Source organism: Fusibacter sp. 3D3, from assembly GCF_001748365.1.
GTDB lineage: Bacteria > Bacillota > Clostridia > Peptostreptococcales > Acidaminobacteraceae > Fusibacter_A.
Genome location: NZ_BDHH01000006.1, coordinates 1 through 57,671 on the forward strand (window position 1 = coordinate 1; position 57,671 = coordinate 57,671).

Genomic DNA, 57,671 nt, shown 5'->3' on the forward strand with positions numbered 1-57,671 from the left:
ATGTATAGGGGCTGACGCCTGCCCGGTGCTGGAAGGTTAAGGGGAAGTGTTAGCGTAAGTGAAGCACAGAACTGAAGCCCCAGTAAACGGCGGCCGTAACTATAACGGTCCTAAGGTAGCGAAATTCCTTGTCGGGTAAGTTCCGACCCGCACGAAAGGCGTAACGATTTGGACGCTGTCTCAACAATAGACTCGGTGAAATTGTAGTACCGGTAAAGATGCCGGTTACCCGCAGCAAGACGGAAAGACCCCGTGGAGCTTTACTGCAGCTTGGCACTGGATAATGGTATATCATGTACAGGATAGGTGGGAGACATAGAAGTGAGGACGCCAGTCTTCATGGAGTCACTGTTGGGATACCACTCTTGATATAACGTTATTCTAACTATGGACAGTAACCCTGTTCTAGGACAATGTCAGGCGGGCAGTTTGACTGGGGCGGTCGCCTCCTAAAGAGTAACGGAGGCGCCTAAAGGTTCCCTCAGCGCGGTTGGAAATCGCGCGAAGAGTGTAAAGGCAAAAGGGAGCTTGACTGCGAGAGGGACACCTCGAGCAGGGACGAAAGTCGAGCTTAGTGATCCGGTGGCACCGCATGGAAGGGCCATCGCTCAACGGATAAAAGCTACCCCGGGGATAACAGGCTTATCTCCCCCAAGAGTCCACATCGACGGGGAGGTTTGGCACCTCGATGTCGGCTCGTCTCATCCTGGGGCTGAAGTAGGTCCCAAGGGTTGGGCTGTTCGCCCATTAAAGAGGCACGCGAGCTGGGTTCAGAACGTCGTGAGACAGTTCGGTCCCTATCTGCTGTGGGCGTAGGAAATTTGAGAGGAGCTGTCCTTAGTACGAGAGGACCGGGATGGACAAACCTCTGGTGTATCAGTTGTTCTGCCAAGAGCACTGCTGAGTAGCTAAGTTTGGAAGGGATAAGCGCTGAAGGCATCTAAGCGCGAAGCCCCCCTCAAGATGAGATTTCCCATCCTTTATGGAGTAAGATCCCATGTAGATAATATGGTAATAGGCCTGAGGTGTAAGTACAGTAATGTATTCAGCTGACAGGTACTAATAGATCGAGGACTTGACCAATGACAAGTTTTCACTTGTGAAAACGAGCAAGGTTTAAGACCACAAAATAACAAATCGGTTAATCTGATATATGCAATTTTGAGTGTGCAAACATTGAGTTCTTGCTTGCAAGAATCTCAAGCCGACATAGCCTTTACGCAGTAAATGCAGGAGGCATGTCGGAGTGCTTAAGCTCAATTAAATATCTGTTGACATAAACAAAGATATGTGATAACATTATTCTTGCTTATGTAAATGAAAACATAAATCCAGTGATGAAGGCGGAGGGGCTACACCTGTTCCCATACCGAACACAGAAGTAAAGTCCTCCAGCGTCGATGGTACTTGGCGGGCAGCTGCCTGGGAGAGTAGAACGTTGCTGGTTTATGTTCCAAGATAGCTCAACGGTGGAGCACTCGGCTGTTAACCGATAGGCTGAGGGTTCGAATCCCTCTCTTGGAGCCATTTAGCCGGAGTGGCGGAACTGGCAGACGCACAGGACTTAAAATCCTGCGATCCTTACCGATCGTACCGGTTCGATTCCGGTCTTCGGCACCAATTTTTTTAAAACAAAAGTATAAAAAATATCGCGGAGTGGAGCAGTTGGCAGCTCGTTGGGCTCATAACCCAAAGGTCACAGGTTCAAATCCTGTCTCCGCAACCACATGGCCCCTTGGTCAAGCGGTCAAGACACCGCCCTTTCACGGCGGTAACAGGGGTTCGATTCCCCTAGGGGTCACCATTAGTTTGTCCGAAACTTTAAAACGGACATATGGGAGTTTAGCTCAGCTGGGAGAGCATCTGCCTTACAAGCAGAGGGTCATAGGTTCGATCCCTATAACTCCCACCATATGGCCTAGTAGTTCAGTTGGTTAGAACGCCAGCCTGTCACGCTGGAGGTCGAGGGTTCGAGTCCCTTCTAGGTCGCCATTAAACATTTTGATTTATTAATCAATTGTTTGTAAGTTGCATGAATGTTGATCGTTCATGTGTACATTGATAGGAATATTGATGTAGAAATGTACCAAATGCCGGTGTAGCTCAATTGGTAGAGCAACTGACTTGTAATCAGTAGGTCGCGGGTTCGAGTCCCATCACCGGCTCCATATTTTCTGGAGGGGTTCCCGAGTGGCCAAAGGGGACGGACTGTAAATCCGTTATCAGCGATTTCGAAGGTTCGAATCCTTCTCCCTCCACCAATAACATGCGGAAGTGGCTCAGTGGTAGAGCATCGCCTTGCCAAGGCGAGGGTCGCGAGTTCGAATCTCGTCTTCCGCTCCAAATTTGCGTTCATAGCTCAACTGGATAGAGCACCGCCCTTCTAAGGCGGGGGTTAGGGGTTCGAGTCCCTTTGGACGCACCAATTTTAGTAACAATTCTGGAGAGGTACCGAAGCGGTCATAACGGGGCGGTCTTGAAAACCGTTAGGGTGTGAGCCCACGTGGGTTCGAATCCCACCCTCTCCGCCAATTACTAAATCCTAAAATTGGGGCGTATAGCTCAGCTGGTTAGAGCGCACGCCTGATAAGCGTGAGGTCGGTGGTTCGAGTCCACTTATGCCCACCATGCCCGGATAGCTCAGTCGGTAGAGCAGGGGACTGAAAATCCCCGTGTCGGTGGTTCGATTCCGCCTCCGGGCACCATTAAAAAGCAGTGATGAAGTATTTCATCGCTGTTTTTTTATGCAATTTTCATGCAATTTTGATGGTTACATAGTTGTAGTTGACTTTTGATTTTTAGAGTGATAAAATTTCATCTAAAACATATGGAGGTAATGATGAAAGGGAAAAGAGTTTATCTAAGATCTATTGAGCGTGGAGATGTAGAATTAGCATGGCAATACATGAATAACGAAGATACATTTTATAATTTAAGCGTTGGAATTCCATATCCAATGAATCGCGATAACGAAACTGACTGGTATGAATCTCAAAGGAAACGAAGTGATGCCTATAATTTTGCAATATGTAATGTTGAGGATGATTTATACATTGGCGGTTGTGGTATCAATTCAATTGATTGGAATAATAGAAGTTGCAATATAGGTATTTTTATTGGAGATGATAAATTTAAGGGAAAAGGGTTTGGGACAGAAGCGATGGCTCTGCTTTTATCTTTTATTTTTAATCAAATAAGTGTTGATCGAGTAGAATTGAGAGTTTTCAGCTTCAATGAGCGTGCGGTAAAATCGTATATAAAAAACGAATTTGTTCAAGAGGGTCGATTGAGAAAGGCAATTTATAGAAATGGACAATTTTATGATGAGATTATTATGAGCATCTTAAGAGATGAATATCTTAAGAGATGAATATCTTAAGAGATGAGTATCTTAAGGGATAAGTATATTTATAAATGAGTATCTCAAGAAATAAGTATAGAGACTTTTGAAATAGAATAGATCATTGAAGTTACAAGGAGGCATATTGTGTTATTTGAAATGGAAATAGAGGCATTGAGGAATCAACTGGATAATATAGATGGACAAATGGTTATGCTGTTAGAAAAAAGATTTGAAATTACTGATGAAATTGGCAGGCTAAAAAAAACCTATGCTCAACCGATAGATCAAATTAGTAGAGAAATTCAAATTAAGCAGAATTTGATGGATAAACTTGAAGGCTATAGACATTTAAATGAGATCCTAAATATCTATGAACTATTATTTGATATGAGTAAAAAGTCCCAAAAAAACGTTTAAATAGAGGCGTTTTATAAAAAAGAATTACAAATATATTAAGAATATAATTCCATATAGGATTAGTTTAAAATAAATAGTATACTGATAATAAGTGAACATTAATTTTATACGGGGGCATACATGGAATTTATTCAAACTATCATGACCTACATTCTTGATTTGATCTCAGAAATACGAATCACATATATAATCGATATATTGATTATTGCATTTGTATTTTATAAGCTCTTGGGATTTATAAAAGAAACAAGGGCTGAACAGCTCGTTAAAGGTTTTTTAATAATTTTAATTGTATCTAAATTAAGCGAATGGGCCAAATTGTATGCTGTAAACTATATCTTACAGAGTACTTTTACAATTGGATTGATTGCACTGGTTATTCTGTTTCAACCAGAGATGCGAAAGGCTTTAGAGCACTTGGGGCGTAGTCAAATCTTTATGATGACTAACAGAAAAAATACATTAGATGATCTCAATAAGTCAATTAATGAAATTGTTGATGCGGCAGGTGTAATGTCTAGGAAAAAAATAGGTGCATTAATCGTAATTGAAAGAACAACAGGCATCAATGATATCATTGAAACAGGAACGGTAACAGACGCACAGATTTCAGCAGATCTTTTAATGAATATTTTTTATCCTAAATCACCCTTACATGATGGTGCTGTTGTGATTAAAAATAATAGGTTAATGGCCGCGGGCTGTTTACTGCCATTGTCTGCAAACAAGTACATCAGTAAGGAACTTGGAACGCGACATAGAGCGGCTATGGGCATGACAGAAAGTTCTGATGCAATGATTGTAATTGTATCAGAAGAGACAGGGCATATCTCAATGGCAGTTGAAGGTAAATTGCAACGGTTTTTAGATACGAAAACATTAAAAGAGCTTATGATTACAACTTTGAGTCAAGAAAAAGAAATAAAAGCTGGAGGTGGTAAAGATGCCTAATAAGCCCTTAAAATCACTGTCATCTTCGTTGCTTAGTGGAATCAGATGGATCAGAAATTTACCGAGAGCTTTTTTTACAGTAAATCTTTCACATAATACAGGTATAAAATTATTTTCATTAGTTCTTGCGATATTATTTTGGGTTTATGTGATGGATCAAGTCGATCCTGAGATTACAAAGACATTTGAAAATGTGCCGATTCAGCTTATAAATCTTCAGGAATTGGATCAAAACAATTTGAAAATTATGAACCAACATGATTACTTTGTGAATGTTGAAGTCGTTGGAAGACGCAATAATGTAATTAATTTGAATTCAAATTCTATCTATTTATGGGCGGACATGAGAGGTGTCAAAAAGGGTATAAATACGCTTTCGATTAATAAAACTATTAATTCTGAAGCGGTTATGATCAATACAATTTTGCCAAGTGATATTGTACTTACGGTGGATCAAATCGTTTCTCTTCCAAAACCTGTAAAAGTAACTTTAAATGGAGACTATGCTACTTCTATTTATCAAGATGCACTAATGGTTAATCCTGATGAGATTAAAGTGAGTGGACCAGAGAGCGTTGTTAACACGGTTGCATATCTGGGCGGTGTAATTAATGTAAGTAATTTAACATCAGATCTAACGAAGGACATTTCGCTGGTGCCTTATAATTATGATGGTGAAATTGTGAACGGTATTACTCTAGACAATAACTATTCCAATGTCTCGCTAAAGCTTGGTAAAACTAAAACAGTTGATCTGAACGTGACTGTGGAAGGAACTCCGATGGAGGGCTATGAAGTTGTCTCGTATAAAACGATCCCCGAAAGCATTAGTATTCAAGGGGATGTTAATAAAATAAATACAATTGATGTGATTAGTCCAGAAAAAATCGTGCTAAAAGGTGACGAAGATGCAACTTTCATCATTGAAAAGGACTTGATTTTACCGGAGGGTGTCAAAGCAACGACTGCAAATGGTCCGATTCAAGTTGAAATAGAAATTGAAGCGCTACAGACAAAAGAATTTACATTCGCAGCAAAGGATCTTCCAATCGTAAATTTACAAGAAAATTTTATGACGGATCTAGCTGAAAGTGAACAAATGGTAACGGTCAAGATTAGAGAAATTGAATCGGTTATAAAAACACTTGCAAAAGCTGATATACACTTATATTTGAATTTCAGTAATGTGGATAAACAAGGTGCTTATAAATTAAAGGTTATTATCTCCGATCAGGATAATTTCAATGATATTGTTATTGATCCAGTGTATATTGATGTCAATGTTATCGATCAAGCGACTAATCCTGGAACAACTGGGAATAATGGTGCGACTGGAAATTCAGGGAATGTCGGAACGCCAGGATCTAATTGATTTTTATGTGATGAAGAGCTATAAAATAGTCTAAATATTTATGAAGCTTTAAGATATTGTCAAGAGGAGATGTCTTAGAGCTTTTTTATGATGTGATGTCATTTAGTGATATAATGGGATTGGATAAAGACATCGCTGCTATAAAGTAGAATGTATTAATTTGAGGTGAACAGTGAAAAAAGAACTCGAAAAAATATTAGATTCAACTCATGATGCAATGATTGCAATTGATAAGCATAATTTGATTACACTTTTCAACAAATCTGCTGAGCGATTGACGAAGATAAGTGCTTCAGATGCCATTGGACAACCCGTTCAAATTATCGTAGAAAATACGCGATTACCGGTGATTCTTGAGACGGGGATATCTGAACTCAATCAAAAACAGCAATTAAATGATGTCACAATCATTACGAATAGAATGCCTATATTAAGTGATGATGGCGATATTATAGGTGCTGTTGCAATATTTAGAGACATTTCTGAAATGATTGAACTTGCAGAACAAATAACAAATCTCAATCAAATTAGGGAGACTCTTGAGGCCACAATTAATGCGACTCAAGATGCAATTTCAGTTGTGGATTCTGATGGCGTAGGTATTCTTATAAATCCAGCATATACGCGGATGACGGGCTATACAAACGATGATATTATTGGAAAGGATTGTACAGTTGACTTAGCTGAAGGTGAGAGTGTTCATTTGGAAGTGCTTAGAACCGGAAAACCTGTTCGAGGAAAGACACTTAAAGTTGGGCCGAAGAGAAAGGATGTTATCGCTGAGGCAGCTCCTATTATTGTGAAGGGTATTGTAAAAGGTTCTGTGGCAATTATACATGATTTAACGGAAGTAAATGAAATCTATAGACAATTAGATCAAGCTAAAAAGATTATTCGAAACCTTGAAGCGAAATACACTTTTGATGATATTATGGGTGGCAGTGAGATTTTGAACAATGCGATAGAAAAAGCGAAAATTGCGGCAGAGACGCCCGCAACTGTTATTTTAAGAGGTGAGAGTGGCACTGGAAAAGAACTTTTTGCACATGCAATACACAATGCCTCCAATAGAAAGTATGCGCAATTTGTAAGGGTCAATTGCGCTGCAATTAACGAAAATCTACTGGAAAGTGAATTGTTTGGATATGAAGAAGGTGCGTTTACAGGTGCGTCGAAGGGCGGTAAAATTGGTCTCTTTGAAAAAGCCAATGGGGGAACCATTTTTTTAGATGAAATTGGGGAATTATCACTAAATACACAAGCTAAACTTTTAAGAGTACTTCAAGAAAAGGAAATTTTAAAAGTGGGCAGTACGAAACCAATCCCGATAGATGTCAGAGTGATTACGGCAACAAATGTGGATCTCGAAAAAGCCATTAAAGAACATCTTTTTAGACAGGATTTGTATTATCGCTTAAATGTAGTGCCAATCTACATCCCTGCTCTAAGGGAGAGACTTGATGATGTGGGTGTATTGGTCAAACATCTAATTAATAGATTCAATCAAGAATATGGGCGCAATGTTGAGCGTGTTTCTGATGCCGTTCTTGAAATTATCAAATCATATGATTGGCCTGGAAATGTCAGGGAGCTTGAAAATTTTGTCGGCAGAGCCATGATTAATATTAGAATGCATGAATATTTATTAACGGCACTTCATTTGCCTCAACTCAATATGGGCATTCCAAATGTCAATTATAATCTTGGAGAGGTTGTTCAAAAGATTGAATTGCTTGGATCGGATAATACTTTAGAATACCGTGTTTTGGCATTTGAAAAATTTCATATAGAAACAGTGCTTGAAAATAACAACGGTAATCGTGAAGCGACAGCAAAAGTGCTTGGGATATCATTAAGAACATTATATTATAAACTCAATAAGTTAAATCGCGGGCTTGATATGGATAAATAGAACAAATTAATTCATGCAATATTTTGCATTTTGAAGAGTTAGGTGCAAAACACTGCATGTTAATTATTGCATCATTAGACGGATTGATTATAAATCAGTCTTTTTTTTCGTTAGGGGGAAAGGGAAGCCTAATAGATGAATATTTGAAATACACTTGTAGAGCGTCTTTCAACGGTTGAATATAAATTCACTAGGACAATTGCCAAAATGATTATATTGGCATCATCCTTGCGTCATTTATAAGTGATAGATTAATTAAAATTAGTTGGAGGTGTCAATTTGGAAAGAAAATATGTCTTAGTGATTAATCCAGGCTCAACGTCAACGAAAATTGCGGTTTATGAGGGGTATGAGAGAAAAGCTCAAGAAAATTTAACACATGAGACTTCAGAACTTGAAAAATATGAGAAAATAACAGACCAATATGAGTACAGAAAAGATATGATTGTAAAATGGCTTGTAGACGAAAATTATGCCCCTTCTAAATTAGCGGCTGTTGTAGGACGGGGTGGATTGCTCAGACCAATGCCAAGTGGCACTTATAAAGTAACAGAGCCAATGATCCAAGATCTCATTGTTGGTATTCAAGGTGAACATGCTTCAAATCTAGGCGGCATGATTGCGGGTGCAATCGCCAAGTCAGAGCAAATTGAAGCTTATATAGTAGATCCCGTTGCAGTTGATGAGTTTGAAGATGTGGCAAGAGTATCTGGAATGCCTCAAATTGTACGCAAGTCGCTTGTACACGCACTTAATATTAAAGCGATTGCACACAGTGTTGCAAATGATAAACGGGTTAAAGTGGAAGATTTAAACCTTGTGATTGCACATCTGGGTGGCGGTATATCGGTAGTGCCTTTACTAAAGGGCAGAATGCTTGATGCGAATAATGCCAATGAAATGGGACCCTTTTCACCAGAGAGAACTGGCGGATTGCCTGTGGGAGATGTGGCAAAACTTTGCTTTTCAGGCGCCTATACCTTTGGATCACTCAAGAAAAAACTTAGAGGAAAAGGCGGCATGACCGCATATCTTGGCACTAATGATGCAAGAGAAGTGCTAAAACGGATTGAATCTGGCGATGAGAATGCCAAATTAGTCTTTGAAGCAATGGGGTATCAGATTGCTAAAGAAATTGGTGCTATGGCAACGGTTCTCCAAGGTAAAATTGATGCCATCGTACTCACTGGGGGTGTGGCATATTCTAAATATTTAACGGATTATATTAAAGAACATGTGGCATTTATAGCACCTGTTATTATAAAACCAGGTGAAGATGAGATGGAAGCATTAAATGAAGGCGTTCAGCGTGTACTCAATGGTGAGGAAAATGCAAAAATATATGAAAAAGAGGTCATAATCAATGATTAAGAATTTTGATGAATTATTAAATATAGCGATTTCTAAAGGTCCCAAAATTGTTTCAGTGGCATGTGCGCAAGATGATGACGTGTTAAGAGCGATTAAAGTAGCGTATGAAAAAGGCATTATAAAGGGTATTTTAGTAGGCGATGTCCCTAAGATTCAAGCCATATCGAAAGAAATCGGGTTAGATTTATCTGAGTTTGAATTAATTCATATAGAAGATTTAGCAGCGGCTTCGTTAAAAGCGGTTGAGCTTGTATCAACGGGAAAAGCGGATCTGGTTATGAAGGGGTTGGTAGATACTGCGGTTATCTTAAAAGCGGTCTTAAACAAAGAAGTGGGTCTTCGAACTGGAAATGTTTTAAGCCATGTAGCGGTATTTGATATTCCAACTTATCACAAGATTTTGACAGTGACAGATGCGGCGATGAACATTGCACCAGATCTTAAAACGAAAAAACAAATCATAGAAAATGCATTGGTTGTTACAAGAGCCCTTGAAATTGAGATTCCTAATGTAGGGATTATTGCAGCAAAGGAAAAAGTGAATCCGGCTATGCCCGCAACTGTTGATGCTGGAGAACTTGTAAGAATGAACCAAGAAGGCGAAATAACAGGGTGTAAAGTAGGTGGTCCATTTGCGCTTGATAATGCAGTCTCAAAAGAGGCGGCTAAAATTAAAGGCATTAAAGATCCGATGGCAGGCGATGTGGATATTATCGTTGGGCCAACAATTGAAGCAAACAATATACTTTATAAAGCCCTTAACTTTCTTGCAAATGCAAAATCAGCGGGAATCATTGTGGGCGCGAAGGCACCCATTGTATTAACTTCTAGAGCGGATTCAGATGAATCTAAATTAAATTCAATCGCTTTGGGTGTTTTAATGACAGCAATCTAGTGTGAATCTAAATAGTGTTCACGCACAAATGGGACATTTGGATGAGCGCATGGCAAACAAGACATAGGGTTAAGATAGGAGAGATAAAAAATGGAATCATTTAGAATACTGGCAATTAATCCAGGATCAACATCTACTAAAATTGCAATTTATGATAATGAAAAAGAAGTGTTCGAAACGACAATCAGACATTCAAACGAAGAAATTGAGCCTTTTGATAAAATATTTGATCAATATGATTTTAGAAAAGATGTCATTTTGAATACGTTAAATGACAATGGCATCAATCTGACGAAATTAAATGCTGTCGTAGGTCGTGGGGGCTTATTAAAACCCATTAAAGGTGGCACCTATGAAGTGGATGCACAAATGCTTGAGGATTTAAAAGTGGGCGTTTTAGGTGAACATGCATCTAACTTAGGCGGAATTATTGCAAATGAAATCGCAGGACAACTCAACATTCCGGCATTTATTGTTGATCCAGTTGTTGTGGATGAGATGAAAGCTGTGGCAAGAATTTCAGGTATGCCCGAAATCGAAAGAAAATCGATTTTTCATGCGCTCAATCAAAAGGCTGTAGCAAGAAGATACGCAGATGAAAATCATAAAAAATATGAGGACGTTAATATCATTGTTGCGCATCTTGGCGGAGGAATCTCTGTAGGTGCTCATGAAAAAGGTAGCGTTATTGATGTTAACAATGCACTTGATGGCGAAGGCCCCTTTTCACCAGAAAGAACAGGTGGATTACCCGTGGGCGATTTAGCTAAACTTTGTTTCTCAGGAAAATACACACACGCGGATATCAAAAAAATGATCAAAGGCAAAGGTGGATTGGTTGCTTATCTTGGATCAAATGATGGTCGTGAAGTCATGAAAATGATAGAAGAGGGCGACAAAAAAGCAGAGCTTATATTCAAAGCGATGGCTTATCAGGTTTCTAAGGAGATTGGCAGTTGTGCAGCTGTTCTAAAAGGTAAAGTAGATGCCATCATTTTGACAGGTGGTCTTGCCTATGGAGAAGTGCTTACCAACTGGATTAAAGAAAGTGTTAGTTTCATAACAGAGGTGGTTATTTATCCTGGGGAAGATGAAATGAGTGCACTTGCTCTAGGGGGTCTTAGAGTATTAAGAGGCGAAGAAGAAGCACAGAAATATATATAGTATGTTCACTATTTTGTTCCCTTTTGTTCTCCTTTGTGTTCTCCTTTGTGTTCCCTTTTGTACGTGGTACGCAAGGAAACACGCAAGGAAACGCAAGGTAACAAATGAAAATAGAATAGAGAGAAGTGGTCTGGTGAAATGAAAATGGAGCTTAAAAAGGATAAGAGGATTCGCATCATTATAGGGCACTATGGTAGTGGTAAAACAGAATTTGCAGTGAATTATGCTTTAGCACTCAAGAATGAATGTGAAAATGTAACCTTGTGTGATTTAGATATTGTAAATCCTTATTTCCGTTCGAGAGAAAAAGCAGAAATGCTAGAGGAAAATGGCATTAAAGTGATCAGTGGGGCCAGAGGTCATCACGCAAATCTTGATATTCCAATGGTATCTGCGAGTATTTTAACACCTCTTCAAACTGAGCATGAACAAGTTATACTGGATGTCGGTGGTGATGCCATAGGTGCCCGTGTGCTTGCAAGATTTAAAACTTATTTTGAAGAAGGTCAATATGATATGTTTTGTGTAGTCAATGCATATAGAGAACAAACGCAAGACTTGATGGGTGTTATGCACCATATTAGAACGATTGAAGACACCGTAGGTGTCAAGGTGACGGGTCTGATAAACAACACACACCTATTAAGAGATACATCTGTTGAAGATGTTTTAAAAGGTCAAGCATTAGTTGTGGAAGTGTCAAATAAACTCAATATTCCTATCAAATATGTCAGTTCCTTGGAAAAGGTTACCCGCCAATTACCAGACGACATTGAAGGAGAAATTTTCCCGATTCAAATGATTATGAGGGAAGAATGGATGTGAATTTGAGACTTTCACGCAATATTAGAAATGGAGGTTGGAGATAGTGGCGGCTAAAGGTAAAGTTACGTTCAACGAAGATATTTGTAAAGGCTGTGGTCTATGCACAACAGCATGTCCTGTGAAAATCGTCACATTGGACACGAAGAAAATTAATGTCAAAGGTTATCACCCAGCAACAGTAATTGAAGTAGAAAAATGTATCGGATGTGCAAACTGTGCAATGATCTGTCCTGATTCTGTTATCACAGTTGAAAGATTCTAGTAACTAGTAGGAGGTTAAGCTAAATGGCTAAGGTATTAATGAAAGGTAATGAGGCAATTGGAGCTGCTGCAATTAAAGCGGGCTGTAAATATTTCTTCGGATATCCAATTACACCTCAAAATGAATTACCAGAGTATATGTCAAGAGAAATGCCAAAAGTAGGCGGTGTTTTCTTACAAGCTGAAAGTGAAGTGGCTGCAATTAATATGGTATACGGCGCAGCGGGTGCTGGTGCTCGTGTGATGACATCTTCGTCTTCACCTGGTATTGCACTCAAGCAAGAAGGTATTACGTATATAGCAGGCGCTGAACTTCCCTGTGTTATCGTCAATATTGTACGTGGTGGTCCTGGCCTTGGCGGTATTCAACCCGCTCAGTCTGACTATAACCAAGTAACACGTGGTGGTGGTAATGGCGATTATAAATTATTGGTTTATGCACCCGCAAATCTACAGGAAATGGTAGATTTAATGCAAGAGGCGTTTGATGCAGCGGATTATTACAGAAACCCCGTTATGATGGTGGGCGATGGCATGATCGGTCAAATGATGGAGCCAATCGAATTCAAAGAGAGCAAATCTAGATTTGAGTTACCCAATAAAGATTGGTCAACAGTGGGTACAAAAGGGGCTAGAAAGCCAAATATCATTAATTCACTTGCACTGGATCCCGCAGAACTTGAAAAACACAATCATAAACTTCAAGCAAAATATGATTTAATGAAAGCAAATGAAGTCAAATACGAAACTTACAATATGGAAAATGCAGAAGTTGTAATCGTTGCCTACGGCACAACTTCAAGAATTGTAAGAAACGCCATTATAGATTTAAAAGAGCAAGGTGTCCATGTGGGTCTTATTAGACCGATCACATTATGGCCTTTCCCAGAAAAAGCATTTGATGAAGTGCCAGCAGATTGTAAGTCGTTATTGTCTGTTGAAATGTCAATGGGTCAAATGGTAGATGATATTAAAATTGCCTCTAATGGCAGATGGCCAGTGAGCTTCTATGGCAGATGTGGTGGTATGATTCCAACGCCAGAAGCTGTAATGGACAAAGTTAAAGAATTAGTTGGAGGTGCAAAATAATGTCAGTTGTATTTCAAAAAACTAAAGGATTAACAGATAAGCAAACACATTATTGCCCAGGTTGTACTCATGGCATCATTCATAGATTGGTAGCAGAAGTTTTAGAGGAATTAGATGTATTAGGCGAAACAATCGGCGTGGCACCCGTTGGCTGTTCAGTTCTTGCGTACGAATATTTTAATTGTGATATGCAAGAGGCTTCTCATGGTAGAGCACCAGCTGTTGCAACTGGAATCAAAAGAGTTCATCCGGATAAAGTGGTATTCACATACCAAGGAGATGGGGACTTAGCTTCAATCGGTACTGCTGAGATCGTTCATGTGGCACATAGAGGTGAAAAAATTACGACTATTTTTGTAAATAATGCGATTTATGGTATGACTGGTGGTCAAATGGCACCGACGACTTTAATCGGTCAAAAAGCGACAACTGCACCGCTTGGAAGAACTGTAGAACATTCTGGAATGCCTTTACGCGTATCCGAGATGTTATCTACAATTCATGGTGCTGCATTTGTTGAAAGGGTTTCTGTTGACTCACCTGCGAATATCAGAAAAGCAAAAAAAGCCATTAAAGAAGCATTTGAGTGTCAATTAGCTGGGAAAGGATTCTCAATCGTTGAAGTTTTGTCAACATGCCCAACAAACTGGGGATTTACACCAATAGACGCGCTAAAATGGTTACAAGACAATTTGATCCCTTACTATCCATTAGGCAACTTCAGAAGACCAGAGGAGGTAAAATAGAGATGTTAAATGAAAAAGTTATTTGCGCTGGTTTTGGTGGACAAGGTGTTATGCTTATAGGTCAGTTGATTTCATATGCAGGCATGCTTGAAGGCAAAGAAGTTTCTTGGTTACCTTCATATGGTCCAGAAATGCGCGGTGGAACAGCGAACTGTAGTGTTATGGTTTCTGAAAGAACAATCGGATCACCTGTTATAACAAATGATGCAACAACTGCAATTGTAATGAATTTACCTTCTTTGGATAAATTTGAAAACGATATTGCAGCAAAGGGCAATATTTTAATTAACAGTTCACTGATTGAGAAAAAAGCGACAAGATCAGATATTGTTGCATATTATGTGCCTGCAAACGAGATTGCGGGTGAGCTTGGCAATTCAAGAGTCGCTAACATGGTTATGTTAGGTGCTTATCTTGAACTTACTAAAACAGTGGAAGTTGACTCTGTTATGAAAGCGCTTAATAAGATCTTTGGCGAAGGTAAAGCGCATTTACTTGATGTCAATAGAGCAGCGCTTGAAAAGGGTGCAAAAGCAATAAAAGCTTAAAATATGATTTTAAGTTTTAAATGACAATATTAATCCCCCAGCTATGCTGGGGAGAATAGAGTAAACAGAAGTGTTACGTCGATTATAATAAAGCCTCCTATGTTACAATGATAATGGTGTCGTAAGCCATATCAAAACATAGGAGGCGGTCCCAATGGACAATTCAAGTTTATCACACTGTAAGTGGAAATGCCAATACCACATAGTTTTTATACCTAAGTATAGAAGAAAGGTGATGTTCGGACAAACAAAGGCAGATATAAGAGAAATATTGAAGAAGTTATGTGAATATAAAAAAGTAGAAATAATAGAAGGAGCAGTATGTTCAGACCATGTGCATCTATGTGTTAGTATCCCGCCTAAGCTATCTGTATCAGAGTTTGTGGGATACCTAAAAGGTAAAAGTGCGCTCATGATATTTGATAAACATTCAGAGCATGGAAGCAAATGGGATAGGAAATTTTGGGCAAGAGGCTACTATGTATCAACAGTAGGAAACATTACAGAAGAAGCCATAAAACGTTATATTCAAGAACAACAAGAGGAAGCAAAAATTGAAGAAACAAAAAGAAGATAGCCTCTTTTAGAGGCTGTTGGTAGTAAAGCTTGCGACACCCGCCTTTAAGGCGTGCAAGTAAACAGCCCTTATAGGGCTAATTTCAAACCACCACTTGAAGTGGTGGTTGATGACTAGACTAGATCAACAACAAGCTTCAAATGAAGCAGTATACAATCTAGTCTATCCATAGAACATAGGGTAATATCAAATTAGGGTTGTTTATAAAGTCACCATTTGCACTGCACCCATTGGGCAATAGGAAATACATTTCCCACATCCGATACAATCTTCAGCACTCACCGAAGGCGCTGAAAACATACTCCCTTTTACCGCATTTACGGGGCATACTCTCTTAACAGGACAAAATGGAGAACGATCACATCTGCCTTGATCTATTACAGCTACTTTTTTGCTCATTTCATTCACCTCTCAATGGATTTCTTACTCATTATACCCCCACCCAATCGGGGCGTCAATTGAGATTGCGCATTCCATCTGTTAACAATTTGTAAATCCATATCAAAGCGTATCCTCAGTCCGATTCGCTAGCTTTGTAAACCTTGCAATTCTATCGAATCCCCAAGGGTTATACTCTAAAAAAGCGCCTCAAAATGAAAAAAATCATTTTAAAGCGCAATCTTATGACGTCTTTATTTGAAATTATTTGTTTTGCATTTGAGCTTGCAACGCTGTCAATGCAACTGTTCCAACGATATCATCAGCAAAACAGCCTCTTGATAAATCGTTTACTGGCATTGAGAGCCCCTGAATTACAGGACCATAAGCATTTGCTTTAGCAAGTCTTTGAACAAGTTTATAACCAATATTACCCGCATCAAGATCAGGGAAAATGATGACATTAGCTCGACCTGCTACTGTTGAATCCGGTGCTTTTTTCTTGCCAATTGCCGCATCAATTGACGCATCAAATTGTAATTCACCATCTAAACTTATTTCTGGTGCTAATGCCTTTGCAATTTTAGTCGCTTCAATTACTTTATCCACATCAGGATGCTTAGCAGATCCTTTTGAAGAAAATGATAAAATACTCACATGAGGCTCTGCATGAACTAAAGCTTTAAAAGTATTTGCAGAACTAATTGCGATGTGTGCGAGTTCTTCTGCATTTGGATTTGGATTTAAAGCACAGTCACTAAAGATGAAAATGCCATCTTCACCATACTCACAATCAGGAACTTCCATGATAAATGCACCAGATGCCAGTTTAATACCTGGAGCTGTTTTTAAAATTTGAAGTGCAGGTCTTAAAACATCGCCAGTTGCATTTGCAGCACCAGCAACCATACCACCTGCATAACCCATTTTTACAAGCATTACACCAAGGTAAAGTACATTAGTCGTCAAGATTTCTCTCGCTTGATCTTCAGTCATGCCTTTGCTTTTTCTAAGCTCTGAAAGCTTAATCGCCAATTTGTCCATATCTTTAAAAGTTTTAGGATTGATAAACTCAGCACCATCCACATTCCACTCGCCTGCTGACGCCTTTATTTCTGCCTCATCGCCGATTAAAATAATCTTCGCAATCCCTTTTTCTAAAACTTTATGAGTTGCTTCTATGGTTCTTGGGTCAAACGCTTCTGGTAACACAATCGTTTGAACATCGCTTTTAGCGATTTCTACTATCTTATCTAAAAATGCCATTTTCAATACTCCTTAAATTTATTTATAGCTTTATTATATGACAATTAGATTTTGTATACAAGATACACGGGACAATTTTTGTCTTTTATTTTCTATTTTTCATCTAAATATTGATACACATTCATGGGAATTCTATCAATCATTTCAGTATTGATATAATATAAAATGAAATTGCCTTGCCTTATTTTTCTAACAAGACATGCTTGATTTAAAATTTTTAACTGCTTGGAGATACCGGCTTCACTGATTGCCAATTTTTCTGCAAGTGCTTGAGTACTCCAAGGTTTTTCATAAAGACATTTAAGCATTTTAAGCCGCGTTTTATCGCCTAATGCTTTTATGAGTATGACTAAATCATCATGAACCTCATCATTCATATGTTCCATTTTCGCTCTAATGGTTAAGCTTAAAAAATCTGCTTCATAACCCACTAATAGATGTGGATCAATAAAAGTACTAATGCCAATTTCGACTCTTTTAATGGATTCATAATTAAAATCGAATGTCTTAAATTTATAAAGCCGCAAATGCGTGGCGGTCGCTTCAATCCTCGGATGCAAAAGTTCCAAATACTTTAGAAAATCCATTGATTCACTTAATTTTTTATGCGCCTTAAGCGTGCCAATCATAAAGGCCTCAGTTTCTATTTGAACCTCTTGAAAATGTAAATAGAAATATGTTTTGAGTGCGGATATAAAATCATCTTTATAATTTTCCACATCCAGCATGAACTCTATTTGTTCTTGGTTCAGAGTGTCCATATGACATTTCTTAAGGACTAAAATTTTTCGAATATCAGAGAGGGATACGGTTCGATTTAACATGAGATGAGCAAATTCTAGATTTGGAATAGCCTCCAGTTTCCGAATACCACTCACGACATTAAAATCATTATAAGCTTCATCAAGATATCTAAATTCCATAGCGCCCATCCAACCATCCGTAACGATATCGAAATAAGCCAAACGGTTATAGAGGCTCGGACTCATTTTTTGTTTGGTTTCTACAGCCCACTTCTGTCTTGCTTTGTGATGATCCGCATGAAATAAGACATGCAGACTGCATAACATTTCAAAATAGGGTGCATATACAAAATCTATTGCCCAATCTCCATAATGCGTTCTTGATATTTTCATCATTAACTCCTAAAATAATGCCATATCACCTGTGATAGCATTGTGTTTTTCGCCCCATTTTAATATAAAAACAGTCGCCACAAACATTATAGTACAAATGAATATACAAGTATAGAACAGCGAACTGACTTCCAATAAACTGCGCCCTAAAAACACAACTTCCCTCAATAATCTGATCACATATGTGAGTGGAAATGCTAAGCCAATACCTTTCGCCCATAGTGGAAAGAGCTCCACTGGAATCTTAACACCTGCAAAGAGTTCCATGGGTTCTTCAAGTACCGTGAAAAGCATCCCCGAGTCTCGAGTAAACAAGAACAGTGCATTTAAAAGCATCCCCCAAAGAATAGACATTAAAACCATCATTATAAGTGCCAATACTAAAACAGGGACATTCATAAGCGGCACATGATTAAAAAGGACATAAATACCGGTCATGAACAGAACGAACATCCACACATTAATCAATAGGGATGCAATGGCATTCCCTAAAATCACCGCAATTCGATTTGCTGGAGATAAATAAATGAGCTCCAAAGTTCCATAAATACGCTCTGATGAAAATTCCCATGCCGATTGAACAAAAGATCTGAAAAATACCATTGCAAAATAGCCAATCATAAGATAGGTCATAATGCTTTCATCGTTAAGATAACTTACTTTTTCTGTTATTGCCTCAAATGCGAAAGGCTTAAATTGAAAATAAGCCGCTGCAAATGCAAGCACTGGCCAAATCAGCATTGAGAATACGACCCAAATATTGTGAATTTTATTTTTAAATTGTTTCCTAGCCTCTGCTCTGACGACTTTCATAAATCGCTTCATATGCTCACCCGCCTAGAGATCTCTATGATGGTATCTTCAAGTTTTGGTGCTTCCACATAGAGTTTTGATAGCGGCAATTTTTCTGAATGAATTAACTTTACAAGTGACTCAGTCAGTTCATTCTTTGATTCAAAGCGCATTATATGCGCATGAGTTTGCTCATGAATAACCGCCTTTTCATCAAGTGCAAATTTTTGAATAGTTGCTTCAATTGCAGGATTTATTTCTGCAAGTTCTAGAACCGTAATTTTTGTTTCAAAAGTACTTTCTGAGAGCGTCTTTGCAGTGCCTTCAAGAATGACTTCACCATGATCCAAAATATAAATATAATCGCACAATTCTTCGACTTCATGGATATAGTGAGAGGTTAAAAGAATCCCCTTTTGCTCTTCCACAGCAAGCTTTTTGATATAAGCCCTTATTTCCTTTGCAATGGGGGCATCAAGACCTAAAGTCGGCTCATCCATAAACAAGTAATCGGGATTATTAATAAGACCTCTTGCGATTTGAAGCCTCTGTTTCATCCCTTTCGAATAGCGCTCAACAGGCACATCTTGTTTTTCATTAAGACCTACAAGTGTTATCAAGCGATCAATCCGCGCTTTTAAAACTTTATCGGGAATACCATACAATTGACCGTAGTACCAAAGATTCTCTCTCCCGGTGAGTCTCCAATAGATCATGCGCTCTCCACCAGCAATCATATTGACCTTTTGCTTGATCTTCAAGGGATTTTCGTTAATTTCTACGCCATCAATAAAGATCTCTCCTGAGGTTGATTTAATAAGCGTTGAAAGCATTTTAATCGTCGTTGTTTTCCCAGCACCATTTATGCCCAAAAGCCCGATAATTTGACCTTGCTCAAGTCTTAGGTTGATGCCTTTTACAGCCTCGACGATATCCTTTTCTCTTTTAAAGAGGCCTTTCTTCACTTTTGTATGATATGTTTTCTTTAAATTAATCGCTTCAATCATTTCTACACCTACCCGAATATTTTTTCAAGCGCTATGCGCTCTATTTTTCTAATTGCACTATAACCCACTATAAAATAGCCTGTACCCAGTAAAAAGAGTCTTACATAAGTTGTGTATAAGCTCTCTATGGAAACACCATTCATCACTGCAGCTCTGAGTGCAAAGATGCTGTCTCGCACTGGCAAACAAGCGCCAATTATATTTAAACTTTGTGGTAAATACTCAACTGGAAAGATCACACCACTGACTAAAAATATAAATAAAAATAGTGTGTTTTGAGAAATATACGTATCTCTTGTGTAGAGCATCACCGCCCCTAAACAAAGCGATAATCCAAAATAAGCATAAAGTGTAATCACTAGACTCACCACAAACGTGACACCATTTATAGATGACAGTGATAATCCAAAGATAAAACAGAAAATCATGGATAGAAACACTTCTCCAAGTGAGGTAATCATTTGTTGCAGCATATTGCCTATAAAATACCCAAGTCGACTAAAAGGTGCCAGCATCAAACTTTCAAGTGTGCCTTGTCTAAGCTCTGTTACAAGGCTGCGGCTCACATTAAGTAAGGTTCTCACCACTAAAGCGTATGCCAAGCTGCCAATAATCACATAAGTCATATAATCCGTTGTACCGGTGTACACTTCAAACGATTCTTTTAAATGCCCCTGAAAAAGGAGATGGTACATAAAAAAAGCCCCAAGCACGGTATAAAAAACCGTCAAAACATTTCCAATAAAAAAGTGCATAGGATAGGCTCTTAACTGAGTAATCCAGTCCCTAATAAATGTTGCTTTAATACTTTTGATAAACATGTGTCTCCTTCATTGATGCGCGCATCTGATTAACTAATCAGTTAATCAAACAGTGTTATTCCTTAAGGTAAATGCATTATAGAGATCTAAAGGGTAAATGTCAAGTTTATCTGATCACTTTAAAAAAATTTAATTTGCATATGATTATGGCAACAGCTTTATATATAATGATGGAATAATACATAATACAGCGATGATCATTATGGTAATTGGATTTTTAAGTATATTTTTTCATGTTGTCCTTAAAAAATGCATTTAAAAAACCAAGTCCATACGGACTTGGTTCATCTATTTAAAATTCTATAATTTTTCTTTAGCCACAGAAACTAATTTAGCGAAATCTTCAGGGTTGTGAATTGCCATTTCTGACAACATTTTTCTGTTGATATCAAGATTTGCTTTTTTAAGACCATTCATAAATTTAGAATAACTTAAACCATTGATTCTTGATGCTGCATTGATTCTAGCGATCCATAATTTTCTGAAATCTCTTTTTCTTAATTTTCTACCAACATATGCTGATCTTAAAGATCTCATAACTGCTGGATTTGCTGCTTTAAATACTAAGCTTTTTTGGCCGTAAAAACCTTTAGCTAATTTAAGAATTTTCTTATGTTTTTTTCTTGCGTTCATTGCTCTTTTAACTCTAGCCATTTCTTTAAACCTCCTTTTTCTTTCTTCTTCCTATAAATAAGGTAATAATGTTCTTACTCTTTTCATATCTGATTCACTAACAGTAGTAGATTGTCTTAAACTTCTTTTTCTTTTAGAAGATTTTTTTGTTAAGATATGGCTTGTAAAAGCTTTACTTCTTTTTAATTTGCCACTTCCAGTTTTTTTAACTCTTTTAGCAGCGCCTCTATGTGTTTTCATCTTTGGCATTGTAAAGTCCTCCTTCCAAATTTATATGAATTTATTTTTTAGGTGCAAGAGTTGCAACTAAACTTCTACCTTCAATCCTTGCTGGGGCTTCTGGAGCTCCAACTTCATCAATTTCCGCGACAAATTTGTTAAATACTTCATATCCTAATTGAGTATAACCCATCTCACGGCCTTTGAATCTTAATGAAACCTTGACTTTGTCACCCTTTTCTAAGAATTTGATAGCATTTTTTGCTTTTGTTTCCAAATCATGTTTTTCGATATTTAGGCTCAAACGAACTTCTTTCATACTAACGCTTTTTTGTTTTTTACGTGCTTCTTTATTACGTTTTTGTTGTTCGTATCGATGCTTACCGAAATCCATAATCCTACAAACAGGCGGATTTGCATTTGGTGCAATTTTTACAAGATCAAGTTTCTTCTCTTGTGCAATTGCCAATGCATCCTTCGTAAGCATAACGCCAAGTTGTTCGCCATCATCTCCAATAACTCTTATTTCACGGTCACGAATTTCTTCATTAATATCAGCTGTTTTGATAAGATACACCTCCTAGTTCTACTCTTAAATCACAAGATCTCTGTGATTTTATAATTGACAGTGTTATGGTCCATCAGATTTTTGTTTTGTCTGACCCGTCCTCGTCTAACCGCAAAGCGCAGATTGAAAATTCCTGCTTTTTGTTGGACGAAGACTAACGATTTTAAAAATAAAATAACGGCGGATAGAATATCCGCCGTTAGCAACTTTTTAAGTCTATAGAATGAAACACTCTATATGAAAAGATACTATTTACCATATGAACACTGCGTTATATGGTGAGAAGCGGGCTTCTACTTGGTTGTTTTATGACCTTAATCACTATACCATGTTGGTTAAAATGTGTCAAGAGTTTTATGATTTTTCACAAGTTTTTTGTGCTTATAGTTAGGGTGTCAAAAGCCAGTTTCGCATGAACCCTCTAACCTATGCTGTATCACGACCTTTCCGCAAGTACATCATAGGGTAAAAATTTACTCAACTTTTGACTCTTGATACTCTACTCATTATTGGTCTGCTTCACTTGCCTTTTCAAAAGCAGTTGTTAAAGAACGCAATTTAATTTCTGCGCTCACTTTATCCACAAAGCTTTGAATTTCCATGCTTCCAAGCTCACCTATATCTCTTGAACGAACAGATACGCCTTTGTTTTCAATGTCCTTGTCCCCTAAGATCAACATGTAAGGATTTTTTTCAAGTTGCGCTTCTCTAATCTTGTAGCCAACTTTCTCTGCACGCTCATCAATTGAGACACGAATACCGGCAGCAGACAAATACGCTTTAACTTCTTCAGCATACGGAACATGTCTATCTGCTATTGGCAAGATTTTTACTTGAACTGGTGCAAGCCAAGTTGGAAATTTTCCTGCAAATTCTTCTATTAAGATACCGAGGAAACGTTCGATACTACCAAAAGCAACCCTGTGAATAACAATCGGTTGATGTTTTTCACCGTCTTTACCAATATAAGAAAGTTCAAACCTTTGAGGTAATTGCATGTCAAGTTGAATTGTGCCACATTGCCATGTTCTGCCCAGACAATCTCTTAAATGGAAGTCGATTTTAGGACCATAAAAAGCACCATCGCCTTCATTCAATTTATATGCCAGATTAAGTTCTTCAAGGGCCTCTCTCAATGAAGTCTCAGCATGTGCCCACTCTTCATCAGTCCCCATAGATTTTTCTGGTCTTGTGGAAAGTTCCACGTGGTACGAGAAACCAAAAGCTTTGTAAACCTCATCAATCAAGTTACAAACCCCTTTTATTTCATCTTTAATCTGCTCAGGTAACATGAAGATATGTGCATCATCTTGAGTGAAAGCTCTTACTCTCATGAGACCATGTAATGCCCCTGATAATTCATGTCTATGAACTCTGCCGATTTCTCCCACTCTCATTGGAAAATCTTTATATGATCTAAGGTCTGTCTTGTAAACCAACATGCCACCAGGACAGTTCATTGGTTTAATCGCATAATCCTCTTCATCAATTAAAAGTGAATACATATTGTCTTTATAATGGAACCAGTGCCCTGAAGTCTCCCACAATTTTCTGTTGAGAATAATAGGGGTTTCCACTTCAACGTAGTTTGCCTTGTCATGCACTTCACGCCAGTATTCTAACAGTTTATTTTTCACAACCATGCCATTTGGTAAGAAGAATGGAAATCCCGGACCTTCTTCCATAAGTGCAAACAATTTGAGTTCTTTGCCTAACTTTCTATGATCTCTCTTTTTCGCTTCTTCGAGCATAGTCACATATTCTTCTAATAAAGATGCCTTGGGAAAAGAAGTCCCGTAAATTCTTTGAAGCATTTTATTTTTCTCATCGCCTCGCCAATAAGCACCTGCTAAACTTAACAGTTTGATACTTTTTATTTCTTTAGTGCTCATCACATGACAACCCGCACATAAATCTACAAAATCACCTTGTTCATAAAAAGAGATAATTTCATCTTCTGGAAGATCGTTGATGAGTTCAACTTTATAGGACTCTCCTTTACCTTTCATGAACTCAATGGCTTCACTTCTTGAAAGTTCAAACCTTCTCAGTTTTAAATCTTCCTTGATAATATTTTTCATTTCTGCTTCAATTTTTTCAAGGTCTTCAGGTACAAATTTATGATCTGTATCAAAATCATAGTAAAAACCATTTTCAATTGCCGGTCCTATCGCAAGTTTTGTTCCAGGAAACAGACGTTTAACAGCTTGTGCCAAAACGTGCGAACTTGTATGTCTAAATGCATGGGCACCTTCTGTATCTTCAAATTTAAAAATACTGAGTTCAGAATCTTCACTTATTTCGAAACTCAAATCTACGGTATGACCATTCACCGATCCTACAACTGCTTCTTTTGCTAGGCGACCTGAAATTTGTTTTGCGACTTCATACACAGATATGCCCTTTTCAACTTCACGCACTGAGCCATCTTTTAAAGTTAATTTGATCATTGACATTTTCTATTCCTCCATTCTTTTTTGGTTGTTCAACTTTTGGATTTTGACACTCAACCCTATCATGAACTAATGATTTTAATAAAAAAACTCCCGTGCCTAGCAATAATGCTAGGGACGAGAGATTCACGCGGTTCCACCCTAATTGTCACGATTAATCAATCTAATGATTCTACCATGCCACTTAATAACTTTTAACGCGGTTAAACGCTTGATTTTTCATATTGATCTAAAATCAATCCTACTGTTCAAGAGCTAGAAGGGAGTTTTCATTTTAAAAAAGTTCTAAATTGTATTTCAGCCGTGTACAATTCTCTCTAAAGTTTTTTTAAAATTAATGACCTTCATCATTGCTTGATATTAAAATTATTCTACTCTGATTTCTACGCTTTGTCAATAAGTGTGTCTTCTATTCACTAACAATCATTATGTTCATAAAAAGTCTTTTTATTTTAAAATGAAGAGTACCACAATGCCTTGAAAAATCCCAATGAAAAAACCAATAATACCGCCCAAAACTTCTATGGATTTTAACTCTGTTTTAGCAATTTTAAGCGTCATTTCTTCCAGTTTTTCAAAATCATATGCATTGAGCTTGTCTTCGACGATCTTAGCAACATCCACACTCTCAATGACCTTATGACTTAATTTCTCAGTCATTTCAATAATCATTTGCTCGCCATTTTGATCAATTATTTCACCAATACTAGCAAGAATACTTTTTTTGAACATAGAGGGAATAATAGACGGCATCTTTTCTTCAGCAATGGTTAAAACCTTTTCTTTAACAAGAGCTACAATTTGTGCCTTGTCGGTATTTTCTATAACATGATCCAAAATTTGCTCTATTGAGATCAATTCTTGATCTACTATTTCACCAATTGATTTTGAAATTTCTGCTTTCCGCTTTGGAATTAAACCTTGGATTTTAAAAGGTGTAAGCGGAATTTTGATGGGATTAATAGGTCTAAAGAGTAATTTTATAGCGATTACATTGGTCATCCAACCAATGACGCCACCAATCATAGCTAAAATTAGCAGTTTTAATAACATTTTACGACACCTTGCTTTCTCGTTTATGTTGGTTTATTGTTTTAATTATTTGAGTATAGCACATTCGAATTTTGGAATCACTAAAATTAAATTAACCCAAGGGAAGAAATAGATGAGATTTCTTCTGAAATCAGTGGAAGTACAAACTTCCGCTACGAGCAAGCCGATAGGCTTGTGCGAGGGTTACGATGGTAGCGAAGCGGACTGAGTATTTCTCTTGATCCGTTAGGAATCAAATATGAATATAGACCCACAGTCGTTGAGTTGTTCCTCATGAAGTTCTATGATATCTGTGCCCTGTTCTTTAATAAAATTTAGAATTTCAAGCTGATTTGAATGATGCTTCAAGCTTCCATTCAGAAATAAGCTTTTGTTATAAAATCCACCCGTGCCACCAATAAAACCATATTCAAAACCTTCAAGCAAAATATCTCCCTTAGGTATTAGCAAGGTTTCAATATTCGCAGCTGTAAAAGCCCGATATAGATTGAGATCTTCAGTGATAACTGCATTTTGACCAACTCCTAAAGTAGAGCACTTAACATATCCTTGCTTTACGGAAATCATCGAAAAACCACTCGCTTTATATAGGGCTATGATTTTAGGATCCGCTTGAGCATGATAAAAAAAATAATTTCCTATCGCTAAACAATTATAAGCAATATCCTTCGGATACTGTGGAGAGAGTTCCGCTTCACCTTTATAAATTTGTGATGCACAAACGCCAATAGATAAGAGTTTATGGTTCATTGCATCAAAAATACTAGGTTCAATCACAAGCCCCTTCGGGGTCATGTGAATGCCCATATCAGCATGTCTTCTCAAGGGATATAAAACGGTTTGAATTTCTGGCATTTCAATAAAAAAAACTTGTTCTTGAAAATGGGGTGCCAGCATTGAATGTACCTTCTGAGGTGCAATTACAACAATCACTTGATCTCACCAACTCACTTGATTTTGAGGGATTACATCTAAAAGAACAGTACTAAGATTACATAGTACTGTTCCTCATAAATTGACTTTGGCTTATCTTCAGTTTGAATTCTTATATAAATTTTCAAGTTCAACTTTGTCAAAATGATAAACATGATTACAAAAATGGCACTTTAATTCCGCTTGTCCGTCTTCATCTAACAAGTCTTTAAGTTCAACTTTTCCAAGACTGATAAGTGCCTTTTCCATCTTATCTCTTGTGCAGTCACATTTTAAGTTTAGTGGATATTCCTCAAGATCATCGAGGCCCAATCCTGCAAAAATCTGTCCTGCAATTTGATGAATCGTCAAGCCTTCCTCAAATAATTGAGTTACTGACTTTAGACCGCTTAAGTTTGCTTCAAGTTGTTCAATCGTTGAATCTGCGGTCTCAGGTAATAATTGAACGATAAAGCCGCCCGCATTTTTCACATGCCCTTCAAAACTCAGCGCAACCCCTAAGCCAACAGCAGAGGGTTGTTGTTCGGATTTCGCAAAATAATGTGCAATATCTTCTGCAATTTCACCAGAGACCATTTCACTTTGAGCAATATAAGGGTCTTTCATACCAAAATCTTTAATGACAATCAGTCCACCCTCTTTCCCGATAGACTCAGCTACTGCTAACTTGCCATCTTCCGTAAATCTATTTTCCGCATGTGGATGTGAAATATAGCCTTTTACATTACCATGAATATCTGCAACGGCAATAATCAACTTAATATCATTACTGCCTTTGACTTGGAGGGTCAATTTTTCTTTCTCTATTTTACTCATCATGCCCATCATTGCTGCTGCCGTGATTGTTCTACCCAGTGCAGAAGTAGAGATTGGCGACAGATCATGAATCGCTCTGGCCTGCTCAACCATCTCTGTTGTTTCTGCCACATAGATTCTGACTTCACGATTATTGGACATCCCTGTTATTAAATGATCCATATTATCCTCCCTGTTTTATATCATTTCACTACACCTATTTTAGGATTCTTTCTTTCGGCATATAAAACATACCCTCTGAGATAAATTATTTATAGCTTCAAAAGTATCCCCATCTAAAATTTCAAGGATTTCAAAATAGGGCTCACAGAGCAATTGAATTTCTTCCGTACGATATGCTCTTTGCATATGAAACTCCTCATGTCGTTCATAAAGCATACCCACTCGGTTAAAAAGTGTCAATTCAAATTCAAGCAAGCAAGCTTCTGAATCATAATGATTCTCCCATATATATGCCGTCTCATCGAAGGTTTCTGCAAAGGTTTGGTCCCCAATCACTTTCGATAATTTATGGTGTGAACTGATATCAAAAATAAAAATACCGGCTTCATTCAAATGTTGACTCACCGCTAAAAAAGTTTCACTCAAATCCTTATTTTCTACGATATAATTAATGCCATCACACATAGAAAATACAAAATCATACTGTTTTTTAGTCTGAAAAGAGATCATATCTTGACATAAAAATCTAATTTTCTGATTGTTCTGATTTGCTTTTTGGTGAGCAATAGCAAGCATTTCATCCGAGATATCAAGCCCATCCATAAAAAAACCCATCTTGCTGAATTCAATTGCAAGTGTTCCCGTACCACACGCAAGTTCAAGTCCTGTTCTAGGATTCGATTTAAACTGCCTTATTTTTTTTATCAACTGATCTGCCCAAAACGTATAATCAACATCATATTGCATAAGGTCATAAACCGTTGCAAAAGCACTATAGCTTGACATTATCCAACTCCTTTGACATATGCTAAATAAATAATATAACCATACGCAATTACCGCACCTAGTACAGGCAGCATTTTTAGGATATTTAAACGAAGGGGCCGCTTATCCCAGAGCTTGTATTCAGAAGAAATGCCCACATTCTTAAGACGCACTGTATCTGTCGTTAAAAGCTTTTCTGATACCATCTCTTTAATAACCAACTGCTCATCTATTTTTTCCAATATTTCATATGCTTTTTCATTGACCGAAATACGGTCGCCAACTTCAAACGCCGCATAATCTTGTTTTAAACTTCTCAACAAGTTTCTGATGAGCAGTGCAAAACCAATAGCAAGAATACCATAAAATACAGTAACAATCAATAGGGTCCCCGTAGATTCAAAAAGTTGATCGCTCTGCGAAATTACATCCATATCCCCGCTTGAGAGGTTTACTAAAAAGCCCATGGAAACCGCAATCCCATTATTTGTTGCGTGTGCAATAACACCTGCAAATATCGACCCTGTCATTTGAACCAAATAGGAAAACATGATGCCAAGTACAAGTGGTCCAAAAAAATTTTGTGGATTAAAGTGAAATATTGCAAATAATAACCCACTAAATAACGCACCCCATTTTCTCCCAAGCTCTGTTTCATAAGCATCTAATACCATCCCTCTGAAAAAGCCCTCTTCACAAATACCTGCCGTAATGGAGATAATAAACATCAATCCAAGGTATTGGACGCCCGTCTCAGCTGTGGGAATATTAAATACAATCGCGTCACTAAAGATTTCTATGATGAGTATGGTTATTAAATTGACCACCGCTATTGTGGGCAAGAGCAAAATAGCGATCCCCATAATTTTAAGGGCTTGTTTAAAGGGTACTTTTTTGAGTCTAAAGATAGCTTTAAAATCTTTTTTAGTAATCAGTGTGTACAATAAAATAGGGGCCAAAACAATTCCATATTCTGTAATTAACAAACCCGATAAAACATCCTTGCTTTGTACATATGCGCCAACTGTTAAAAAAACACCTGCTAAAATAAAAAAAATCACATTTGCTTCTAGTATATTATAATGTCGTGATCTCAAGTTTTGGTTTTCCATGAATACTCCATTCTTAGTTAGAGTGTCAAAAGTCAAAAGTTGAGCAACCCTCTACCCTATGATGTCGTTTACGAGAAGTACGCGATACAGCATCGGGTAGAGGATTATGCAAAACTGACTTTTGACACTCTAACCTTATCATTATCGATTTTCGTTATAGTACCTGATCAATTTGATGTACGATGTGATCCCATTCAACAACACATCCTCATCAAAATTAAATTTTGAACTGTGAAGTGGATAAACATGGCCTTTGTCCTCACTATAGGTGCCAACAAAATAAAACAAACCCGGAACAGCCTCTTGATAAAAAGCAAAATCTTCGCTAATCATTTGTTCTTCTAATAAGAGACACCGATCTTCCCCTTGTATTCTGACGAATTGCTCGAATAATCTAGCATCGTTGATCACCGGTGGATATAAATCCCTTATCTCCATTTTAAAATCCATATTATAGGCTATTTTATAGCCTTCTAACAATTCTAGAATTCTCTTTTTTACAGTCTCATAGACTTCTTTATCAAAGGCTCTAAGGGTACCTTCCAAACGTGCTGATCCCGAGATTACATTTCTTCTTTCGCCCGATTCTAACCTACCAATTGTAAGCACACTGGATTTAATAGGCGAAATATTTCGAGAGACGATTGATTGCAGAGCATTTATGAGTTGTGCTGCAATTACAACAGCATCAATCCCTTGGTGCGGCTGTGCACCGTGGGCGCTCTTTGTTATAATATCAATATCCAATTCTCCAGTCATAGCCATCATGGCGCCACTCTTAAGACCTAATTTACCTTCGGGTACCGCAGGATACAAGTGGATCCCATAGATTTCATCAACTTGATATTTTTCCAAATAGCCGCCTTTAACAATCGGTTCTGCACCTCCTGGCCCCTCTTCAGCGGGTTGAAAAATCAATAAAATATTATCTAAAATTTCACTTGGATTAGCGCTAATCCACTTTGCAAATCCCAACATCATGGCCATATGTCCGTCATGTCCGCACGCGTGCATATAGCCTTTGTGTTCTGATTTGGCCTCACACGAACTCTCCTCTGTTACGGAAAGACCATCTATATCCGTTCTAAAAGCAATTGTTTTCTTAGGGTCACTGCCTTTAATATAAGCCAGAATGCCTGTTCCAATAACAATTTCAAAGTCAATATTGAGTGATTTTAGAACCATTTGAAGGTATTTTGTCGTCTTGACTTCTTCAAAACCCGCTTCTGGAATTTTATGTAGATCTCTTCTGAATTTTATGACTTCTGATGCCAATTGACCTAGCTGCATTTTTTCACCTCATCATTTTATTTTAAGCAAAATTAGGACAAAGCAATTTTGCAAATTCTATTTTTGCTGTTGACGCGAGATAGACGTAATGTTAGTATATATATAATTATTTTGCAAAGTCTAGTTTTTTCAATGTTTTCGCATCATTTATGATGAAAAACTTTTTTTCCCGTCGTCATTATATTTTATAATATATACGACCAGTATTCAATAGGGGGTGTATCCATGAAGAAGATTAATTTAGCTGTTGTTGGTGCCACAGGCATGGTGGGCCGAACATTTCTGAAAGTACTTGAAGAAAGAGATTTTCCGTATGAAAATTTATTTTGCTTCTCGTCAAAGAGATCAGCTGGAACAACGGTTACGGTAAAAGGAAAAGAATATGTCGTTCAAGAATTGACAGAATCCTCTTTTGACCAAGATATTGATATTGCACTTTTTTCTGCTGGTGGCGATATCAGTTTGAAATTTGCACCAATTGCAGCCAGTAAGGGGGTCATCGTCATTGACAATTCAAGTGCATGGCGTATGGACCCAGAAGTACCACTTGTTGTGCCCGAAGTCAATCCAGAAGCACTTAAGAACCACAAAAACATTATCGCAAATCCAAATTGTTCAACGATTCAAGCAGTGGTTGCCTTAAAACCATTATATGATCAATACGGCATCAAGCGTATTGTGTATTCAACATACCAAGCGGTTTCAGGCTCTGGTGTTAAAGGTATGACGGATCTTGAAGAGGGCTTAAAAGGCAATGATCTTATGAGTTGCTATGCACATCCTATTGCTCAAAATTGCTTGCCACATATTGATGTCTTTTTAGAAAACGGCTACACTAAGGAAGAAATGAAGATGATCAATGAAACTAAGAAAATTTTAGGGGATGATTCTCTTAAAATAACCGCCACTGCTGTGAGAGTTCCTGTTTTTTTCAGTCACAGCGAATCTATCAATGTAGAACTTTCTAAGCCTTTCGAAATTGCAGATGTATTTGAACTTATGAAAAACGCTGAGGGTCTCATCTTACAAGATGATGTTGCAAATAATGTTTATCCACTTGCTAAATCAGCTGCTGACACTGATCCCGTCTATATCGGGCGAATTCGTAGAGATGAAAGTATCGATAATGGCTTGAATCTTTGGGTCGTAGCTGATAATATAAGAAAAGGAGCAGCAACAAACACCATTCAGATTGCTGAGACTCTTATAAAAATGATGTAGAGGTATGTATTTATGGAATTATTTATTGGGTCTGGTGTTGCTATTATTACGCCTTTAAATGGCCAAGGTATCGATTTTGAAGCCTTCAAAAGACTTATCGAATGGCATATCCAAAATAATACCGATGCAATCATTGTTACTGGCACTACCGGAGAAGCCGCAACTCTATCGGATGATGAAAAAAAAGCACTTTATGAATTTACAGTAAAAACAGTGGCAGGAAGGGTTCCTGTTATTGCGGGTACCGGTTCAAACAATACTCAAAAGGCAATTCAGCTTAGTATTATGGCTGAAAAAACAGGTGTCCAAGGCCTTCTCGTTGTATCCCCTTATTACAACAAAGGCACTGCAAAAGGTATGATTGCTCACTTTGAAGCAATTGCAGATGCAGTAAACATCCCGATTATTGTCTATAATGTCCCTTCTAGGACGACTGTAAATTTAGCACCAAGTACGATTAAAGCGCTTTCTGCACATCAAAATATTGTGGGCATAAAAGAAGCAAGCGCTGATATTTCTCAAATTACTGAACTGGCAAGCCTTTTACCAGAAAATTTTGCGCTCTATGCAGGTAACGACGATCACATCGTGCCGATTCTCTCACTTGGAGGAAAAGGTGTTATCTCAACTGTCGCAAATATCTTACCAAGAGAAACACATGATTTGGTTATGGCCTATATGTCAGGCGATTTAAAACGCGCCCTTGAAATTCAGTTTAAGATTAATCCGCTTGTGAGATCACTTTTCATCGAAACAAATCCGATTCCAGTAAAAGCAGCTCTAAACCTAATGGGTATGAACGCAGGCCTTCTGAGATTACCTTTAACGGAAATCGAAGAAGAACATAAAAAACATCTCATATCAATTTTAAATACGTATCATTTACTTTAAAATGATCAAAAGATTATTCGAGACAGGGGCAGTTTCTCTGTCTCTTTTTATGTGCTGTTGGTTCACCTATTATTTTAGAAAAATGATAACAATGATTGATTAAAATCGGTTATACTATTTTTAACCGTTATTTACGAAGGAGGTCATTCAGATTCGAATTCTTTTAACTGGCGCAAATGGCGCCATGGGCCACAATGTAATTGAGGTATTAGAAAATCATAATACCTTGAAAGTAGTTGCAGGTATCGATCGACATTCTGTGGCTACTTCCCCGTTTCCTATATTTGAAACGATTGAAGCTTGTGATGTCACCGTAGACTGTATTATCGATTTTTCACACTACTCTGTGGTACCAAGCTTAATTCAATATGCTACCCAGCATAAAACACCTATTGTCATCTGTACGACTGGATTAACGGCCGAAACTGAGGAACTCATAGCACAAGCGTCTAAAGTGATTCCCGTTTTCAGATCTGGCAATATGTCATTAGGCATTAACTTGCTAATTGCACTTGCAAAAAAAGCGGCAACGCTCTTAGAAGCTGATTTTGATATCGAAATCATAGAAAAGCATCACAATAAAAAAGTAGATGCCCCAAGTGGCACTGCTAAAATGATTGCTGAGGGCATTAATGATGCCTTAAAGTCACCCAAGACGCTACTTTATGGCCGTCACGGCAATGAAACCAAGCGCTCTGAAAGCGAAATGACTCTTCATGCCGTTAGAGGGGGCTCTATTGTAGGGGATCACGATGTCCTATTTGCCGGCATTGATGAAGTCATCACGATTTCACATAGTGCACAAAGCAAAAAAGTATTTGCTAAAGGTGCCGTAAATGCGGCTCTTTTTTTAGAATCACAAGCACCTGGTTTATACGATATGACTCATATTTTTGGTAACTTATAATAAATGATGATGAGAAAGGATATATAATGACACAATATGATATGACAAACCCTTATGAAATCGCCAAATTCATAAAGGATTCCAAAAAAATAACACCTGTAAAGGCATATATTAAAGGGAACCTCAATACCGTTGATTTTCCTGTCAAGATTTTCGGAGATTCTAATTTGCACGTTATTTTTGGTGAGCACACGGATGTGGTTGCATTAATCGAAGCCAACAAAGCAAGTATTGAATTTTACGAGCTCGAAAATGACCGCAGAAATTCTGCAATTCCAATGCTTGATATCAAAGCTGTAAATGCTAGAATTGAACCCGGTGCCATCATTAGAGATCGTGTTAAAATTGGCGATCAAGCTGTTATCATGATGGGCGCCGTTATCAATATCGGCAGTGAGATTGGAAGTGGTACTATGATCGACATGAATGCAGTACTCGGTGCGCGTGCAACTATTGGTGCAAACTGCCATGTGGGCGCAGGTGCTGTTATTGCGGGTGTTTTAGAACCCCCTAGTGCAACGCCTGTCATCATAGAAGACGATGTGCTCATCGGTGCTAATGCAGTCGTTCTTGAGGGCGTTAGGATTGGAAAAGGCGCTGTTGTGGCTGCGGGTTCGATCGTAACGAAAGACGTCGCGGCAGGAATGGTTGTTGCAGGATCCCCGGCAAGAGTCGTTAAAGCGAAAGATGCAGCTACTGAAGAAAAAACTCAGCTACTGGAGGATCTTCGAAAGTAGTGCATAAAATAACCAAGAGCTATGTTAATAACTTATTGGAGGGGCCCCACAGCGTGGTAAAGGCTCTATCCCCGAAAGAAGTTTTTAGCATAGCTCTCTGTTTCATGGATTAATCTACAAATGCAAACACATGATCTATATTTCTAAAATAATCACCATAGTTAAGACCGTAGCCTACAATAAACTTGTCTGGAATTTCAAATCCTACATAATCAGGCTGATAAGGCGTTTTTCTTCTTGACGGTTTATCTAATAAAACACAAGACTTAATGCTCTTTGGATTTCGTGCACCTAAAATTTCAATAATACCAGTCATTGTCAATGCCGAATCCGTAATGTCATCTACAACCAGCACATCATACTCTGTTAAATCAACCTTTATATCTTGAACAACCTTGAGTTTACCTGTTGTCTCTTCTCCATGTTCATAACTTGATGTCGTCATAAATTCTATTCTTACAGGTAAATCAATTTTTCTGACTAAATCTGCAGTAAATATAAAGCTTCCCTTTAAAAGTGAGATGACTAATAAATGCTTGTTTTCATATGCTTTTGTAAGTTCTGCTCCAAGTTCAGAAACGCGGTTTTCAATAACTGCCTTCGATAGTAAAACTTCACGTCTCTTATTTTCAATACTCATTTAGTACCTCCCAGACTTTTCAATTATAAACACTATTTTATACCAGCACGCTACTTTTTTCAAGTTCGTATTATGCCCTTGATTCATTACATTTATTTAACCTCTTGACGCGCTAAATAGATTGCTTATGTCCCGCCTAATTTAGTACAATTAAACTATCAAGTTTTAGGGGGAAAGTATGGAGCATAATACAAAACAGAAAAAGGCGGTTACACTTGAAACTTTTGTTTTTCTCATTATTTCAGGTGTTTTTTTTGGGTATCTTTCAATGGTGATGGGCATTGATAAGATGTTCAACACCATAATGAACACAGCACATTATTTATTAATTGATGTTGTGTTTTTTATTATGGCGATTGCTGTTCTTGCGGGCGCATTTGCGGCTTTGTTATCAGAATTTGGGGTTGTTGCACTTATTAATAAGATTATTTCGCCCATAATGAAACCGCTTTATGATTTACCAGGGGCGGCTTCAATAGGCATGATTACCACTTATCTGTCGGATAATCCCGCCATTATTTCATTGGCAAAGGACGCGGGTTTTAAGAAGTATTTTAAAGATTATCAACTTCCAACGCTCTGTAATCTGGGGACTGCATTTGGTATGGGTTTAATTTTAACCACCTATATGCTTGGATTAGGCGATGGCGTAGAATACCTAGCACCTGTTCTAATTGGTAATTTAGGTGCAATCATTGGCAGCATTGTCAGCGTTCGAATCATGATGAAATTTTCAAAGCAATACTATAATATTCAAACCCCAAAAAAAGACAAAGAGCCTGTTATTGACGATCTCAATTTATTGCGTGATGTTCGAATCGGCAATACTTTTGAGCGTGTTCTTGACGCCACATTAGAAGGTGGAAAGACAGGCGTAGAATTGGGACTTTCCATTATTCCAGGGGTTGTCATTATTTGTACTCTCGTGATGATCTTCACTTTTGGTCCAGCGGGTTACGAAAACGGTATCGCTATTTATACGGGGGCAAAAAAAGAAGGCGTTGCATTGTTTCCTAAAATTGGCGCATTGCTGAGCCCCATTTTAACACCACTCTTTGGGTTTAAGAGTCCAGAAGCGATTGCATTTCCAATAACGTCTCTTGGTTCTGTCGGCGCCGCTATGGCACTTGTAAAAGACTTCATTGCACATGATCTTATAGGCCCGAATGATATTGCTGTTTTCACAGCGATGGGGATGTGTTGGAGCGGCTATTTGAGCACTCATGTGGGTATGATGGATGCCCTTAATGTTCGAAAATTAGCTTCTAAAGCGATTCTTTCACATACAATCGGTGGCTTAATTGCAGGCATATCTGCCCATTACATTTTCTTGTTATTCTCAATGCTATAAACCACATTCAACTTTATAATTTCAATGCAATTTTAATATAAAATACCAGCCCATTAACGCTGAAGCGCCATGGCTGGTATTTTTATGCCATACCTTGTGAATATCAATTTTTTTGTAGATATTCTCCAAAAAATGAGCTTGCTCTTTAATTTATAATGAATTTTGCTTCTATTCCATTTTATTTTTGTGAATGCGATTTAATTTCCGATTGATATCTTTTAGATTCAAAAGAATCTGATTTAGCGTATACTGAATTGAAATCAAAATCACAAAGAAAAAAATAATGGCAATAATATCAAACTTCAAAAGTGACCTCCTTTTTGTCATTACTCTGCTTCTAGTTCGTAAAAGTAAAGTTCTTTCTCCCCTATTTTATCGGCATCAATTAGATCACTATATTCTGCCGGAACAGAAATCCGTTCGGGATTACCATCACTGATAAAACGTTTAGAGGGTGACTTCACATAATTATCTAACCACCATGTCAACTGCATTTCACCATCACCACTCTGAACTCTATTCACATATCTATAATTATACTGAACATGATATATTGGATAATAAGGCTTCCACCCCACTGCTAAGATTGCCTTATTTTCATAATAATAGCCCTCATATTGGCCTGAATCAATATAGGCTCTAAGATTATCACCTTCTGGACGCTTTCCAAATGGCAATGCCAAGGTATCCATAGTGACCAATGGGTTTAGTTCATGATATAAAGCGGCATTTTTTCCAAGTGCAGTTTGAATGCTTTTTGCGTCAAGCGTTGACAAATCTTCATGTGAAAAAGTATGATTTCCAATTTCATAACCGTTTTCAAGCAAGTAAGTTAATTTCTGGTCTAAGTATTCTGACTGACCAAAAGCATTGCCATAATTGAGATAGAATATTGCGTTTCTTCCAAATCCGGGATGTGTCTTTGAAAATTCATCCACAATGCCTACAACACAGTCTGGATCGATTGTCAATTGCCCCTCATTTTCAATATAATTAAAGTTGGTAATATGACCATCATCAAAAGTCAATACAACTGGTGTATAACCCGATTCTGTCGTTATATTATTTTCAATATAATCTTGCATCGATATGGTTCTAAAGCCCATATCATACAATCTTTCTAAATCGTGCTTAAAACTTTCAACCGTTCTACCATAATCGGTATTCTTTTCACCTAAATTATGATACATGATCACCATAATTTCTTTACTCTCATCTGGTTTAACCAATTGATAATCCACTTCACTTGCAGCTGAATCCGTATTTTCAGGTTCAGTTGCCTCGACTTCACCTAATTCTTCTGCTGCAACCGTTTCTTCTGTTACCTCTGGCACTACTACATCTTCTATTTCAGATGCTTCTGCAGATTCTGTGTCCAATTGATTTTGCTCACCTGAATCTGTCTTTAAATCGGTTGAAGCTGTTTGAGCAGTGGTGCAACCGACTAATATAAGTGTTATTAAAAGCATAACCATTACTAATTTGTTAATTGATTTCATAATACCTCCTAGATGTCTTCTCCTTTTGTCACACTACCATTATATAATGAAACATTCGTTATATAAACGTTTTTTGTTTTGATATATGCCTATTTTGTGCTATACTAATTTTTGTAACATCATTTTAGGAGGCATACCTTGCTTAACCAAACATCCGATCAACAATTAAAATCTAAGATTATCATTTTATATACGATTAATCAATTTTCCGTCCCCCTTACAAATCAACAATTAACGGATTTCATCTTAGAACATGATATCATGAATTATTTTGATTTGCAGCAATTTCTAACGGATTTAGTTGAATCCTCCATGTTAGAATACAGTACAAGTGAAGGCGAAAATTACTATATCATCACTGAAAGTGGTAAAAATATACTTGAACTCTTCTCGGATAGAGTCTCTCAGTCTCTGCGCAGAAAAATGAATGACAGTGTCGATTCTAAAAAAAAGTCTTTTGTGATCAAAACGAATGTCACTGCGGACTATTTTAAAGAAGATGATAATGATTACGTTGTCCATTTAACCGTTAAAGAAGGTATTTATACTTTAATGGATATTAAAGTAAATGTCGTTTCCAATAAACATGCGAAGCAGATTTGTGAGAATTGGGAGAAAAAAGCTCAATATTTATATGGCGATATAATGAATCGTTTAGTGGATGATACAGATTAATCTGTATCTTTTTTATTATATATCATTAGTTTTCGTCCAGCTTTCTTGTTTATCTTATGGTAAAATAGAGTAATAGCATTAAATTTGATTGATATTTCAAAATGGAGGTCACCATGAATTTTAGTAAAAAAATAATGAGTTTGGTTTTATTTAGCTCCCTTATATTTACACAATTTCCAACTTATGCTCAAACCGAAACCGTTAAAATAAATTTACCAACGTTTCCAATTACAATTAACGCTCTTGAAATTGATAATAGCAGGCTTGAGTATCCGCTAATCGTTTACAATAACATTACCTACTTTCCAATGACATATGAATTTTCAAAAGGACTTGGTTTAAAGCTCAATTACACCATGGCAGAAGGCTTAACAATTGCTTATGCTGCTGCCAATTCAAATGCATTCACGGTAAACTATCTTGATAGTGCCCCAGTTTCAAGGGATACTGCTGCGCAGCTCCCTTCGTATCCTATTAAAGTCAATAATGTCATTATAAAAAACGACGCTGAGGTCTATCCGCTTTTAAATTATAAGGGTATTTCTTATTTTCCACTTACATGGCGTTTTGTCGTGGAAGATTTTGGATGGCAATATGCATTTGATACACGTAAAGGTCTTAACATAAAAGTTTCCAATGTCAGTTCGACTTCAAAGCAACCCGCCACTTTTACGGACACTTTAAAGAGCGATGAAACAATTGAAAGTTCACCTCTTATTGTAACTTCTGATGTTGTCCTCAACGCACTTGATTATTCGGTTAAATTGCCTAAAAAGTTTAATATATACGACAGTTTAGGATCCGATGTCAAATCACTTTTTGTTAGAGATCAAGGCAATTCAAGCACTTGCTGGGCATTTGCTGCGAATACACTCTTTGAACTCTCTCTTGCCACACAGCATCATGTTTACCTTGATTTTTCTGAAGATCACTTGGTTTTGAATGCGCCCATTAAAGTCGATTATGATTCTGGGGGCTACATTGGTGTTGCCAGCGCTTATTATAATAACTGGATAGGACCAATCGTTGATCCAACGGATACCTTTGGTGATGGCAAAGTCAATAACAATTTAAAACCTGAATATGTTATTTCGGATTTTATTGAAATTGAAAATAATTTAAATGAACTTAAATACGCCATTTACAAATATGGTGCAGCACAATCTTCTATTGGTTATAATGACGAAAAAATTTATTACAACCAAAAGACTTACGGCTTTTACAATTACAATCCGGACTCTGATCCTACTCACGATATCGTCATCGTCGGTTGGGATGATTCTTATTCTAAAGATAATTTTAATTTTAAACCCAAAACTGACGGTGCCTTCATTGCACAAAATAGTTGGGGTGATAATTGGGGAGAACAAGGTATATTCTACGTTTCTTATGAAGATGTTCATATTAACGAAAAAGCGACACTGATCACTTCAATTTCAAAACGCAAAGAAAATCAGAAACAATATTACTATGACAATACGGGGGTTACACATTTTGAAGGCTACTCAGACACTTACCAAGTAACTGGCTTAAATGTCTTTAAATCAAGTCTTGCTCAAAAAAATGTTTCTGAATATCTGACTTCTATTGGTTTTTATACCAATTCAAAAGATGTTAAATTTATGATTTCATATGCTAATAAAGCTGTTCCTGAATCTACTTATTTAGAGCTTACAGAGATAGCATCTGGTACTGCTGCATTGCCAGGTTATCACACTTTAACCTTAGATAAGCCACTAAAACTTTCTCCAAACCAAGCCTTTTCAATTGCGGTCACTTATCAAAATGATGAAACCATTTTCTTGGTGCCGCTTGAGTCCCCCTATCCAGATATAGAATACACCATAACGGGCAATCTAAATGAAAGCTATATATCGCCGGACCCAGACTATTACGGCTTTACAGATATCGGTGAGGAACGTGAGAATTCTAATGTGGGGATACGCATTATCACAGAATTCAAGTAATACAAAGCAATTGAAAAAGACCAACCACAAATATCGATTAAAATTGTGGTTGGTCTTTCATTTTATGGCATCATTTTGAGAAGTTTTGTGCGGACTTCTCCAATCATATAAAGCGATCCAAAGTAGATCATAATCCCTAACGACGCTTTATGAGCTTCTGCATAATTTACAGCATTTTCAATTTGATCATCTACATAGAGAATCTCTATGTGATCATATGCTTTAAGCTTATCTGCAAGGCACTCGGCTGACATGGCTCTAGGATTATTAGGTTTAGTTACAATAACCCTTTGAATATAAGGACAAATTTCACTTAACATGCCCTCGATATCCTTATCTTCTAGTATCCCTACAATTGCGGTTATTTTCTCTCCCTGAAACAGTGTTCGAATGGCATCACGGAGCCCTTTTATCCCATGAGGATTATGAGCGCCATCAATAATCGTTAATGGAGATTCTCTAAGGACTTCTAAGCGCCCCATCCACCTTGTCGTATTAATGCCCTTCACAAGCGTTTCTGCTTTCCAATTAAATCCATGAATTGTTTTCAGCACTTTTAGAACTTCAATCGCCACTACCGCATTCTGCATTTGATATGGCGCGATCATTTTAAGTGTATATTGAATCCCTTCATACCTAAAAGTCAATCCGCCTATGATATCTTCAACCATCTGAGCCTGATCAACAGGTGCCATTATAAGTTCATTGCATTTTTCTTTACAAATCTTGCGAATCACAGCCATTGCTTCTACTGACTGCGGGTGACAAATGGTAACCCCATTTTCTTTGATTATGCCGCCTTTCACCGCTGCTATTTGCGCTAGTGTTGTTCCTAAATACTCTGTATGGTCTAGAGCTAAAGGCGTTATAACAGATATCAAAGGCGTTTCAATTACATTGGTTGCGTCAAGACTTCCCCCTAGCCCCACCTCAAGAACCACAATATCACATTGATGTTTTTGATAATAGAGCATTGCAATTGCTGTGACCACTTCAAATTCGGACGGATGATTACGGCCGTCTCTTACCATGGATTCGATCCCTACCTTCACCTCACCTACGAGTTCTGCAAGTTCATCATCCGAAATATAAATACCATCAATTCTCATGCGTTCATTGAAGATTTCAATATAGGGAGATGTGTAGAGTCCTGTTTTATAGCCAGCTTCAGTCAACACATTTGCTATAAAAGAGCACGTTGACCCTTTGCCATTTGTACCCGCAACATGTACGAATTTAAGTCGTTTTTGAGGATTATCTAATTTACCGAGCAAATAGCGAATATTTTCAAGCCCCAGTTTTATACCAAATTTATGAGTCCCGTGAATATAGGACAGTGCTTCATCAATTGTCATCTTTATTTTCATTTTTACGCCTCGATTTTCGTTATATGATGCTCATGATAAAAATTTAAAGTTTTTTTGCGATAGCTTCTATACGCTCGTTCACAGTATTTAACATTTCAGCAAATTTTAATTGTTTTGCCTTTTCTTCTTCAAGGAGTTCAGGAGGTGCCTTTTTTACAAACCCTTCATTGGAAAGTTTTTTAGCCACTCGATCCACTTCGGATTCTAACTTGCTTTTTTCTTTTTTGAGACGTTCCATTTCTTTTTCAAAGTCAATGAGATCCGCAAGTGGCAAAAAGAGCTCTGCACCATAAACCACTGTTGAAACCGCATCTTCTGGTACTTCAGATTTATCATGAATTAAAGTCACTTCAGAACAGGATGCAAGCGTCATCAAATATGCTGCATTTTCAAGCAATTGATTACCCACTTCTGCATCAGATGCCACGATCATACACTTTGCTTTACGCGATGGCACAACGTCCATCTCTGCTCTCACATTTCTAAGATTTTTTATAGCCTCCATGACGCGTTCCATTTGCTTTTCAGAAGCACCATCTAGCCATTTTTCATCTTGAACTGGCCATTGATCTGTTACAAGCAAGGTGTTTGTACTTGGCATATGCATCCATATTTCTTCCGTAATAAAGGGCATAAAAGGATGTAATAATCTCAAAATATCTTTAAGAACTGTTACCAAGACTTTTTGTACGGTTTGCTTTTCAATCTGATCCTCGCCATAAAGTCTCTTCTTAGCAAGTTCGATATACCAGTCACAGTATTCATTCCATGTAAATTCGTATATTTTATTCGCTGCAAGTCCAAGCTCAAATTTATCGAGACTTGTTGTGATATCTTGAGTCACTGTATTTAACCTTGAAAGAATCCATTTATCTGCAAGGGTTAAGACTTCGGCACCTGTAAGTGTCAAATCATTTTCCTCAAGCCCAGTAATGACAAACCTCGAAGCATTCCACAATTTGTTCGCAAAATTCCGAGACGATTCAACCCTTTCGATCTGGAATTTCAAATCATTTCCAGGACTATTGCCTGTAGCAAGCATAAACCTGAGCGCATCGGCACCGTATTGATCAATTATATCCAGCGGATCAACGCCATTACCTAGTGATTTACTCATTTTTCTACCTTGAGCGTCTCTGACAAGACCATGTAAGAACACATGCTCAAAAGGCACTTCACCCATCTCATCCAGTGCTGAGAAAACCATCCTGATGACCCAGAAGAAAATGATATCATATCCCGTTACAAGGACATTGGTTGGATAAAAGTAGTCGAGTTCAGGGGTTTTATCTGGCCACCCAAGTGTTGAAAAAGGCCACAGTGCTGAACTAAACCACGTATCGAGCACATCATCATCTTGTCTAAAGTGCGTCCCACCACATTTTGGGCAGACATCTGGCATTTCAGTGGCAACAACCATTTCAGGACAAGATTCACAATAGAATGCTGGAATCCTATGCCCCCACCAAAGTTGTCTGGAAATACACCAATCTCTGATATTTTCAAGCCAGTGCATGTAAACTTTCGTAAATCGATCTGGTACAATTTTGAGCGTATTATCTTTGATGACGTCCATGGCAGGTCCTGCGAGTGGTGCCATTTGTACAAACCATTGATCTGATACTCTTGGCTCTATTACGGTATGACATCTGTAACAAGTGCCTACATTATGTGCATGATCTTTTACCATGACAAGACAACCTTCTGCCTCAAGATCTTTAACGATTTCTTTTCGACAAGTATAGCGATCCATGCCTTGATATTTACCTGTATTTTCATTCATCGTTGCATCTTCATTAAAGATGTTGATCTGCTCCAAATGATGTCTCATACCGATCTCAAAATCATTTGGATCATGAGCTGGCGTCACTTTTAAAGCCCCCGTTCCAACTTCAAGGTCAACATAATCATCCGCAATAATGGGCAGTTCTCGCCCTACAAGTGGCAATATGCAAGTCTTTCCAATGAGGTGTTTATACCTTTCGTCATTTGGATTTACAGCAACACCTGTATCTGCAATCATCGTTTCTGGTCGAGTTGTGGCAATTTCAAGCATTTCATCAGAGTCTTTAACGCTGTAATTGATATGATAAAAATGTCCTGGCTTCTCTTCATGCTCAACTTCTGCATCTGATAATGTCGTCTTACAATCAGGACACCAATTGATCAAACGATTGCCTCTGTAGATGAGACCTTTATTGTAAAGTCTTATAAAGACTTCTGTAACCGCTTTGTTACACCCTTCATCCATTGTAAAACGCTCTTTATCCCAGTCACACGACGACCCTATTTTTTTCATTTGATTGACGATAATACGGCCATATTCATCACGCCATTCCCATGCACGTCTTAAAAATTCATCTCTACCGAGTTGATCTTTTGTAATACCTTCTTTTTCTTCAATACTTTTCAGAACTCTTACTTCTGTTGCAATACTCGCATGATCCGTACCTGGTAACCACAACGCTTCATAGCCCTGCAATCTCTTCCATCTGATTAAAACATCTTGAAGGGTTTGATCAAGTGCATGTCCCATATGAAGTTGTCCTGTAATGTTTGGTGGCGGCAATACGATGGTATATGGCTCCTTTTCGGGATTTACCTTTGCCGTAAAACTTTTTTTTGCAATCCATTCATCATAAATTCGATCTTCAAAATCCTTCGGATTATATTTACTATCCATATATTTTTCTCCTCTATATTTTCTTATTTTAAGTTTAACGATATCTCGCCATGATTACTTCATCTGCATAAATACCATTTTTCTTAATCGCATATTTTTTGGTACCTTCTTTTTCAAATCCATGTTTCTCATAGAGTTTTATCGCTTTTTCGTTATCACTTAAGACGCCAAGTTCAACACGTTTAAGCATGAGCCATTCATCGGAAAGCTTTAAGATTTCAGTCATCATTGCATTCCCGATACCCTTTCCATGATAGGCTTCATGTACCATAATTCCAAGCGTTGCAGCGTGATTCATCTTTGGATTATCAAAAACCTTTATAGAACAAATGCCTACAATTTTTTCATCTTCTTCTGCAACTAAAATGTAACAGGTTGGATCAGCAAGTGCTGTTTCTAAAAACTGTTCGCTTCTTTTGACTGATTGATATGGCAACCCTAGGGTATTTTGAGCAACCGTTACTTGCTTTCGAATTGCCACAATATCGGCTGCATCTTTTATTTCCACATGTCTAATCATTAAATCACTCATACTGAATCCCCTCATTCCAAATTTGTATTTTTGACACAAAAAAAGCCACTCATCCCTTGAAAGGGACGAATGGACCGCGTTACCACCCTAATTTTATGACTTGCATCATAACTCTCGACAGATTTAACGATTCTCACCGGAATTTCTTACTCTTTTTCAGAAACTCATCTCCAAAGCTACCTTCAACACGCGCCATTTAAAGAACCTTACAGCCGATGGATTCTTTTCTCTACTAAATACGTAATGTTTACTCCTCTTTTTCCCAGATGTTATGTCTATAGATTACTCTCATTATAATGAAAACTCAATCTGCTGTCAACCGTTATGAAATTGTATGTTCGTCTTAAATGCTAATTCTCTTTTAATGATGTTCTAACGCATTCTTAACCATTTTAAGGCATAATAAAGACACTTAGTTATTATAACCCTTGAGGAGATGTCTCCCACTAAATGCAATCCGATAGGATTGTGCAAGTGATAAGAAGGTAGCGAAGCGGACTGAGTATACGCTTTGATATTCAGATTGGATTTATGATATTGTTAATTAGGGGGTCAAAAGTCAAAACTTGATCTAAGCATTGTTTATTTGCATCTAATATTTTTAGGAGGGATTACAACATGAAAACACGCAACGGATTTTTAGGCCTTATTTTTATTATCTTAGGCGCTTTACTTATCTTTGATCACTATCATTTTATACACTTCAGTATTTGGGAACTTTGGCCTCTCATTATTTTATACCTAGGGATTCAAGCAGAGCGAAAATACTTCACTGGTCACGGTGGCTCAAGGAATCTTCTAACAGGTGCTACCTTGATCACTTACTCATTGATCTTTATGATCGGAAATTTCGCTACATGGCGATATTCTGGACGCATCTGGCCACTTTACATCATGGGCCCTGGACTTGGCTTTTTACAAATGTATTATTATGGTCATAATCGCAAGTACAATTTTAAAATGGGGATTATTCTAGTGATTACTTCTGCCATTTTTCTGATCGACAGTGTTTTAAATATTCCTTTTGATATGGTGCTTTACATTGGGCTCGTGCTTTTCGGCCTATATTTGATTACAAGAGATCGTGATCATGAGGATTTCGATGAAAGTGATGAGGATTACTTTGAGGATGCCCCTTCAAATTCAAAAGCATCTGATCGCTTGAAGAAATAAGCTTCTTGGTAATCTAAATGTGAAGTATCACTCATGCAATATAAAAAAGGGGATCTTGCAAAATGAATGTTAAATCATTTTGTAAGATCCCCTTTTTTATAACTTATCTAATTTACGCCTGCCGCTATTCTGACTTGCTTTTGATGTCTTTCATCAATTTTATTAGTTGCATGTGTTCTACTGTTCCTAAAATGCAAATCACAGACACCAGACATACCATTATCGCCTATCCTATCTAATGTAGATCCCGCATGTGGCATCCCTGCAAGTGATCCTGCAACCACATGATCTAGATAATAGACAAGAACCGGTCTCATAGTCCAATCGTATTTATAATTCCACAATTTTTTAATTTTTTCTGTGTCTTCTTTTGTTAACGGCTCTATGTCCATATGATTGTGACCATAGGAAAAGAGTGCATTGATCTTAACACCCGTCTGATAATCTTCAATGACAATTTTAATTTTTCCACGATAGTCTGCACCGTATTTAGATTCTGCCATAGGAAGAACATCCTTGAACCAATCTAAATATTCGCCATTTCTTTGATCCCCTCTGGACACCACTGCAACAGCATTTGTTAATATGCCATACCGTTTGAAAATATCAAAAGTAGAGCTTCCAATGACGCCATCTGCTTCTAAACCAGATGCTGTCTGTAGTTTTTTAACAGCTTCAATCGTTTGATCGCCATACAAGGTTGTAAATGCATCGCTTTCAAGATATCCCATCATATGAAGCGCACTTTGAATCAGTGCAACATCACTGTTGTTATCGCCTTTTTTGAAAGATGTATGTTGAACACTTCCAATATAGCTCAAATTTTGAGTATTTACAGTCTCAACAATCACTGCGGTTTCAACACCAGCACCACTTCCGCTATCACTGTCATTTTCGCTTGCAACTTCTTTTTGAATCCTGTTTTTAACATATCCCAGCGCTGCGAACTTTTCAATCGTCGCTTCTCCAACAATTCCATCTGCTTCCAAATTATATTTTTTCTGAAATGACTTAACAGCACGCTCTGTTAAAGTCGCAAAATAAGTGGTTGGGTATTCTATTTCTAACAACCCTTCTTGAATAAGTGCATACTGTATAAACTTGATTTCATTATGCTCATCTTCAAATTTGTACATAGGTTTCGACAAGAGTGGAAACAGCCCCTTAGAAGTCATCTTATCAATCGTAGAACGCCCTATAACCCCATCAGCATCAAGACCATATTTATTTTGAAATACAATAACAGCCTTTTCAGTCTTGGGTCCAAATGTTGTCGTAAATTCGGTGCCATCATAAGAGCCATCCAGTGCAAGTGCAATCTGGATGAGCTTAACATCCTCGGAATCGTCTCCCTTTTTATAAGTGGTCTGATTGAGTGGAATAGTACCGTCCATAAAACTAACAGACATGAGTGTAGACAATAGCATCGCCAACATTACTTGAATCCATACTTTTTTAGTCATAAATTTCCTCCGCAGAATTTGTACCATGCACACTTCCTTTCAATAAATGATGCACAGTTTATTTCGCCTCTTTTATACAAATAAACAAATTGGATTAATGTTATTTTTTTATTTGCTCGCGATTTAATCTCAGTAACAATAGAATTTTATCACATTATGTCAACTAATTCAACCTCATTTAAGAAGTCATTAATCACGACAGAAGCCAGAATAAGGCCTGCACTCGAAGGCACAACTGCACTGCTCCCTGGAGGCCATTTCCGGCCTATCGTGGGCATTTCATCAAGGCTTGAATAATCTGGTATAAGTGGCATTTCATCCGTAAATACCACTTGTAACTTTTTTACGCCTCTAGACTTAAGTTCTTTCCTCATCACTCTTGCCAGTGGACAAATTTCTGTCTTGTAAATATCGGTTACTTTTAACCGAGTGGGATCCAGTTTATTGCCGGTCCCCATTGAAGCAATAATCGGAATTTTTCTTTTTTGAGCTTGAAGAACGAGTTCGATTTTCGAAGTGACCATATCTATGGCATCTACAATATAATCGATCTGACGCGCATCAAAAAAATCATCTGCATTTTCAGGGGTGATCATTTGATTTACAGCATCAAGCTTAAGCTCTGGATTAATGATATGAAGACGCTCCGCCATTGCCTCAACCTTGATTCTCCCAACGGTTTTATCGTTTGCATGTATTTGTCTGTTGATATTGGTAAGATCAACGGTGTCATAGTCTACAAGGGTTAGTTTTCCAACGCCTGATCTGGCAAGCGCTTCAATTGCAAATGAGCCGACGCCTCCAACACCAAATACCACCACATGTTTTTGACTTAATGATTTGAGTTTTTCTGCACCTATCAGAAATTCAAAGCGTTGAAAACGATGTTTCATTTATACCTCCATTTGATATCTCTCATAGCTTTTTACAATCTCAATTAATATATCCACTGTCTTCTCCATAGATTGAACAGGAATGTATTCAAATCTGCCATGAAAATTATGACCTCCTGTACAAATATTAGGGCATGGAAGCCCCATGTAAGAAAGCCTTGCACCATCTGTTCCCCCTCTAATCGGAACAATAAGAGGGGCTACATTACAAGATTCCATAGCTGTTTTTACAGTTTCTATCAAATGGAAATGAGGCAAAATTTTTTCTCTCATATTGAAATAGGAATCCACCAACTTGGTTTCAACTGTATTTGAACCGTATTTTTGATTTAAAAAATCGGTAATTTTCATAAACATCGCTTTTTTCGCCTCAAATTTTTCAAGATCGTGATCTCTTATGATGTAAAGCAAATGTGTCTCTTCCACTGTGCCTTGAAAATCATTAAGATGATTAAAGCCTTCATAGTTTTCCGTAAATGAAGGCACATCAAAAGATGGCAACATTTGATTAAACTCCATACCAATCAAAATAGAATTCACCATTTTGCCTTTGGCAGATCCGGGATGAATGTTAGTTCCTTTTATTTTTACTTTTGCTGTGGCTGCATTGAAATTTTCAAACTCAAGCTCTCCTAGTTCTCCACCATCCACAGTATATCCAAAGTCAGCCTTTAGTTTTTCAAGGTTAAATAAATCGGCGCCTCTACCCACTTCCTCATCTGGTGTGAACGCTATTTTAAGAGGCCCATGAAGGATTTCCTCATGCTCAATCAATCTCTCACATAACGTTAAAATCTCAGCAATACCCGCTTTATTATCGGCTCCAAGGAGCGTCGTGCCATCCGTCACGATCAAATCTTGTCCCTTATAATGTGCCAAATGATCAAATTCTTTTGGAGACATTTTAATATCAAGGCTCTCATTGAGAACGATTGTACCACCATCATAATTTTTGATAATTTGCGGCTTTATATTTGCACCTGATAGATCTGGTGATGTATCCATATGTGCTATAAGGGCTAAGCTTGGTGCTTTAGCATTAGAAGAATTAGAAGGTACTTGACCATAAACATAGCCATTTTCGTCCATTCCTACATCTGAAATACCCATTGCCTTCATTTCAGAGACGAGAAACGCTCCCAATTTTTTTTGTTTTTCAGCAGAGGGACAAGTCTCAGAGTCCGGGTCTGATTTTGTATCAAATGCCACATATTTCAAAAAACGTTCATGTACTTTTGTCATAAATACAACCTCCTCGTATTTTCTAAATTGTTTTTCACAGCAGTGTTATAAGCGCCCATTAATTTTATAATAACATGATTTGATGTTGAATTGTATTTCATTTCGTTCACGGACTCAATCGGCAAAACCCCTATTGAAGTCCCAGAGAGGAAACAAGCTTCATAACGCTCTAGTGTTTCTTCGTAAATATCTAGTTCTATATAAGTCAAATCTAATTTTTCAAATATTGCCATGAGCTCAAGCCTTGTAATGCCCATTAAAATATCAGCTTCCTTTGCAGAGTAAATCGTTTGATCTTTTATAAAAAATAGATTGGATTTGCTGCCTTCAGCAATTTTTCCAGCTTCATTTTTAAGAATAATTTCGTAAACGTCAGATACTGCTTTCAATGCACTGATCTGTTCCAGATAATGTTTATTGACAAGCTTTGCATGAGGATTTCCTCTGACAATACAAGCTGTTTTCACTCTAACACCTTGTTCATAGAATGATTTATTGGGATATTCTGATTTGACCATAAAGAGCATTAGGATCATACCCAAATCTGTCACACCATATTCAAGTCTTATATTATTGTCTTTTAAACCTGTCGTTTCAATGAGGTTCTTGATTTGATCAAAAATGGTTTCACTGCTGTAAGCGCATTCATAATTTACAAGCTCAAGCGAAGTTTGAAATCGTTTCATATGTTCTTGGAAAAATAAAGGGGTCCCCTCAATAATTCGAATGACTTCATAAACTGGAGATTGTAGGTAACGCACCTCTTCATTTATATCCACCTGTGCCCCATTTTTCATGATCGTTATATGACATTGGTTATTCATAAGTTCATATCGTGATTGGCCAAATACCTCTCACAGCTCCTTTCTTTGGATACATTTTAACATTTAAAGTTTCCTCTATCGACGACTTCTAAAGCCAGCTTATCCCGAGATTGCTTAGCAATATTCAGCTGTCCACCATGCTTTGCAACACGCTGATATAAGTCTCTAGCAAGTTCTAGATGACCTTCGCTCTCCTCGATGCGTGCGAGATCATAGAGTGCATTCAATTTTAGGTAAGGCGTTATTTTATCTTGTTTTAAAAAGGCTTCCACGATTTCTCTTGAAGTTTTATAGTCCTTTTTATAATAGTAATAACTGGCCATTAAAAGCTCTAATAACAAGCGTTGTTTCTTATTAATCACTGGAGTTTGAGCTATTTGCTGCTCATATATCTTTTCAGCCTCTTCTATCGCGCCAAGATTGAAGAGACAAAGACAATAGTTGTGATAATAAGCATACTTTGTGACATCCCATTTTAAAAATCTCTTAAGCTTTAAGTTTTTAAAGAGCTCTAGAGCTTGCTCGTACTCTCCCAAGGCCATATGACCACAGGCGATATCGTGTTCGAGTAGTTCGGCCATTTTTTTGTTGACTTTTTGTTGTGTCTGCGTCGCCAAAATGAAAGCTTGAGGATCATAGAAAACTTCAAGCAAATCGACTCTCTTCTTCTGCCGAACGATGCTCCATAAAATATATAAAGTCACCATGATTATAAGTGTGATCCATCCTGAAAGAAGAGGTGGGATACCACTGACCATTAAAACGATCATCAAAACAAAAGTCATTCCGTAATAAATTATTTTGTGTTTTATCATTTCATTTTGCTCCCTGATTATATTATCTGAATTAAATACGTTTTAACTGATTCTATGCTCATTATAAACGTTCTCTTAAAAAGAATAAATGCCTATACCGTAAAAAGATGCCTAAGCCTTGGCCCAAACATCTTTTTGATGATTTTATTCTGTTCTAATCGCTTCAAGCGCACTGAGTTTTGTCGCTCTCACCGCGGGATAGTATCCTGCAAGGAGTCCAATCACTGTGGAAAATCCAAGTGCAGATAACGCCAGCCACATAGGTATATCCGATAACATCTGAGGCCCATAATACCCCGACTCCCCATTCATACCAGAAAGCACCGTATTGATTATGAAGGAAGCCCCAAAGCTTATGAGAACACCAAATACACCGCCCATAAAGCCAATCATCGCTGCTTCAAATAGAAATAAGCGTTTAATATCTCTCAGCTCAGCACCAATCACTTTCATAACACCGATTTCTTTAGTCCGCTCATAAATAGACATGACCATGGTATTGGTGATCCCAATTGCAGCGATAAAAAGAGATACAGCGCCGATTCCGCCCAGCACCGCCTGCATTAGTCCAGAAGATTTTTTCTGTTGCTCCAGTGCATCTGTTAAACTATAAGCCTCAAATCCTAGCGCTTTAATATTGTCTTGAATAACTTGAACATTATCAATTTCATCTACGCTAATTTGCATCTCATCATACTTATTTTCTTTTTGCTTGCTTTTTCTTCTACTTTTGTCCTGAGTTGAAGTGTCATCGGTTTTTTTATTTTTCCGTTCAAATTCTGTTTTTAGTTTCTCGAAAGTCCCATAATCCATGAACACGTCCCAAGCGTAATCCCAATTCTTTTCTGAAGTGATCCCTGTTGGCGTGATAACATAACCTCTTGGTTTTTTCTCACCGTAATTTGATGTTGGAATCATTTCCATCTTTGTGTTGAAAACATCAATTTGTGGTGGCTGCCCGTTGTGATTTCTTGATTTTGGATCATAAAATTGCTGTGCTGCTTGAAATCCAAAGAGCACTTCGTTGTGCCCCTCTAAAGTGGGTAAAACCCCTTCGCTGAGTTCAATATCTATAAGCTCAAGTTTATTGAAATCAACAGCCTTAATATTGGCCCAACTCTCATATCGACCTGCAAATATCTTGGAGTCAAACCGTTTAAATCCTATGGCAAAATCCACATGTTCCATTGCCTCTATAGACTCAATTGTGGCATCATCTAATACCACTTTATCTTGATCACTTGATGAAGAGCTTGACGCCGAACTTGATGAGGTGGAAATCATCCCCATCTCTCTGTTCGCTTGAACTGTAATCATCGTCAGGCTTCCATATTCCTGAAGCTGTTGTTCAAAGGCTTTTGTCATACCCAGTCCTAAAGAAACCATGACCACAATAGCCGCTGTACCAATGATAACACCTAAAACGGTTAGGATAGTTCTGGCTTTTCGTCTTAGCAGGTTTTTTATGCCCATGATCGCTAAGTCTAGATTACTCATCGAGTGCCTCCAACTCCATTGCTAACTTTCTCTTTTTTCTCTTCTTTCTAAAAATGAAAACACCCACAAGTAGGAGCAACGCCACCACACCGATGATGATTTTAGACACAGGTGAACTTGATGGTGGTTCTTCCATTGGAAATTCTTCACCCATACCACCATTCATATTGCCGTATTCGTCAAATACGGGTGCTGCAACTACGGTATAACTGAACGGTACTTCATGAATCGAAACATTCCCAAGTGCATCTTCAAAAGTATAAATGAGTTTGCCTTCAAATGTGCCTTCTTCGTTTGCAATTGCTTCTGCACTATAATATTCGCTACGTCCTGCTTCAAAATTACCAACAAAATAACTGCTGCTGCTGCTTTCTGGACCCTCGAGTTTAACCATAGTATTGTACATAATAGATTTTCCCATGTTGTAAAATTCTTGTTCAATATAGAATGGCTGTCCTACATAATTTTCAAAAGGAATAATGAGTTCAGCAGTTTCAAGTCTAACCGGCTGTGCCACTGCAATACTCAATGATTCTGATTCTTCAAATGGCTTTTCCTGTGCATCATAGGCATTTCCTTTGCCATCCTCATATACCATTTTAATCGCCAACGGATATATTTTTACAGCCGCATCGATTTTAGTTTTAAGTTGAATATTGTGTTCGTAGATTTCTCCAGCCCCAATTTTAGTGATAAAGAATGAATTCGACGAATCCATTGGTGTAAAGACATTTTCTTCACTGGTTAAAGTCACTTTGATATTTTTTGTATCACTTGATGTACTCGTATTTTTGATAAAAAGTTTCAAATCGTATGACTCTCCTGCAAGAACATGTTCGCCGCCATATTCATAGTTCTCAATGATCAGTTTTGGTTTTGTGGAACCAGAAGAACCGTCTACCACAAGTCCTACATATTCCTGTATCGTTTGAGCATTCTCTTCACTATCGCCATCTGCGAGAAATTTTACATTAATATAACCACTATAACTATCTGATTTGGCATCACTTTTAGCCATTAACAAAAACGTCACAATGCTCTTAGCGCCTGGTTTTAAATTTTTAACCACTTTTTTTGAGGTGCCTTGTGAAGTAAAATCAGTGGGGTATTCAATGCCAGCCTCTGCTTTTTCAAGTAAAACATTGCCTTCATTTACAAGTTCAAGCGTCACCTCAAAAGGTTGCTTGGGTACAATGACATCGGGAACCTTTATATTTTGTATGGTCAACTTTGCACCTGATGTGTCATTGCCTTCTACACTTATATAAATTTCGAATTCTTTTTTATAGGTTCCCCCATATTCATCGATGTATTCCAAATTCAACTTATATGGATATACACCTGTTTTCGCCTTTGGTGCACAAATGATATTATAGTATAAAAATTGAGTCTCACCAGCCTTAATTTCTGTAAGTTTTTTAGTGTCTACATCTTTATTTAACATTAAATTTTCAAGACCGAACCCTGAAATTTTAACATTGACATCTTTAGCAGACATAGTTCCTGTGTTTATGAATTTTAATTTTATTGCATCTTCTACACCTGGTGTTACTTTATCATATGATGTCTCTGCAGAATAAACCCCAAGAATGGGTTCTTTATTGTCATTTTCAACTTTGATGTACATCTTTCTCACTTCGGAAAAAGCATTTCCATAGACATTTTTATACGCAAACTCCACATCAAACTCATAGAGTTTTGCTTTTGCCGTAGGACTTATTTCCACATTAAAATCAACTTTTGTATTCTTGTATGAATTTAATGTATACACTTGTTTTATAAAGTTATTGACATCACTTCTAAAGGGATGTTCCCCCGCAATTTTCATCGTCATGTCCAACGTTGTATGAGACGATTCATTTCGAACTTCTATGCTCAAAACATTTTTTTCTCCTGCTCGCATCACCTGAATCTCTTCAGGATATATGATGACGATTCTGGGTTCATCAGAATCTGTCCCTGCCATCCCAAACGGAAAAATGCTATTGAGTATCAAAATAACGACTAATAAAAAAATACGCTTATTCATAAATTAAAAACCTTCCTTTTTACTTTTTTTTATTTAATATGCCTTGTTTTTTGAATTACTCATGGGAGTCATCAAAATGTTCATCATATTGATTTTCATAAGGTAAAATAAATTTCTCATAGACATCATCGTTTTCACGATTGTCAATTTTCTGAACGTCACCATCTCTTATATGAATGACCTTATCTGCGTATAGAGCCACTTCTGGATCATGCGTTACAATGACAATCGTCTGTTGCTTTTCCCTTGCCATTTTCCACATGATATGCATGACTTCAATGGATGTCTTCGTATCCAAATTGCCTGTAGGCTCATCTGCAAATATAATCTCGGGAGTTCCCACAAATGCTCTTGCAATACCAACACGCTGTTGTTGTCCACCACTCATTTGCGTAGGTCTGTGCTTGTAGCGCTCATTTAAGCCTACCATATCCAAATACTTTCTGGCCATTTTTTCGCGATTCGCCTTTGAAAATCCTCTAAAAATTAGAGGCATTGCCACATTTTCAAGGGCAGTTAGCGCCCCAAGTAAGTTGTAAGACTGAAATATGAATCCAATATGCTTCTGTCTAAATCTTGCCAGTTGCTTCTCATTCATTTTTTCTATAGCGACCTTTTTAATCTCAATAGAACCCTTAGTGGGCTTCTCCAGTCCAGCCATCATATTTAAAAGTGTTGATTTTCCAGAACCTGATGTTCCTAAAATGCAACAAATTTCGCCTTTGTAAATAGATAGATTTATCTTATTGAGTGCCACGACTTTCTCTGAGCCAATTTTATAGACTTTTTTAAGGTCTTTAACTTCAATGATCAGGTCTCTCATGAACACCTTCCTTTCTTGCTTGCTTTTTTTAATGCCGTGTCTCAACCTATTTTTTCACAACTGTGTTTCCCAATAAGTCGAAGAACCTTTTATCAGTGTATCTTAAGTATGAGTAGATTTCAATCTTTCAGCGTCCCTTTTCATACCCTTGATAGCATATCTTTTTGATATGTCTTCTCTGTGAACTTTCACACCTATTTGGGTTTGTTTTTCTTAAAATTTCATTAGAATTTGATTTTATAGGTCTAAAGATAGCCTATTGACATCTATTCTCTTTGAATAAAAGGATCCCCATACCGTTTAATCTTCATCACCATTAAGACGGATTCTATTAAAATAAGTTCCTATCAAAAAAAATTTTTGTTATCCAGATTCCCCCATGATGACAAGCTTGCTTTAATATTTCAAAAGGGTGTCGCCTAACCGATTAGAATCGAATATAGGAAACGCCCTTTTGAATATCTAGAAGTATCGTTAGAGTGTCAAAACCACAATAGCCACTCTGAAGCATTGAAATATAGCGTCAAAATTAAAGCTAAAATGCCGCAGACCATCCCTATGAGATAAAATCGATCTTTTAGCTTGTCTCTTCTATAGCGCTCAAGTTCATACTCCCAAGCAAATTTTCGAGAAGACTCTTGATCTAAAGAATCTTCATAGACATATCTGTTTTCTACTTTAGAGGAAGATATCTTTTCCGCAGCATCTTCTTTTTGCTTTTTATTATTTTGAGCTTCTTTTAAGATCTCTCTTTTTCTCTTCTCAAGCTCCAGTTGTTCCATTAAAGCTTTATTCATAAACCCATCCTCAATTCACGGTTTTTAAAAGGGACTCTTCCAACCTTATAATATTCACTTTTTCAAAATGTGTCAATTGATGCTTGTGGCATGTAAGCAGAATCACTTGACGCTCTTTGGCCATTTCTTCAATAATACGACGAGTGGCTTTCATTCTCTGATCATCCCAATTTATAAAAACCTCATCCAGTACAAGGGGCAATTTGTCTGGTCCCTCATTCAAACTATCAATAACAGCCAATCTAAAAGCTAAGAAGAGCTGATGAATCGTCCCCTTGCTAAAGGCCCTCGAAATTGGATAAATATCTGAATCCATTAAAAATTGAAGTTCAAATTTACCTTCTTGTTCACTAATCAAGACTTCCTGATATTTTCCATTTGTAATGCGCCTCATATAATCGCTAACGCTTTGCAAAATATCTGGCTGATTTTCTCTTCTAAATTTCTCATCTGCAAATTTAACCACTTCATCCAAAACCATTAATTGATTTCGTTTTTCTATAAGCTCTTCAACCTCTTCCTGTAAAAGCAACAGCTGACTCTCAATTTCATCCATCTGAGTCTTTTCCTTTAGGATCGAAATGTCTTTTATCAAATTATTTTGTTCAATAGAAGCCTCCTGAATTTCACACACAAGTTCAGAAATCGTCTTATCTATTTCTTCTAAATACAGCGTACTAATCAATGTCTTCGACTCGAATTGCTCATAAGCTTTTACCAGTTTTTCAGAAAAAGTCAATTCCTCTTCAAATATTTTAATCCTTTTTATG

The 57,671-nt window shown here is 37.5% G+C and carries 54 protein-coding genes, 13 tRNA genes, 2 rRNA genes and 1 other annotated feature (1 of these 70 running past the window's edge); of the genes, 37 read left to right on the forward strand and 32 right to left on the reverse strand.

Features of this window, described 5'->3' with window-relative positions; genetic code table 11:
- The 29 genes from F3D3_RS08375 to tnpA all read left to right on the forward strand — a co-directional run.
- Positions 1-1,083, forward strand: a 23S ribosomal RNA gene (locus F3D3_RS08375); the annotation flags it as partial.
- Between the two features lie 247 nt (positions 1,084-1,330).
- Positions 1,331-1,447 (forward strand): 5S ribosomal RNA (gene rrf, locus F3D3_RS08380).
- A gap of 5 nt (positions 1,448-1,452) precedes the next feature.
- Positions 1,453-1,527, forward strand: a tRNA-Asn gene (locus F3D3_RS08385).
- A gap of 4 nt (positions 1,528-1,531) precedes the next feature.
- Positions 1,532-1,620, forward strand: a tRNA-Leu gene (locus F3D3_RS08390).
- Between the two features lie 30 nt (positions 1,621-1,650).
- Positions 1,651-1,726 (forward strand) — tRNA-Met (locus F3D3_RS08395).
- 3 nt (positions 1,727-1,729) lie between these two features.
- Positions 1,730-1,804, forward strand: a tRNA-Glu gene (locus F3D3_RS08400).
- Between the two features lie 32 nt (positions 1,805-1,836).
- A tRNA-Val gene (locus tag F3D3_RS08405) sits at positions 1,837-1,912 on the forward strand.
- 3 nt (positions 1,913-1,915) lie between these two features.
- Positions 1,916-1,992, forward strand: a tRNA-Asp gene (locus F3D3_RS08410).
- 100 nt (positions 1,993-2,092) lie between these two features.
- A tRNA-Thr gene (locus F3D3_RS08415) sits at positions 2,093-2,168 on the forward strand.
- Positions 2,169-2,176: 8 nt separating this feature from the next.
- Positions 2,177-2,261: transfer RNA gene (locus F3D3_RS08420), tRNA-Tyr, on the forward strand.
- A gap of 7 nt (positions 2,262-2,268) precedes the next feature.
- Positions 2,269-2,343, forward strand: a tRNA-Gly gene (locus tag F3D3_RS08425).
- A gap of 5 nt (positions 2,344-2,348) precedes the next feature.
- Positions 2,349-2,425 (forward strand) — tRNA-Arg (locus F3D3_RS08430).
- 17 nt (positions 2,426-2,442) lie between these two features.
- Positions 2,443-2,531, forward strand: a tRNA-Ser gene (locus tag F3D3_RS08435).
- A gap of 20 nt (positions 2,532-2,551) precedes the next feature.
- Positions 2,552-2,628, forward strand: a tRNA-Ile gene (locus F3D3_RS08440).
- A 1-nt stretch (position 2,629) separates the two neighbouring features.
- Positions 2,630-2,705 (forward strand) — tRNA-Phe (locus F3D3_RS08445).
- A gap of 134 nt (positions 2,706-2,839) precedes the next feature.
- Complete coding sequence (locus F3D3_RS08450) at positions 2,840-3,370, forward strand: GNAT family N-acetyltransferase (protein ID WP_242877111.1); 531 nt, start codon at positions 2,840-2,842, stop codon at positions 3,368-3,370.
- Positions 3,371-3,487: 117 nt separating this feature from the next.
- Entirely contained in the window at positions 3,488-3,760 is a 273-nt protein-coding gene (locus F3D3_RS08455; protein WP_069872983.1) for a chorismate mutase, read from the forward strand.
- A 120-nt stretch (positions 3,761-3,880) separates the two neighbouring features.
- Positions 3,881-4,711 carry a diadenylate cyclase CdaA gene (cdaA, locus tag F3D3_RS08460; RefSeq protein WP_242877112.1) on the forward strand — a complete coding sequence of 277 codons (831 nt, stop codon included), beginning with the start codon at positions 3,881-3,883 and terminating at the stop codon, positions 4,709-4,711.
- On the forward strand, positions 4,704-6,083 hold the full coding sequence (locus F3D3_RS08465) for a YbbR-like domain-containing protein (protein ID WP_069872985.1): 1,380 nt from the start codon (positions 4,704-4,706) through the stop codon (positions 6,081-6,083). The genes cdaA and F3D3_RS08465 overlap by 8 nt, the downstream gene beginning before the upstream one ends.
- A 172-nt stretch (positions 6,084-6,255) precedes the next feature.
- Entirely contained in the window at positions 6,256-7,995 is a 1,740-nt protein-coding gene (locus F3D3_RS08470; RefSeq protein WP_069872987.1) for a sigma-54-dependent Fis family transcriptional regulator, read from the forward strand.
- Between the two features lie 279 nt (positions 7,996-8,274).
- Positions 8,275-9,366, forward strand: coding sequence for a butyrate kinase (gene buk, locus F3D3_RS08475; RefSeq protein WP_069872989.1), 1,092 nt, complete (start codon positions 8,275-8,277; stop codon positions 9,364-9,366).
- Positions 9,359-10,261, forward strand: coding sequence for a phosphate butyryltransferase (locus F3D3_RS08480; RefSeq protein ID WP_069872991.1), 903 nt, complete (start codon positions 9,359-9,361; stop codon positions 10,259-10,261). Before buk (F3D3_RS08475) ends, F3D3_RS08480 begins: the two co-directional genes overlap by 8 nt.
- Before the next feature lie 90 nt (positions 10,262-10,351).
- Positions 10,352-11,425, forward strand: a complete 1,074-nt coding sequence (buk, locus tag F3D3_RS08485; protein WP_069872993.1) for a butyrate kinase — start codon at positions 10,352-10,354, stop codon at positions 11,423-11,425.
- A gap of 144 nt (positions 11,426-11,569) precedes the next feature.
- On the forward strand, positions 11,570-12,250 hold the full coding sequence (locus F3D3_RS08490) for an ATP-binding protein (RefSeq protein ID WP_069873325.1): 681 nt from the start codon (positions 11,570-11,572) through the stop codon (positions 12,248-12,250).
- Positions 12,251-12,293: 43 nt separating this feature from the next.
- Positions 12,294-12,512 carry a 4Fe-4S dicluster domain-containing protein gene (locus F3D3_RS08495; RefSeq protein WP_069872994.1) on the forward strand — a complete coding sequence of 73 codons (219 nt, stop codon included), beginning with the start codon at positions 12,294-12,296 and terminating at the stop codon, positions 12,510-12,512.
- 23 nt (positions 12,513-12,535) lie between these two features.
- The gene (locus tag F3D3_RS08500; protein ID WP_069872996.1) at positions 12,536-13,600 is read left to right on the forward strand and encodes a 3-methyl-2-oxobutanoate dehydrogenase subunit VorB; all 1,065 of its coding nucleotides are present in this window, start codon (positions 12,536-12,538) and stop codon (positions 13,598-13,600) included.
- Positions 13,600-14,346 carry a thiamine pyrophosphate-dependent enzyme gene (locus F3D3_RS08505; RefSeq protein ID WP_069872998.1) on the forward strand — a complete coding sequence of 249 codons (747 nt, stop codon included), beginning with the start codon at positions 13,600-13,602 and terminating at the stop codon, positions 14,344-14,346. The genes F3D3_RS08500 and F3D3_RS08505 overlap by 1 nt, the downstream gene beginning before the upstream one ends.
- Positions 14,347-14,348: 2 nt before the next feature.
- Positions 14,349-14,894, forward strand: a complete 546-nt coding sequence (locus F3D3_RS08510; protein ID WP_069873000.1) for a 2-oxoacid:acceptor oxidoreductase family protein — start codon at positions 14,349-14,351, stop codon at positions 14,892-14,894.
- Positions 14,895-15,048: 154 nt separating this feature from the next.
- Positions 15,049-15,471, forward strand: a complete 423-nt coding sequence (gene tnpA, locus F3D3_RS08515; protein WP_069871175.1) for an IS200/IS605 family transposase — start codon at positions 15,049-15,051, stop codon at positions 15,469-15,471.
- Between the two features lie 201 nt (positions 15,472-15,672).
- On the opposite strand, the gene F3D3_RS08520 is transcribed toward tnpA, so the two are convergent.
- From F3D3_RS08520 to F3D3_RS08595, 16 genes are all read right to left on the reverse strand, one after another.
- On the reverse strand, positions 15,673-15,870 hold the full coding sequence (locus tag F3D3_RS08520; RefSeq protein WP_069873002.1) for an ATP-binding protein: 198 nt from the start codon (positions 15,868-15,870) through the stop codon (positions 15,673-15,675).
- Positions 15,871-16,113: 243 nt separating this feature from the next.
- Complete coding sequence (pta, locus tag F3D3_RS08525; protein WP_069873004.1) at positions 16,114-17,115, reverse strand: phosphate acetyltransferase; 1,002 nt, start codon at positions 17,113-17,115, stop codon at positions 16,114-16,116.
- A gap of 92 nt (positions 17,116-17,207) precedes the next feature.
- On the reverse strand, positions 17,208-18,251 hold the full coding sequence (locus tag F3D3_RS08530; RefSeq protein ID WP_069873006.1) for a helix-turn-helix transcriptional regulator: 1,044 nt from the start codon (positions 18,249-18,251) through the stop codon (positions 17,208-17,210).
- A 9-nt stretch (positions 18,252-18,260) separates the two neighbouring features.
- Positions 18,261-19,076: an ABC transporter permease gene (locus F3D3_RS08535; RefSeq protein ID WP_069873008.1), complete on the reverse strand. Its 816-nt coding sequence runs from the start codon at positions 19,074-19,076 to the stop codon at positions 18,261-18,263.
- Entirely contained in the window at positions 19,073-20,050 is a 978-nt protein-coding gene (locus F3D3_RS08540) for an ABC transporter ATP-binding protein (RefSeq protein ID WP_069873010.1), read from the reverse strand. Before F3D3_RS08540 ends, F3D3_RS08535 begins: the two co-directional genes overlap by 4 nt.
- 8 nt (positions 20,051-20,058) lie before the next feature.
- Positions 20,059-20,871 carry an ABC transporter permease gene (locus F3D3_RS08545; RefSeq protein WP_069873012.1) on the reverse strand — a complete coding sequence of 271 codons (813 nt, stop codon included), beginning with the start codon at positions 20,869-20,871 and terminating at the stop codon, positions 20,059-20,061.
- A 300-nt stretch (positions 20,872-21,171) separates the two neighbouring features.
- On the reverse strand, positions 21,172-21,525 hold the full coding sequence (gene rplT, locus F3D3_RS08550) for a 50S ribosomal protein L20 (RefSeq protein WP_069873014.1): 354 nt from the start codon (positions 21,523-21,525) through the stop codon (positions 21,172-21,174).
- Positions 21,526-21,555: 30 nt separating this feature from the next.
- A complete protein-coding gene (gene rpmI, locus F3D3_RS08555; protein WP_069873016.1) occupies positions 21,556-21,753 on the reverse strand; it encodes a 50S ribosomal protein L35 in 198 nt (65 codons plus the stop codon).
- A gap of 31 nt (positions 21,754-21,784) precedes the next feature.
- Complete coding sequence (gene infC, locus F3D3_RS08560) at positions 21,785-22,300, reverse strand: translation initiation factor IF-3 (protein WP_069873018.1); 516 nt, start codon at positions 22,298-22,300, stop codon at positions 21,785-21,787.
- A 497-nt stretch (positions 22,301-22,797) separates the two neighbouring features.
- On the reverse strand, positions 22,798-24,741 hold the full coding sequence (gene thrS, locus F3D3_RS08565; RefSeq protein WP_069873327.1) for a threonine--tRNA ligase: 1,944 nt from the start codon (positions 24,739-24,741) through the stop codon (positions 22,798-22,800).
- Between the two features lie 450 nt (positions 24,742-25,191).
- Positions 25,192-25,797, reverse strand: coding sequence for a DUF445 domain-containing protein (locus F3D3_RS08570; RefSeq protein ID WP_069873020.1), 606 nt, complete (start codon positions 25,795-25,797; stop codon positions 25,192-25,194).
- Positions 25,798-26,022: 225 nt separating this feature from the next.
- Positions 26,023-26,730 (reverse strand): DUF6873 family GME fold protein, encoded by a 708-nt coding sequence (locus tag F3D3_RS08575; protein WP_139132054.1) that lies wholly within the window; start codon positions 26,728-26,730, stop codon positions 26,023-26,025.
- Between the two features lie 99 nt (positions 26,731-26,829).
- A complete protein-coding gene (gene hslO, locus F3D3_RS08580) occupies positions 26,830-27,708 on the reverse strand; it encodes an Hsp33 family molecular chaperone HslO (protein WP_069873024.1) in 879 nt (292 codons plus the stop codon).
- Between the two features lie 39 nt (positions 27,709-27,747).
- Positions 27,748-28,494 carry a class I SAM-dependent methyltransferase gene (locus tag F3D3_RS08585; protein ID WP_069873025.1) on the reverse strand — a complete coding sequence of 249 codons (747 nt, stop codon included), beginning with the start codon at positions 28,492-28,494 and terminating at the stop codon, positions 27,748-27,750.
- The gene (locus tag F3D3_RS08590; RefSeq protein ID WP_069873027.1) at positions 28,494-29,585 is read right to left on the reverse strand and encodes a type II CAAX endopeptidase family protein; all 1,092 of its coding nucleotides are present in this window, start codon (positions 29,583-29,585) and stop codon (positions 28,494-28,496) included. The genes F3D3_RS08585 and F3D3_RS08590 overlap by 1 nt, the downstream gene beginning before the upstream one ends.
- A gap of 141 nt (positions 29,586-29,726) precedes the next feature.
- On the reverse strand, positions 29,727-30,875 hold the full coding sequence (locus F3D3_RS08595) for a M20 family metallopeptidase (RefSeq protein WP_069873029.1): 1,149 nt from the start codon (positions 30,873-30,875) through the stop codon (positions 29,727-29,729).
- A gap of 225 nt (positions 30,876-31,100) precedes the next feature.
- Between F3D3_RS08595 and F3D3_RS08600 the strand changes: the two genes are divergently transcribed.
- From F3D3_RS08600 to dapD, 4 genes are all read left to right on the forward strand, one after another.
- Positions 31,101-32,096: an aspartate-semialdehyde dehydrogenase gene (locus tag F3D3_RS08600; RefSeq protein ID WP_069873031.1), complete on the forward strand. Its 996-nt coding sequence runs from the start codon at positions 31,101-31,103 to the stop codon at positions 32,094-32,096.
- Positions 32,097-32,108: 12 nt separating this feature from the next.
- A complete protein-coding gene (gene dapA / locus F3D3_RS08605; RefSeq protein ID WP_069873033.1) occupies positions 32,109-32,987 on the forward strand; it encodes a 4-hydroxy-tetrahydrodipicolinate synthase in 879 nt (292 codons plus the stop codon).
- A gap of 157 nt (positions 32,988-33,144) precedes the next feature.
- Positions 33,145-33,894 carry a 4-hydroxy-tetrahydrodipicolinate reductase gene (gene dapB / locus F3D3_RS08610; protein ID WP_306455941.1) on the forward strand — a complete coding sequence of 250 codons (750 nt, stop codon included), beginning with the start codon at positions 33,145-33,147 and terminating at the stop codon, positions 33,892-33,894.
- A 26-nt stretch (positions 33,895-33,920) separates the two neighbouring features.
- Complete coding sequence (gene dapD / locus F3D3_RS08615; RefSeq protein WP_069873037.1) at positions 33,921-34,631, forward strand: 2,3,4,5-tetrahydropyridine-2,6-dicarboxylate N-acetyltransferase; 711 nt, start codon at positions 33,921-33,923, stop codon at positions 34,629-34,631.
- 109 nt (positions 34,632-34,740) lie between these two features.
- Here the strand turns inward: dapD and hpt are convergent, their stop codons facing one another.
- Positions 34,741-35,265 carry a hypoxanthine phosphoribosyltransferase gene (hpt, locus tag F3D3_RS08620; protein ID WP_374700072.1) on the reverse strand — a complete coding sequence of 175 codons (525 nt, stop codon included), beginning with the start codon at positions 35,263-35,265 and terminating at the stop codon, positions 34,741-34,743.
- Positions 35,266-35,449: 184 nt separating this feature from the next.
- Here hpt and F3D3_RS08625 point away from each other — a divergent pair, with 184 nt between their 5' ends.
- Positions 35,450-36,622, forward strand: a complete 1,173-nt coding sequence (locus F3D3_RS08625; RefSeq protein ID WP_069873041.1) for a hypothetical protein — start codon at positions 35,450-35,452, stop codon at positions 36,620-36,622.
- A gap of 168 nt (positions 36,623-36,790) precedes the next feature.
- Here F3D3_RS08625 and F3D3_RS24080 read toward each other — a convergent pair whose 3' ends face one another.
- Positions 36,791-36,928, reverse strand: a complete 138-nt coding sequence (locus tag F3D3_RS24080) for a hypothetical protein (protein ID WP_175438328.1) — start codon at positions 36,926-36,928, stop codon at positions 36,791-36,793.
- A gap of 20 nt (positions 36,929-36,948) precedes the next feature.
- The gene (locus F3D3_RS08630) at positions 36,949-38,121 is read right to left on the reverse strand and encodes a polysaccharide deacetylase family protein (RefSeq protein ID WP_069873043.1); all 1,173 of its coding nucleotides are present in this window, start codon (positions 38,119-38,121) and stop codon (positions 36,949-36,951) included.
- A gap of 138 nt (positions 38,122-38,259) precedes the next feature.
- Here F3D3_RS08630 and F3D3_RS08635 point away from each other — a divergent pair, with 138 nt between their 5' ends.
- Both F3D3_RS08635 and F3D3_RS08640 read left to right on the forward strand, forming a co-directional pair.
- The gene (locus F3D3_RS08635; protein ID WP_069873045.1) at positions 38,260-38,796 is read left to right on the forward strand and encodes a DUF4364 family protein; all 537 of its coding nucleotides are present in this window, start codon (positions 38,260-38,262) and stop codon (positions 38,794-38,796) included.
- Between the two features lie 113 nt (positions 38,797-38,909).
- Positions 38,910-40,763, forward strand: coding sequence for a lectin like domain-containing protein (locus F3D3_RS08640; protein WP_069873046.1), 1,854 nt, complete (start codon positions 38,910-38,912; stop codon positions 40,761-40,763).
- Between the two features lie 62 nt (positions 40,764-40,825).
- Here the strand turns inward: F3D3_RS08640 and F3D3_RS08645 are convergent, their stop codons facing one another.
- From F3D3_RS08645 to F3D3_RS08655, 3 genes are read right to left on the reverse strand one after another with little or no spacing between them, the layout of a single operon-like run.
- Complete coding sequence (locus F3D3_RS08645) at positions 40,826-42,130, reverse strand: folylpolyglutamate synthase/dihydrofolate synthase family protein (RefSeq protein ID WP_242877113.1); 1,305 nt, start codon at positions 42,128-42,130, stop codon at positions 40,826-40,828.
- A gap of 43 nt (positions 42,131-42,173) precedes the next feature.
- A complete protein-coding gene (locus F3D3_RS08650) occupies positions 42,174-44,813 on the reverse strand; it encodes a valine--tRNA ligase (protein ID WP_069873048.1) in 2,640 nt (879 codons plus the stop codon).
- Between the two features lie 34 nt (positions 44,814-44,847).
- Positions 44,848-45,345 carry a GNAT family N-acetyltransferase gene (locus F3D3_RS08655; protein ID WP_069873050.1) on the reverse strand — a complete coding sequence of 166 codons (498 nt, stop codon included), beginning with the start codon at positions 45,343-45,345 and terminating at the stop codon, positions 44,848-44,850.
- A gap of 58 nt (positions 45,346-45,403) precedes the next feature.
- Positions 45,404-45,618: a binding site (T-box leader), on the reverse strand.
- A 345-nt stretch (positions 45,619-45,963) separates the two neighbouring features.
- Between F3D3_RS08655 and F3D3_RS08660 the strand changes: the two genes are divergently transcribed.
- On the forward strand, positions 45,964-46,518 hold the full coding sequence (locus F3D3_RS08660; protein WP_069873052.1) for a LiaI-LiaF-like domain-containing protein: 555 nt from the start codon (positions 45,964-45,966) through the stop codon (positions 46,516-46,518).
- Positions 46,519-46,625: 107 nt separating this feature from the next.
- Here F3D3_RS08660 and F3D3_RS08665 read toward each other — a convergent pair whose 3' ends face one another.
- The 10 genes from F3D3_RS08665 to F3D3_RS08710 all read right to left on the reverse strand — a co-directional run.
- The gene (locus tag F3D3_RS08665; RefSeq protein WP_069873054.1) at positions 46,626-47,981 is read right to left on the reverse strand and encodes a peptidoglycan-binding protein; all 1,356 of its coding nucleotides are present in this window, start codon (positions 47,979-47,981) and stop codon (positions 46,626-46,628) included.
- Between the two features lie 149 nt (positions 47,982-48,130).
- Positions 48,131-48,874, reverse strand: a complete 744-nt coding sequence (locus F3D3_RS08670) for a ThiF family adenylyltransferase (RefSeq protein WP_069873056.1) — start codon at positions 48,872-48,874, stop codon at positions 48,131-48,133.
- The gene (gene pepT / locus F3D3_RS08675) at positions 48,875-50,116 is read right to left on the reverse strand and encodes a peptidase T (protein ID WP_069873057.1); all 1,242 of its coding nucleotides are present in this window, start codon (positions 50,114-50,116) and stop codon (positions 48,875-48,877) included.
- Complete coding sequence (locus F3D3_RS08680) at positions 50,113-50,940, reverse strand: aminotransferase class IV (protein ID WP_069873059.1); 828 nt, start codon at positions 50,938-50,940, stop codon at positions 50,113-50,115. Before F3D3_RS08680 ends, pepT begins: the two co-directional genes overlap by 4 nt.
- 56 nt (positions 50,941-50,996) lie before the next feature.
- A complete protein-coding gene (locus tag F3D3_RS08685; RefSeq protein WP_069873061.1) occupies positions 50,997-51,755 on the reverse strand; it encodes a tetratricopeptide repeat protein in 759 nt (252 codons plus the stop codon).
- Between the two features lie 144 nt (positions 51,756-51,899).
- On the reverse strand, positions 51,900-53,252 hold the full coding sequence (locus F3D3_RS08690; protein WP_069873063.1) for an ABC transporter permease: 1,353 nt from the start codon (positions 53,250-53,252) through the stop codon (positions 51,900-51,902).
- A complete protein-coding gene (locus F3D3_RS08695) occupies positions 53,245-55,281 on the reverse strand; it encodes a COG1361 S-layer family protein (RefSeq protein ID WP_069873065.1) in 2,037 nt (678 codons plus the stop codon). The genes F3D3_RS08690 and F3D3_RS08695 overlap by 8 nt, the downstream gene beginning before the upstream one ends.
- A 55-nt stretch (positions 55,282-55,336) precedes the next feature.
- Positions 55,337-56,104, reverse strand: coding sequence for an ABC transporter ATP-binding protein (locus F3D3_RS08700; RefSeq protein ID WP_069873067.1), 768 nt, complete (start codon positions 56,102-56,104; stop codon positions 55,337-55,339).
- Positions 56,105-56,586: 482 nt separating this feature from the next.
- On the reverse strand, positions 56,587-56,901 hold the full coding sequence (locus F3D3_RS08705) for a hypothetical protein (protein ID WP_069873069.1): 315 nt from the start codon (positions 56,899-56,901) through the stop codon (positions 56,587-56,589).
- 10 nt (positions 56,902-56,911) lie between these two features.
- Positions 56,912-57,671, reverse strand: the final stretch of a protein-coding gene (locus F3D3_RS08710) for an AAA family ATPase (RefSeq protein ID WP_069873071.1). The gene runs 1,838 nt beyond the window's last position; only the last 760 of its 2,598 coding nucleotides appear in the window; its start codon lies off the right edge, out of view — the gene reads right to left on this strand; it ends in the stop codon at positions 56,912-56,914.

Coding starts and splice junctions, on each gene's coding strand:
- F3D3_RS08450 (WP_242877111.1), top strand. CDS start 2,840: ATGAAAGGGAAAAGAGTTTATCTAAGATCTATTGAGCGTGGAGATGTA.
- cdaA (WP_242877112.1), top strand. CDS start 3,881: ATGGAATTTATTCAAACTATCATGACCTACATTCTTGATTTGATCTCA.
- F3D3_RS08465 (WP_069872985.1), top strand. CDS start 4,704: ATGCCTAATAAGCCCTTAAAATCACTGTCATCTTCGTTGCTTAGTGGA.
- F3D3_RS08480 (WP_069872991.1), top strand. CDS start 9,359: ATGATTAAGAATTTTGATGAATTATTAAATATAGCGATTTCTAAAGGT.
- buk (WP_069872993.1), top strand. CDS start 10,352: ATGGAATCATTTAGAATACTGGCAATTAATCCAGGATCAACATCTACT.
- F3D3_RS08490 (WP_069873325.1), top strand. CDS start 11,570: ATGGAGCTTAAAAAGGATAAGAGGATTCGCATCATTATAGGGCACTAT.
- F3D3_RS08500 (WP_069872996.1), top strand. CDS start 12,536: ATGGCTAAGGTATTAATGAAAGGTAATGAGGCAATTGGAGCTGCTGCA.
- F3D3_RS08505 (WP_069872998.1), top strand. CDS start 13,600: ATGTCAGTTGTATTTCAAAAAACTAAAGGATTAACAGATAAGCAAACA.
- F3D3_RS08510 (WP_069873000.1), top strand. CDS start 14,349: ATGTTAAATGAAAAAGTTATTTGCGCTGGTTTTGGTGGACAAGGTGTT.
- tnpA (WP_069871175.1), top strand. CDS start 15,049: ATGGACAATTCAAGTTTATCACACTGTAAGTGGAAATGCCAATACCAC.
- F3D3_RS08520 (WP_069873002.1), bottom strand. CDS start 15,870: ATGAGCAAAAAAGTAGCTGTAATAGATCAAGGCAGATGTGATCGTTCT.
- pta (WP_069873004.1), bottom strand. CDS start 17,115: ATGGCATTTTTAGATAAGATAGTAGAAATCGCTAAAAGCGATGTTCAA.
- F3D3_RS08530 (WP_069873006.1), bottom strand. CDS start 18,251: ATGAAAATATCAAGAACGCATTATGGAGATTGGGCAATAGATTTTGTA.
- F3D3_RS08535 (WP_069873008.1), bottom strand. CDS start 19,076: ATGAAGCGATTTATGAAAGTCGTCAGAGCAGAGGCTAGGAAACAATTT.
- F3D3_RS08540 (WP_069873010.1), bottom strand. CDS start 20,050: ATGATTGAAGCGATTAATTTAAAGAAAACATATCATACAAAAGTGAAG.
- F3D3_RS08545 (WP_069873012.1), bottom strand. CDS start 20,871: ATGTTTATCAAAAGTATTAAAGCAACATTTATTAGGGACTGGATTACT.
- rplT (WP_069873014.1), bottom strand. CDS start 21,525: ATGGCTAGAGTTAAAAGAGCAATGAACGCAAGAAAAAAACATAAGAAA.
- rpmI (WP_069873016.1), bottom strand. CDS start 21,753: ATGCCAAAGATGAAAACACATAGAGGCGCTGCTAAAAGAGTTAAAAAA.
- thrS (WP_069873327.1), bottom strand. CDS start 24,741: ATGATCAAATTAACTTTAAAAGATGGCTCAGTGCGTGAAGTTGAAAAG.
- F3D3_RS08570 (WP_069873020.1), bottom strand. CDS start 25,797: ATGTTATTAAAACTGCTAATTTTAGCTATGATTGGTGGCGTCATTGGT.
- hslO (WP_069873024.1), bottom strand. CDS start 27,708: ATGGATCATTTAATAACAGGGATGTCCAATAATCGTGAAGTCAGAATC.
- F3D3_RS08585 (WP_069873025.1), bottom strand. CDS start 28,494: ATGTCAAGCTATAGTGCTTTTGCAACGGTTTATGACCTTATGCAATAT.
- F3D3_RS08590 (WP_069873027.1), bottom strand. CDS start 29,585: ATGGAAAACCAAAACTTGAGATCACGACATTATAATATACTAGAAGCA.
- F3D3_RS08595 (WP_069873029.1), bottom strand. CDS start 30,875: ATGCAGCTAGGTCAATTGGCATCAGAAGTCATAAAATTCAGAAGAGAT.
- F3D3_RS08600 (WP_069873031.1), top strand. CDS start 31,101: ATGAAGAAGATTAATTTAGCTGTTGTTGGTGCCACAGGCATGGTGGGC.
- dapA (WP_069873033.1), top strand. CDS start 32,109: ATGGAATTATTTATTGGGTCTGGTGTTGCTATTATTACGCCTTTAAAT.
- dapD (WP_069873037.1), top strand. CDS start 33,921: ATGACACAATATGATATGACAAACCCTTATGAAATCGCCAAATTCATA.
- F3D3_RS08625 (WP_069873041.1), top strand. CDS start 35,450: ATGGAGCATAATACAAAACAGAAAAAGGCGGTTACACTTGAAACTTTT.
- F3D3_RS08630 (WP_069873043.1), bottom strand. CDS start 38,121: ATGAAATCAATTAACAAATTAGTAATGGTTATGCTTTTAATAACACTT.
- F3D3_RS08640 (WP_069873046.1), top strand. CDS start 38,910: ATGAATTTTAGTAAAAAAATAATGAGTTTGGTTTTATTTAGCTCCCTT.
- F3D3_RS08645 (WP_242877113.1), bottom strand. CDS start 42,130: ATGAAAATAAAGATGACAATTGATGAAGCACTGTCCTATATTCACGGG.
- F3D3_RS08650 (WP_069873048.1), bottom strand. CDS start 44,813: ATGGATAGTAAATATAATCCGAAGGATTTTGAAGATCGAATTTATGAT.
- F3D3_RS08655 (WP_069873050.1), bottom strand. CDS start 45,345: ATGAGTGATTTAATGATTAGACATGTGGAAATAAAAGATGCAGCCGAT.
- F3D3_RS08660 (WP_069873052.1), top strand. CDS start 45,964: ATGAAAACACGCAACGGATTTTTAGGCCTTATTTTTATTATCTTAGGC.
- F3D3_RS08665 (WP_069873054.1), bottom strand. CDS start 47,981: ATGACTAAAAAAGTATGGATTCAAGTAATGTTGGCGATGCTATTGTCT.
- F3D3_RS08670 (WP_069873056.1), bottom strand. CDS start 48,874: ATGAAACATCGTTTTCAACGCTTTGAATTTCTGATAGGTGCAGAAAAA.
- pepT (WP_069873057.1), bottom strand. CDS start 50,116: ATGACAAAAGTACATGAACGTTTTTTGAAATATGTGGCATTTGATACA.
- F3D3_RS08680 (WP_069873059.1), bottom strand. CDS start 50,940: ATGAATAACCAATGTCATATAACGATCATGAAAAATGGGGCACAGGTG.
- F3D3_RS08685 (WP_069873061.1), bottom strand. CDS start 51,755: ATGATAAAACACAAAATAATTTATTACGGAATGACTTTTGTTTTGATG.
- F3D3_RS08690 (WP_069873063.1), bottom strand. CDS start 53,252: ATGAGTAATCTAGACTTAGCGATCATGGGCATAAAAAACCTGCTAAGA.
- F3D3_RS08695 (WP_069873065.1), bottom strand. CDS start 55,281: ATGAATAAGCGTATTTTTTTATTAGTCGTTATTTTGATACTCAATAGC.
- F3D3_RS08700 (WP_069873067.1), bottom strand. CDS start 56,104: ATGAGAGACCTGATCATTGAAGTTAAAGACCTTAAAAAAGTCTATAAA.
- F3D3_RS08705 (WP_069873069.1), bottom strand. CDS start 56,901: ATGAATAAAGCTTTAATGGAACAACTGGAGCTTGAGAAGAGAAAAAGA.